The sequence below is a fragment of the Pseudomonas sp. KD5 genome (genome assembly GCF_012932895.1).
Lineage (GTDB): Bacteria > Pseudomonadota > Gammaproteobacteria > Pseudomonadales > Pseudomonadaceae > Aquipseudomonas.
Genome location: NZ_JDWJ01000012.1, coordinates 168338 through 226008, shown reverse-complemented (window position 1 = coordinate 226008; position 57671 = coordinate 168338). Strand labels below are relative to the sequence as shown.

The window sequence follows — 57671 nt, the reverse complement described above, 5'->3', positions numbered from 1 at the left end:
CACTGCCAAACGCGACGAGATAGAAACTCTGATGAGCAAATATTTATCGACACTTGAAATCGACTCCCCTACGGAGCGCCTCCAGGCTCACAGCATTCGAGAGGCAGCCGTACTCTACGTTTATCTCCTTGCTACTAAGTGCAAGCTACCTGCTGGCGGCATTTCCAAAATAATTCTTCAGCAAGCTCCAGTCGAAGCAGAGAACACGCTTCTGGATGTTTGCACCTACTCTCATCCGTTCAAGCACCTCGATAAGCTACCTGCGGACGCTACGGACAGCGCCATTCGCCAATCGTTAATCGAGGACATTAACGAAGCGCTTTTGTCGCTGGCGGCGCTCAAAGGGTGGGATAGCGACCCGATACATAAGCTCCAAGCTGAAATAATCAAACGTGACTATCGGTTCTCAGGCACCTCGGGACGCTCACTAAAAAACCCGTCCAAAACGCTCACTGCAACGGCTGCTTGGCGCACGGATCAATACATCAACATCGGCGTCCTGATGCAGGGTTCAAAAAACACGCCTGAAGCATTTTTCACAGTCACGCGAATCAGCGTCGCGCTGGGTCTTTTTGAGTCGTTGCTGGGGCCTGTTGAATGGGTGAACGATCAAACCGTTCGGCTATTCCAGGTAAACAAACGCGATTATTGGGAGATTGATACCACATCCCAAACGGTGGAATTTCACTTTCCCCGAGCCGAATCCGGTGATGCCCACGGTCAATATGACTTGGCGAAAATGTACCTTGATGGATGGATAGTCGAGCAGGACTTTGAACGAGCCAGGCAGTGGCTGGAACGTTCAGCCGCTCAAGGTTTTTCCCGCGCAGTAAAGCTTTTGCAGCGAATGAATGATGGCGATGAAAACCTTGCCGATCCGGTGATGAACAGCAAGAAATAAACCAGCGAACACTGCTTCAAGCGCCCTCTGCTGCTCCTGATCGGATTGAAGTGTGCAACGAAAACGGCAGCGTGGTCAGGATGACCTACGACCCGCTGGGCCGACGCATCGAAAAACCGTACCGTCCCACGCCAATGCCTGACAGTGCTTGTTTAAAGAGCCTTGTAGGTAACGTCGTGAAAGCTACAACACCTTGCGTCGTTGCCTACGGCTACGCCAGAATCCGCCGGCTTGTGCGCTTTGGGGTCGGTCGGTAACTTGATTCGTGTCACTGATCGTCAGTGGTCGGGTTTAGTCGCCCGCTGGTAATTGAAGTTGTACAAGCGTCCGTCAGACAGGTACTTGCTACCTGCATTTTGATGGTGGCTGTGCGTAGGGCACCTTTGGGTGCGCCGGCTTCTTCAATTCCCCGGTCCGACTAACCTGCGTACAGCCGCCACCCCTTCGTTTAGTCGGCGAAGGGGTGTCAGCATCACTCATGGAATTGAAGATCATGTTCAAAGTTACACCTAACCCACCGGACACCGATCCGGTCTCCCCATACGAAAGCCCCGATTCAAAAAAACTCAACGACGCCGCCGAACGCGCCCTCGACCACCACTTCCCGCCAGCCGAACCAAAGCCACCGAAACGCAAAGGCCAGCTCTTCAGCGTCTGCCTGGGCATCAACACTGAAGCCCTCCTCGCCAATGCCTCGGAAGATATCTTGTCCATCAGCGCGCCGCCGACCTCGCCGACGACGTGGACGGTTCACGCCGCTCCGTAGCCCTGTCGCTCAGCCGCCTGGCCGACGGGGTGCATTTGTTGGTGGAGCGAGCGCTGGATCACCTGAATGAGCCGGAAATAGCAGCGATTCTCGCCAGGAAACAAAGCCGAGTCGGCTGATCCGCCAGATAGAAAAAATGGGCACCCAACCTCGTTGGCGTGCCCATTTTTTATCCCGCTCGCCCGCTGCGCGGGAAGTCGGTGCGTGTTACGGATTAACGCTGTCTTTCAACGACTTGCCTGGCTTGAACGCAACAGTGTTGCTGGCTTTGATTTTTACCGGCTCACCGGTTTGCGGGTTCTTGCCGGTACGGGCACCGCGATGGCGTTGCAGGAAGGTGCCGAAGCCCACCAGCGTGACGCTATCCTTGCGATGCAGAGCGCCGGTGATTTCTTCGAGAACGGCGTTGAGAACGCGATTGGCCTGTTCTTTGGTGAGATCTGCTTTTTCCGCGATGGCAGCGGCGAGTTCTGGTTTACGCATGAGTGAAGCCCCTTTGACGGTTTTTTGTTGTTATGTCCGTGCTGTTCTCGTTGGAACAGCGCCCAAGGCGCCGCAGGTGCTCTACTCTGCGGCAGACGGGAATGAGGATGGCATGCGCGCAAGAGCGGCGCCAGTCTCCCCGCGACCTTTGTGGGGGCAAAAACGGGGTGATTCCGACAGAACGACCGGCATTTACGCCAACAGGGCCGGAAGTTCTTTGTTCAGGGCGAGTTTTTCCATCACCGCCGCGCCGGTCAGGGCATAGCCCAGCAATTTGCCGGCGCTGTCGCGGCACAGCACCTTGATGTCCGCGCCCTGCCCTTCGACCGTCCAGACGCCCTCCGCGCCCCGTGGTGGCGGGGAAACCACCAATGGGCAGACCGGGGTTTTCACGGTGATCGGCATCGGGCCGTAACTCACCGCCGTAGGGTTTCCGGCGAGGGTCTGGGCCAGCGCTCTCGCACAGCTCATGAGGGGCATGACGTACAACAGATTCAGCCCATCGACCTCGGCGCAATCGCCCAGGGCGTAGATGTTGGCGTGAGAGGTTTTCAGGTGACGGTCAACCACCACACCACGATTGACCTGCACCCCGGCAGCGGCCGCCAGGTCGATGCGCGGACGCAGACCGATGGCTGACACCACTACGTCGCAAGGGATGACCTGGCCGTCAGACAAATGCGCTTCCAGGCCGTCAGCCACTCGCTGCAGGCGATTGAGCACCGGCCCGAGGTGGAAGCGCGCGCCGAGGCTTTCCAGGCCGGCCTGGACCGCAGCGGCCGCCGCCGGGTGGAGCAAGGTCGGCATGACTTGTTCGCAGGGGGCAACCAGCTGCACTTCGTAGCCACCGAGAATCAGGTCGTTGGCGAATTCGCAGCCAATCAAACCGGCGCCCAGCAGCAGCACCCGACGCTTGCCGGCCGCGGCTGCGCGAAAACGTGCGTAGTCTTCAAGGTCGTTGATCGGGAAAACGGCATCGGCCGCGTCGCCTTCGATCGGCACCCGCACGGTTTCCGCGCCCCAGGCCAGGATCAGGTCACGATAGATCACTGATTCTTCGCCGATCCACAGGCGCTTGTGGCCCGGATCGATGCCGCTGATGCGCGTGTGGGTACGCACTTCGGCCTTCAATTGCTCGGCCATGGCGCCCGGTTCGGCCATGCTCAGGCCATCGGCGTCTTTATTCTTGCCAAAGCCGGTGGAAAGCATCGGCTTGGAGTAGGAGCGTCCATCATCTGCGGTAATCAACAGCAGCGGGATTTCGCCATCGAGTTTGCGAAACTCCCGGGCCAGGTTGTAGCCAGCCAGCCCAGTGCCGACGATCACGACAGGTGCGTTCATTCCTAGCTCCTTGGATGCTTAGTTGATTTCAATCATTTCAAAATCCATTTTGCCCACGCCGCAGTCCGGGCACAGCCAGTCTTCCGGCACGTCCTGCCACGGTGTGCCCGCCGCAATACCGTCGTCCGGCCAGCCTTCGGCTTCGTTATAGATCAGGCCGCAGACCACACATTGCCACTTTTTCATTCAGGTACTTCCTCGGGATTCAGGCTTTTGCCGGCGCGAACGGTCGATAGATGAAGCGTTGCCGTCCGGCTCAGGGCGTTTTGTACTGATCGGGCCCGTCAGATGCAAGCCTGTTCGGCGCAACGGCAGGCCGGATCAATCAAACTCGCCGCCTGACATGGTAAGCTCGCCGCCTCATTTGCTGCCAATAATGACTCACTGTGCCGCACTCAAAAGCCCCCTCCCCGACGCCGCTCTGGCTTTCTCAAAGCCAACTGATGCCCCGCCCCGACACGTCTACGCTCGATTGGTTGTTCGATGAAGGGTCACTGACCCGACGCCTGACCCGTTTGTCGAATGACGGTTTCAGCGTCACACCGCTGTTCGAAGGCTGGCAATCGCTGCGCGCCGACGAATGTGCCGCGCTGGAGCTGGCCGAAGGCAGCGAAGGCTGGGTGCGCGAGGTGTATCTGCGCGGCCACGGTGAAGCCTGGGTGTTTGCCCGCAGCGTAGCCGCGCGTAGCGCGCTACAGGGCGACGGATTGCACATGGATGAGCTGGGCAGCCGCTCTCTGGGTGAATTGCTGTTTTGCGATCAGGCATTTCAGCGCCGGGCCATCGAGGTTTGTCACTATCCTCAAGCGTGGTTGCCGATGGAGGCCCGGGCGCCTGAACTGTGGGGCCGGCGCTCACGTTTCGACCGAGGCGCCCTGAGCGTGCTGGTGGCCGAGATTTTCCTGCCGACCCTGTGGAGCGCCGCCCGCGCGCATCCGGAGAACTGCTGATGTACCAGAACCTGCTCAAGTCTCTGAACCGCGTGAATCCTCGGGCCTGGGATTTCATTCAGCTGACCCGCATGGACAAGCCGATCGGCATTTACCTGCTGCTGTGGCCGACATTGTGGGCACTGTGGATTGCCGGTGAAGGTTCGCCGTCACTGGCCAATATCGTGATTTTCGTGCTCGGCGTGGTACTGACCCGTGCTGGCGGCTGCGTGATAAACGACTGGGCGGACCGCAAGGTCGATGGCCATGTGAAACGCACCGAGCAGCGGCCGCTGGTGAGCGGCAAGATCAGCTCCAAAGAAGCCCTGGTGTTCTTCGCGGTGCTGATGGGTGTGAGCTTCTTGCTGGTGCTGTGCACCAACGCGGCGACTGTCTGGCTGTCGCTGGGCGGTTTGGCCCTGGCCTTCACGTATCCGTTCATGAAGCGTTACACCTATTACCCGCAAGTGGTGCTGGGCGCGGCGTTCTCCTGGGGCATGCCGATGGCATTCACCGCCGAAACCGGTGAGCTTCCGGCGACAGCCTGGTTGCTGTGGATCGCCAACTTGCTGTGGACTGTGGGCTACGACACCTATTACGCCATGACCGACCGCGATGACGACCTGAAGATCGGGGTGAAATCCACCGCGATCCTGTTTGGCGACGCCGACCGGGTGATCATTCTGACCTTGCAAGGCCTGGCGCTGGGCTGCCTGTTGCTGGCTGGCTCGAAATTCCATCTCGGTGGCTGGTTCCACCTTGGGTTGCTGGTGGCGGCAGGCTGCTTTGCGTGGGAGTTCTGGTACACCCGCAGCAAAGACCGGATGCGCTGCTTCCAGGCGTTTTTGCATAACCACTGGGCGGGGCTGGCGATTTTCGTGGGGATTGTGCTGGATTACGCGTTACGTTGACTGCGATTGATCTGTAGCAGCTGCCGCAGGCTGCGTTCGGCTGCACAGCAGTCGTGAAATCTACCTCTGTGGTGCGTCAGGTAAACCGCGTACACAGGGTTCACGACTGCTACGCAGCCGAACGCAGGCTTCGCCAGCTGCTACAGGCTGTTTATAGGGCAGGCAAATCGCTTACTTGTGTTCGCCAATCACGTGCCACATTTTCATCATGCCGTCGCCTTTCATGTCTCCCGGCTTGCTATCCATTTTGTAGGTGTACATTGGCTTGCCGTCGTAAGTCCATTGCATTGTGCCGTCGTCACGCTTGATCGGCTTCCATTCACCCATGGGCTTGGCATCCATCGGAGCCATCATCGGCGGCCAGTTCTTCGCACACTCACCCATGCACATCGACTTGCCGTCCTTGTCCTTGTCAAAGGTATACAAGGTCATACCCTTCTGATCGACCATCATGCCGCCTTTCATCATGGCGGGTTCTGCCGCAAAGGCCAGGGACGGCAGCGTTAACGCAGCCGTGACCAGCAGGACCTTCCAGGATTTAGCAATGTGATTCATGGAAACCTTCCTTTTGTGGTTGTCAGGATTCGGAATTAGAGCTTAGTTCAGGATCGCGACAATCGCAGGGTGGCTAAAATACTGTCACACGACTGCAATAATTCCGTTATCTAATGCGGCGCAAGACAGTTAAATGACAAGAGGATTAAGGCATGGTTGGCAGGAGCATTCTGATCGTCGACGACGAAGCGCCCATTCGCGAAATGATCGCCGTTGCGTTGGAAATGGCCGGCTATGACTGCCTGGAGGCGGAGAACTCCCAGCAGGCCCATGCCATTATCGTCGACCGCAAACCGGACCTGATCCTGCTCGACTGGATGCTGCCCGGCACCTCCGGCATCGAGTTGGCCCGCCGCCTCAAGCGTGACGAGCTGACCGGGGATATCCCGATCATCATGCTCACCGCCAAGGGTGAAGAGGACAACAAGATCCAGGGCCTGGAAGTCGGCGCCGACGACTACATCACCAAACCGTTTTCCCCCCGCGAACTGGTGGCACGCCTCAAAGCCGTACTGCGCCGCGCCGGCCCGACCGATGGCGAAGCGCCGATCGAAGTCGGCGGCCTGTTGCTCGACCCGATCAGCCATCGCGTGACCATCGACGGCAAACCTGCCGAGATGGGCCCGACCGAGTACCGTTTGCTGCAATTCTTCATGACCCACCAGGAACGCGCCTACACCCGCGGCCAGTTGCTGGATCAGGTCTGGGGCGGCAATGTCTACGTCGAAGAGCGCACTGTCGACGTGCACATCCGTCGCCTGCGCAAAGCCCTCGGCGATGCCTACGAAAATCTGGTACAAACCGTGCGCGGCACCGGCTACCGGTTTTCCACCAAGGCCTGAACAGACCGCCAGCCTCGCTGACAAGGACGCATATTTTCCGTGAACCAAAACTGGCATGGCACCCTGATTCGCCACATGCTGTTGCTGGTCACCGCCTGCCTGGTGATCGGCCTGATTTCCGGCTACTACGGCTGGAGTCTCGCCGTGGGCCTGGGTGTTTACCTGGCCTGGACCCTCAAACAGCTGCTGCGCCTGCACGAATGGCTGCGCCTGCACCAACCCGATGAAGCACCGCCCGACGGCTATGGCCTGTGGGGCGAAGTGTTCGACAGCATCTATCACCTGCAACGCCGCGACCAACGGGTACGCGGACGCCTGCAAGCGGTGATCGACCGAGTCCAGGAATCCACTGCCGCGCTGAAAGACGCAGTGATCATGCTCGACAGCGACGGCAACCTTGAGTGGTGGAACCGCGCCGCCGAAACCCTGCTCGGCCTCAAGACTCCTCAAGACAGCGGCCAGCCGGTGACCAACCTGGTGCGCCATCCGCGTTTCAAGGAATACTTCGAGCAGGACAACTACGCCGAACCATTGGAGATTCCGTCGCCGATCAACGATCGCCTGCGCATTCAGCTGTACATCACCCGCTATGGCAACAACGAGCACTTGATGCTGGTGCGCGACGTGACGCGTATCCATCAGCTGGAGCAGATGCGCAAAGACTTCATCGCCAACGTGTCCCACGAGCTGCGTACACCCCTGACGGTGATTTGCGGCTACCTGGAAACCCTGCTCGATAACGTCGAGGACGTGAATCCGCGCTGGACCCGTGCCCTGCAGCAAATGCAGCAGCAAGGCGGGCGCATGCAGACCTTGCTTAACGATTTGCTGCTGCTGGCCAAACTGGAAGCCACCGATTACCCGTCGGACAACCAACCAGTGTCCATCGACAGCCTGCTGCAATCGATCAAGAGCGACGCCCAGCAGCTGTCGGGTCAGAAAAATCAGCGCATCACCCTGGAAGCCGACCCGACGATTCTGCTCAAGGGCAGTGAAGCCGAACTGCGCAGTGCGTTTTCCAATCTGGTGTTCAACGCAGTGAAATACACCCCGGCCGAGGGCAATATCCGCATTCGCTGGTGGGGCGACGAGCAAGGCGCACACCTGAGCGTGCAGGATTCGGGAATCGGCATCGACAGCAAACACCTGCCGCGCCTGACCGAACGCTTCTACCGCGTCGATTCCAGCCGCAATTCCAACACCGGCGGCACCGGGCTGGGGCTGGCCATCGTCAAACATGTGCTGCTGCGACACCGGGCACGCATGGAAATCAGCAGTGTGCCGGGACATGGCAGTACGTTTACCTGCCATTTTGCGCCGGCCCAGGTCACCAAATCCCGCGTGATCAGTGCAGCGGACTGATACCGACCAGCACTCACCACTAGGCAATCGATCAGTCAGCCGCTACATTGGCTGACTTGTGCCTGCCCTTCAGGCACTGCATTTCCCCCTTTTTTGAATACACGGAACCCGCAAAACTCCATCATGGACCCTTCCCCTGGCTTGACCCTCGCAACAATATTCGCCGACTTCGGCATGATTCTTTTTGCTCTGATCCTGGTTTTGCTCAACGGCTTTTTCGTTGCGGCAGAGTTTGCCATGGTCAAACTGCGCTCGACCCGGGTCGAAGCCATCGCTGAACAGCACGGCTGGCGCGGGCACATCCTGCGCACCGTACACAGTCAGCTCGATGCTTACCTGTCAGCGTGCCAACTGGGTATCACCCTCGCTTCTCTGGGTCTGGGCTGGGTCGGCGAACCGGCGTTCGCGCACCTCCTGGAGCCTGTACTGAGTGCCGTGGGTGTAGATTCCGCTGAGGTGGTCAAGGCGGTTTCGTTCTTCACGGCGTTCTTCATCATTTCGTACCTGCACATCGTGGTCGGTGAGCTGGCACCAAAATCCTGGGCCATCCGCAAACCCGAGTTGCTGTCGCTGTGGACGGCGGTGCCGCTGTACTTGTTCTACTGGGCCATGTACCCGGCCATCTACCTGCTCAACGCCAGCGCCAACCAGATCCTGCGCATCGCCGGGCAAGGTGAGCCCGGCCCGCACCACGAGCACCATTACAGCCGCGAAGAACTGAAACTGATCCTGCACTCCAGCCGTGGCCAGGACCCAAGCGACCAAGGCATGCGCGTACTGGCCTCGGCGGTGGAAATGGGCGAGCTGGAAGTGGTCGACTGGGCCAACTCCCGGGAAGACCTGGTCACACTTGAGTTCAACGCTCCGCTCAAGGAAATCCTGGCGTTGTTCCGTCGCCACAAGTTCAGCCGCTACCCGGTGTACGACAGCGAGCGTAAAGAGTTCGTCGGCCTGCTGCACATCAAGGATCTGCTGCTGGAACTGGCCGCCCTTGATCACATTCCCGAGTCGTTCAACCTCGCCGAACTGACCCGACCACTGGAGCGCGTATCGCGGCACATGCCGCTGTCGCAACTGCTGGAGCAGTTCCGCAAGGGCGGCTCGCACTTCGCCTTGGTCGAGGAAGCCGACGGCAACATCATCGGCTACCTGACCATGGAAGATGTGCTGGAAGTGCTGGTGGGCGACATTCAGGACGAACACCGCAAGGCTGAACGCGGGATCCTCGCGTATCAGCCGGGTAAGCTGCTGGTGCGGGGTGATACGCCGCTGTTCAAGGTGGAGCGCCTGCTGGGCATCGACCTGGACCACATCGAAGCCGAAACCCTCGCCGGGCTGGTCTACGAAACCCTGAAACGGGTGCCGGAAGAGGAAGAAGTGCTGGAAGTCGAAGGTTTGCGGATCATCATCAAAAAGATGAAAGGGCCGAAGATCATATTGGCCAAGGTGTTGATGCTGGACTGAGCCACGCCCTTGTAGGAGCCGGCTTGCTGGCGATCAGGAGCGCTGCGGTGTCTCTGTTATACCGCGTTATCGTTCATCGCCAGCAAGCCGGCTCCTACTGCCCAACGCAAAGTTGGGCAACGCCCCCACCGGTTGATTGAACTGGTACGGAATCGACACCAGGCCCAACCCGGTATTGCGCTGCACCACGAAGTGCAGGTGCGGGCCGCTGCTGTTGCCGGTGTTGCCCGACAGCGCCAGCGCACTGCCCACCACTACCCGCTGACCTTCCCGTACGCAGACCGAACCTTTCTTGAGGTGCAGGTACACGCCCATGGTCCCGTCATCGTGCAACACCCGCACGAAATTGCCCGACGGATCGTTGCCGCGCCCAGTCTGGCCATTCTCTGTTTTCACCACCACCCCGCCGCGCGCCGCGATGATCGGCGTGCCTTCGGGCATGGCGATGTCCATCGCGTAACGGTTTTTCGGTCCGTAGTGGCTGTATTGGCCATTGGCGCCCTGGGTCAGCCGAAACGGACCGCCACGCCAGGGCAACGGATATCGATAGGCCATGGCAGCCCCTGAGGGGTCGCCCAGGGAATATGCGAACCTTGGGTTATACACGATCGGCCTTCCAGCCTTCGTCGGCGTGAGCAGGGCCAGACGAAGGTTACTGCGCGCCGGCATCACCCGCCGGATCGGTCGGCTCGGCGCACCGCTGACGTTCTGCAGCCCGTCGAAACTCAGCTCGATCTCGACCGGCGCATACAGGTCGTTGCGCACGAACACGCTGTCGATGCCATTCATCCTCTTGATGTCGAGGTACACCTGCCGCTCAAGGTGTTCGACCATTCGGTCGCGAAAAACGAACACCTTCGCGCCTTTGGTGGGGCGGTCGCTGTAAGAGACCACGCCACTGGCATCAGTGGACCTGTAGATCGTCATGGCCACAGCCGAGGTGGAGGCCATGAAAAGACCACAGAAAAACAGCAGGCGCGCGAGCATGGGCAAAATTCTGTTGAGTAGGCCTGGGAAGGAGCCTAGCAGCAGAAATGGACCTGCGTAGTCGACAGATGTTTCAAATGATCATTCCCACGCTCTGCCTGGGAATGCAGCAAGGGACGCTCTGCGTCCCATCCGAAGCGGACGTGGAGCGTCCGGGGAGGCATTCCCACGCAGGGCGCGGGAATGATCAGCGGTACACGTTACGCACCCGGTACGAAGTGCTTCTGCGCGGTGCCACGGGCGATCAGGCGGGAGATGTAGTCGAGCTTCTGTGCATCCTGGTCGACAAAGCGGAACGTCAGTTGCAGCCACTCACTGTCCGGCTTCGGCTCGTGGGCGACGATGGCGTGCAGGTAGCCGTTAAGACGGGCAATTTCGGCGTTGTCGCCCTGCTCCAGGTCGAGTACGGCGTTGTCGAGGACTTGCGGCAAGGTGTCGGTGCGTTTCACCACCAGCAGCGCTTCCTTGATGCTCAAGGCCTTGATCACGCATTGCTGAGTGCCGCTCGACAGGCGCAGTTGGCCTTGGCCACGACCGCCAGCTGATGCGGAGGCAGCGGCAGGCGCCTTGACCGGTGGGTTGTTGAGCAGGCCGCGAGACGGCGCCGCAGCCGGGGCTGGCGCGGCGGCGGCAGGTTTGGCAAACGGGTTGACCACAGCAGCCGCGGGTGCGACCACCGCCGCTTTGCCACCGGTCAATGCGCTCAGGGAATCGTTGCCGAACGCCGAGTTCATTTTGGTCGGCGCGCTGTTCATCAAGGTATCGAGCTTGCCGACCTTGTTCAGCGCCTGCTTGACCTTGGTCAGCAACTGCTCGTTGGTGAACGGCTTGCTGACATAGCCGGAAACCCCGGCCTGGATCGCCTGGACCACGTTCTCTTTGTCGCCACGGCTGGTCACCATGATGAACGGCATGGTTTTGAGGTTGTCCTGCTCGCGGCACCAGGTCAGCAACTCCAGACCGGACATTTCCGGCATTTCCCAGTCGCACAGAACCAGATCGAACGCTTCCTTGGCCAGCATGGCCTGGGCCTTTTTACCGTTGACGGCATCTTCGGTCCGGATCCCCGGGAAGTAGTTACGCAGGCACTTTTTTACCAGGTCACGAATGAACGACGCATCGTCCACGACCAACACACTGATCTTGCTCATCCAACACCCCTTTAAAAATCCCGGCAAGCATAACGCTGGCTGATGGCACTTTGCCAAAACTCTTCAGTCACGCCGGGACTTTTCGTTCGCGGGTGCTGCTTTTCAATTCGGCTTTTCAAAAAGCCGCACAAACAAAAACGCCCGGCCAAGGGGCCGGGCGCTTTTCTTGGGCAACCTTACTTATCGTCAGCTTTGTCCGGAACATTAGCGGTTTCGGCACTTGTGCCTTCCACTTCTTCCTTCATGCGCTTGAGGCCCAGGTGACGCACGTCGGTGCCGCGTACCAGGTAAATCACCAGTTCCGAGATATTGCGCGCGTGGTCGCCGATCCGCTCCAGAGAACGCAGCACCCAGATAATGCTCAAGACCCGCGAGATAGAGCGCGGGTCTTCCATCATGTAAGTGGCCAGTTCGCGCAGCGCGGTCTTGTATTCGCGGTCGATGATCTTGTCGTACTGCGCCACCGACAGCGCCAAGTCGGCGTCGAAGCGAGCAAATGCGTCCAGGGCATCGCGAACCATGTTGCGCACCTGGTCGCCGATGTGGCGAACCTCGACGTAACCGCGCGGCGCTTCGCCTTCTTCGCACAACTGAATGGCCCGACGGGCAATTTTGGTGGCTTCGTCGCCGATACGCTCGAGATCGATCACCGATTTGGAGATGCTGATGATCAGACGCAAGTCCGACGCCGCCGGCTGACGACGGGCCAGAATGCGCAGGCATTCTTCGTCGATGTTGCGTTCCATCTGGTTGATCTGGTCGTCGACCTCGCGCACTTGCTGGGCCAGGCCGGAGTCGGCCTCGATCAGCGCGGTGACCGCGTCGTTGACCTGCTTCTCGACCAGCCCGCCCATGGCCAGGAGGTGGCTGCGCACTTCCTCGAGCTCAGCGTTGAACTGCTGGGAGATGTGATGGGTAAGGCCTTCTTTACTAATCATGTTGGCGTCCTTGGAGCGTCCGGTAAGGTGCGGTGGGCCGCAGCGTCAGTTCAGTGAGCAACAACAGCTTCCTAGCCGTAACGACCGGTGATGTAGTCTTCGGTCTGCTTCTTCGCCGGATTGGTGAACAGGGTGTCGGTGTCGCCGAACTCCACCAGTTTGCCCATATACATGAACGCCGTGTAGTCGGAAACCCGCGCGGCCTGTTGCATGTTGTGGGTCACGATAACAATGGTGAACTTGGATTTCAGTTCGTAGATCAGCTCTTCGACTTTCAGCGTGGAGATCGGGTCGAGTGCCGAGCACGGTTCGTCGAGCAGCAGCACTTCCGGCTCCACGGCGATGGTGCGGGCAATCACCAGACGTTGCTGCTGACCACCGGACAGACCGAGTGCCGACTCGTGCAGACGATCCTTGACTTCATCCCACAGCGCCGCGCCTTTCAACGCCCACTCGACGGCTTCGTCGAGGATGCGCTTTTTGTTGATGCCCTGGATGCGCAAACCGTAAACCACGTTTTCATAGATGGTTTTCGGGAACGGGTTGGGCTTCTGGAACACCATGCCGACCCGGCGACGCAGCTCGGCCACGTCCTCGCCCTTGCGGTAGATGTTGTTGCCGTAGAGGTTGATCGCGCCTTCTACGCGGCAGCCATCCACCAGGTCGTTCATGCGGTTGAAAGTGCGCAACAGCGTGGACTTGCCACAGCCGGACGGGCCGATGAAGGCGGTCACGCGCTGTTTCGGGATGTTCATGCTGACGTCATACAGCGCTTGTTTGTCGCCGTAGAACAGGCTCAGGCCAGGCACTTCGATGGCCACGGTTTCCTGCTCGAGACTCAGGCTCTGTTTGTCGCGGCCCAAGGCCGACATGTTGATGCCGTGAGTGTGTGCTTCGTGCTGCATGGGAGGCTCCCTGTGCTAACAAATTCGGTTCGGGGCCGCAGGCCAGGCCCGCGGTTACGCAATTCTTTGTAGGAGCCGGCTTGCTGGCGATGCAGACAACTCGGTCCCGCAGGCTCACCGCGGTGATGCCTTCGCCAGCAAGCCGGCTCCTACAGTTCGGTGTTGATTAGCTATCCAGCGCCTTGTACTTCTCGCGCAGGTGGTTACGGATATAAACGGCCGACAGGTTCAATGTCGCGATCACCAGCACCAGCAGCAGCGCCGTGGCATACACCAGCGGCCGCGCGGCTTCTACGTTCGGGCTCTGGAAGCCGACGTCATAAATGTGGAAGCCCAGGTGCATGATCTTCTGGTCCAGGTGCAGGTACGGGTAGTTGCCATCCAGCGGCAGCGACGGTGCCAGTTTCACTACACCCACCAGCATCAGCGGCGCCACTTCACCGGCGGCGCGGGCCACGGCGAGGATCATGCCGGTCATCATCGCCGGGCTGGCCATCGGCAGCACGATCTTCCACAAGGTCTCGGCCTTGGTCGCGCCGAGGGCCAACGAGCCTTCGCGCACGGTGCGAGGAATCCGCGCCAGACCTTCTTCGGTGGCCACGATCACCACCGGCACAGCCAGCAGGGCCAAGGTCAACGAAGCCCACAGCAGACCCGGCGTACCGAAGGTCGGCGCCGGCAAGGCTTCGGGAAAGAACAAGCGGTCGATCGAGCCGCCCAGTACATAAACGAAGAAGCCCAGGCCGAACACGCCGTAAACGATCGCCGGAACACCCGCCAGGTTGTTCACCGCGATGCGGATCACTCGGGTCAGCGTGTTCTGCTTGGCGTATTCACGCAGGTAGACCGCCGCCAGCACACCGAAAGGAGTGACGATCATCGCCATGATCAGGGTCATCATCACGGTGCCGAAAATCGCCGGGAAGATCCCGCCTTCGGTGTTGGCTTCGCGCGGGTCATCACTGAGGAATTCCCAGACCTTGCTGAAGTAGAAGCCCACCTTGGTAAAGGTGCTCATGGCGTTCGGCTGATAGGCGTGAACCACTTTGCCGATGCCGATCTCGACCTCTTTACCGTTCGCATCCCGTGCAGTCAGACTGTCGCGGTTGAACTGCTTGTGCAGATCGTTCAGACGCGCTTCGATTTCCTGATAACGGGCGTTCAACTCGGCGCGCTCGGACTCCAGGTCCGCCTGTGCGGTAGCGTCGAGACGGCCGGCCAATTCCAGCTTGCGACCGTGCAGACGAACACGTTCGAGACCGGCGTTGATCGCGCCGATGTCGGTTTTTTCCAGGCTCTTGAGCTGCCCAGCCAACTGGTTGACGCGATCGACACGGGCCTGCAACTCAGGCCATGCGGCTTCGCCTTCAGCGACGACCTTGCCGTCCTCTTTAACGTTGACCAGATAGCCGTAGAAGTTGCCCCACTCGCGACGCTCGATGGTCATCAGCTCTGGCGGGGTTTTCTGGTTGGTCAGCCACTCGCCGACAATCCAGGTGAAGTCCGTGCCGTTCAGATCGCGGTTGCCGACCTTGATCAGCTCGCGGGTCATGAACTCCGGGCCCTGATCGGGCACCGGCAGGCCAGCGGTTTTCAGGCGCTCGCGTGGCACTTCTTCCTTCTGCACCACTTCGCCGATGACCAGGTGGTTGGCTTGGCCCGGCACGTCGTAATTGGCGTGGATCAGGTCCGCCGGCCAGAAGTGCCCCAGACCGCGCACGGCAATGACCGCCAGCAGGCCAATGGTCATGATGACCGCAATGGACACCGCGCCGCCGCTGATCCAGACGCCGGGGGCGCCGCTCTTGAACCATCCATTCAGGGAGTTCTGTTTCACAGACTTCTACCTTTGTTAAAGCGACGAGTATTTCTTGCGCAGACGCTGACGAATCAGTTCCGCGAGGGTGTTCATGATGAAGGTGAACAACAGCAGCACCAGCGCCGAGAGGAACAGCACGCGGTAGTGGCTGCCGCCGACTTCCGATTCGGGCATTTCCACCGCGACGTTGGCTGCCAGTGTGCGCAGGCCTTCGAACAGGTTCATTTCCATGACCGGGGTGTTACCGGTGGCCATCAGCACGATCATGGTTTCACCGACCGCACGGCCCATGCCGATCATCAGCGCCGAGAAGATGCCCGGGCTGGCGGTGAGGATCACCACGCGAGTCATGGTCTGCCACGGCGTGGCGCCAAGGGCCAGGGAGCCGAGGGTCAGGCCGCGAGGCACACTGAACACGGCGTCTTCGGCGATCGAGTAGATGTTCGGGATGACTGCAAAGCCCATGGCCAGGCCGACCACCAGAGCGTTGCGCTGGTCGTAGGTGATGCCCAGGTCGTGGGAGATCCACATACGCATGTCACCGCCGAAGAACCAGGCTTCCATGTACGGGCTCATGTACAGCGACAGCCAGCCCACGAACAGAATCACCGGGATCAGGATCGCGCTTTCCCAGCCGTCCGGCACTTTCAGGCGGATCGACTCAGGCAGGCGACTGAAGACGAAACCCGCCACCAGAATGCCGATCGGCAGGAGCATCAGCAGGCTGAAGATGCCCGGCAAATGCCCTTCTACATACGGTGCGAGGAACAGGCCGGCGAAGAAGCCGAGGATCACCGTCGGCATCGCTTCCATCAGTTCGATCACCGGCTTGACCTTGCGACGCATGCCCGGGGCCATGAAGTACGCGGTGTAGATCGCCGCGGCGACGGCCAGGGGCGCGGCCAGCAGCATGGCGTAGAACGCGGCTTTCAGGGTACCGAAGGTCAGCGGCGAGAGGCTCAGCTTGGGTTCGAAGTCGGTGTTGGCGGCGGTCGATTGCCAGACGTATTTAGGCTCGTCGTAGTTCTCGTACCAGACCTTGCTCCACAACGCGCTCCAGGAAACTTCCGGGTGCGGGTTGTCGAGCAGCAACGGTTGCAGCTTGCCGCCCTGCTCCACGATCACGCGGTTGGCCCGTGGCGACAGGCCGAACAGGCCTTGGCCGTCGACCACCTGATCCACCAGCAAAGTGCGGTGCGCGGTGCTGTGGAACACGCCGAGTTTGCCGGACGCATCAAGGGCTACGAAGCCTTTTCGACGTTCTTCGGCGGTGATTTCAACAATCGGCGCAGCGCCCATCTGGAAGGTGCGGATTTGCTTCAGGCGCAGTTCGCCATCGTGATCGCGAGCCATGAACCACTGGGCGAGACCGCCCTTGGAGTCGCCGAGGATCAGTGAGATACCACCCACCAGCTGGGTGCTGGCGGTAATCTCGGCATCGCCGTCTTCGAGCAATTTGTAGCGACCGTTGAGACTCTTGTCGCGCAGGCTGAACACATCGGCTTGAGCACGACCGTTGACCACGTACAGCCACTGCTGACGCGGGTCGACGAAGATGTTCTTCACTGGCTCGGTCATTTGCGGCAGGTCGATACGTTTCTGCTCGTTGGTGACTTCGCCGGTCATCATGTTTTCTTCGCTGGTCAGCGACATGACATGCAGTTGCGCACCGGTGGAGCCAGCCAGCAGCAGGGTCGAATCGGTGGCATTGAGGCTGACGTGCTCCAGAGCGCCGCCCGCCTCGTTCAGCACGATTGGCGTTTCGCCGTACGGGTATTCGATGGCCGGCGAGATGGTTTTCTTGCCGTCCGGGTAGCTGACTTTATAGGTGTGGCGGAACACCAGCACCTGACCGTTGGACAACCCCACTGCGACCAATGGATGGCCGGGTTGATCTTCACCGATGGAGGTCACGCTGGTACCGGCCGGGATCGGCAGGTCGACGCGGCGCAGTTCGGCGCCGCTATCGATATCAAAGAATAGCGCCTGGCCCTTGTCGGAAACCCGCATGGCCACCTGGTTCTGTTCTTCAAGGGAGATCATCAGCGGCTTGCCGGAGTCTTGCATCCAGGCGGGCGTGATGGCGTCTTTGGCGGTCAGGTCGGCACCCTGGAACAGCGGCGCGACAACATAACCAAGGAAGAAGAAGATCAGGGTGATCGCGCCCAGGACGGCGAGGCCGCCGACAAGAACATACCAACGGGTCAGGCGATCTTTCAGCGCACGAATACGGCGCTTGCGGTGCAGCTCAGGCGTATTGAAGTCAATTCGCTTGGGGGGATTTGTAGTCATGGTGGAGTTGGCCAGATCATTCATGCGCACACCCTAGCGATCCTGTATGACAGAAAGATGACAATGCAGTGACGCAACAAATCCGCCGCCAGTGGAAACTGGCAGTGGATCGGAAATTTGGGGGCCGGTATTTACCGGCAATTGTAGGAGCAAGGCTTGCCCGCGAAGGGGTCGTTACATTCAACATCAATGTTGACCGACCCACCGCTTTCGCGGGCAAGCCTCGCTCCTACACAGGTCCGGGTTTACCCCGGACCTAGGGTTTTACTTTTTTGCGACTTCAGCGCCGCCTTCCGCGAGACCCAGGTCAGCCAGTGCTTTTGCAGCTACCTTGGCTGGCAGTGGGATGTAGCCGTCTTTCACTACAACTTCCTGGCCCTGCTTGGACAGAACCAGTTTCACGAACTCGGCTTCCAGCGGGGCCAGAGGCTTGTTCGGGGCTTTGTTGACGTATACGTAGAGGAAACGCGACAGCGGATACTTACCGTTCAGGGCGTTTTCTTCGGTGTCTTCGATGAATTCAGTGCTGCCTTTCTTGGACAGGGCCACGGTCTTCACGCTGGCGGTCTTGTAGCCGATGCCCGAGTAACCGATGCCGTTCAGCGAGGAGCTGATCGACTGCACGACCGACGCCGAGCCTGGTTGTTCGTTGACGTTTGGCTTGTAGTCGCCTTTGCACAGGGCTTCTTCTTTGAAGTAGCCATAAGTGCCGGATACCGAGTTACGACCGAACAGTTGTACTGGCTTGTTGGCCAGGTCGCCGGTCACACCCAGGTCGCCCCAGGTTTTCACATCAGCTTTGGCGCCGCACAGACGAGTCGAGGAGAAGATCGCGTCGACTTGTTCCATGGTCAGGTGCTGGATCGGGTTGTCTTTGTGTACGAAGACGGCCAAGGCGTCCACGGCCACCGGGATAGCGGTTGGCTTGTAGCCGTACTTCTGCTCGAAGGCCGCCAGTTCGGTGTCCTTCATCTTGCGGCTCATCGGGCCCAGGTTGGAGGTGCCTTCAGTCAGCGCAGGTGGCGCGGTGGCAGAGCCAGCGGCCTGAATCTGGATGTTTACGTTCGGGTATTCTTTTTTGTAGTTCTCAGCCCACAGGGTCATGAGGTTGGCCAGGGTATCGGAGCCGACGCTGGACAGGTTGCCCGACACACCAGTGGTCTTGGTGTAGCTCGGGATAGCAGGGTCAACAGCGGCAACCGCGTTGGCAGTCGCAACGCCAGCAGCGACAAAAGTCATTGCCGCCATCAAACGCTTCAGTTTCATGCCTTACTCCTAGCAGATAGGGTGTGTTAAGTCGGGGCCAAGTATCAGCAGGCCGTGTGAACACTCTATGGCTGAAATATGACAATTGGATGAAAGGCCAGTATTTGGATTTTTGAAGGGATATCGCGTCATCGTTCTTCGCGGGCAAGTCGGATCGCCGCACCGCTCGCTCCTACAGGATCAGCGTCATTTCAAAACTGGCGCATGACCAAGGAGCGAGGCTTGCCCGCGAAGGCATCGGTCGGCTTAGCGACCTTTCTTCCAGAGATAACCACCCACCACAATCCCGACGCCGCAGATAATCGCCACGTAATAGGCCGGCCCCATCGGGCTTTCCTTGAGCAGCAGGGTGACGACCATCGGGGTCAGGCCGCCGAAGATGGCGTAGGCCAGGTTGTAGGAGAACGACAGGCCGCTGAAGCGCACCACCGCCGGGAAGGCTTTGACCATCACATACGGCACTGCACCGATGGTGCCGACCAGCAAGCCGGTCAGGGCGTACATCGGGAACAGCCAGTCGGGATGATTGAACAGGCTGTGATAGAAGGTCCACGAGGTCAGCAGCAGCAACGCGCTACCGAACACGAACACCCGCCCGGCGCCAAAACGGTCAGCCAGTGCACCGGAGGCCACACAGCCCAGGCTCAGGAACACGATGGCCAGGCTGTTGGCCTGCAACGCGGTAGTCGGCGGGAAGTGGTAAACAGTCTGCAATACAGTCGGCGTCATGAGGATGACCACGATGATCCCCGCGGACAGCAACCAGGTCAGCAGCATGGAAATCAGAATCGCCCCGCGATGGTCACGCAGCACAGCGCGCAGCGGCACTTCTTCGGCCAGGGCTTTACGCAATTGCAGTTCGGCAAACACCGGGGTTTCGTGCAGCCAGCGGCGCAGGTAGACCGAGAACAGGCCAAACACGCCGCCCAGCAGGAACGGGATCCGCCAGGCGTAATCCGCCACTTCCACCGGCGTATAGAGGCTGTTGATCGCGGTGGCGACCAACGAGCCCAAAAGAATGCCGGCAGTCAGGCCGCTGGTCAGCGTGCCGCAGGCATAACCGATGTGCCGCTGCGGCACGTGTTCGGAAACGAATACCCACGCCCCCGGCACTTCACCGCCAATCGCCGCGCCCTGAATCACCCGCATCAGCAGCAACAGGATCGGCGCCCACATACCTATCTGCGCATAAGTCGGCAGCAAGCCCATGATCAGGGTCGGCACCGCCATCATGAAAATGCTCAGGGTGAACATCTTCTTGCGTCCCAGCAGGTCACCGAAGTGCGCCATGACAATGCCGCCCAGCGGCCGGGCCAGATAACCTGCGGCGAAAATGCCGAACGTCTGCATCAGGCGCAGCCACTCGGGCATGTCGGCGGGGAAGAACAGTTTGCCGACCACTGTGGCGAAGAACACAAAGATGATGAAGTCGTAAAACTCCAGCGCGCCGCCCAAGGCAGACAGCGACAAGGTCTTATAGTCGTTACGGGTCAGCGGACGTGCGGGTTGGGCCGGCTGCGCGATGCTCGAGGGCGCTGTGGTCATGGCAAGGCTTCTCTTATAGTCGGATCTGCAACCTCAACAACGCTGGCGGAGGCTTGGGCAGGTTCGGCACGATAGCAAATTGTTCGAAAAAGCACATAGAGGTGCGTATTTGACGGTCGAAATGAGAACCGGACGGTCGTCTCGGAGTCTATCGACCGATATACTCACAACATTGCAACGGTTTGTAAGGGGTTGCTGTGCGAAACCGTCGTTGGCACCCGTCAGCCGATTTCGCAGAGTTTCCCTTTAGGCGCCTTACGAAAAACGTGACGAACGTAGTATGTTCGGGGCTGAATCGTTTTTCCAAGACGGCTACTCACCCGCTATACCTACGAAGAGTCACGGGTCAGAGGCACCCCCGGCATGATAGAGCTCGAACAAGAAGATCCAATCCCGCAAGGCGACCTGGCCCTGCAAATTACCGCGCTTCCGCGTGAAACCAACGGCTTTGGCGATATTTTCGGCGGCTGGTTGGTGGCGCAGATGGATTTGGCGGGCACCGCAATGGCCAGCAAGGTTGCCGGTGGTCGCGTGGCCACCGTTGCGATCGATCGCATGGCGTTTCTGGTGCCGGTGGCGGTGGGCGCTCAGCTCTCCTTCTATACCCAGGCCCTGGAAATCGGTCGCAGCTCGATTCAGATGATGGTTGAAGTCTGGAGCGACGATCCACTGTCCAGCGAGTGGCGTAAAGTCACCGAAGCCGTGTTTGTGTTCGTCGCCATCGACGGCAGCGGCCGCACTCGTTCGGTTCCGCCCAGAGCTCGTTAAACAAGGCGCTCGTTAAACGCGGTGACCGTTTTGCGGTCCATAGCAGTCATTGTTCCTGATTGAGAGTCGCCCCATGAGCACGCCCACCGTCGAAGCCGTGAAACTGGATGAACTGAACTGCTGGCGCATCCGCCACGGTCAGGCCGAATTGCTGGTGGCCCAGCAAGGCGCGCACATCCTCAGCTATCAATTGGCCGGCCAACCGCCGCTGATCTGGCTCAACGACGAGGCGGTGTTCAAGACCGGCAAAGCTATTCGTGCCGGTGTGCCGGTGTGCTGGCCGTGGTTCGGCAATCTGTCGCGCAACCCGCAGAGTGTCCAGGCCATGCGCATCAGCCAGGAGCCGCCGACCGCTCACGGGCTGGTGCGAGCGATGGACTGGGAACTGGGCAGCATCGAAACCGAGGGCGAAAGCCTGAAGGTGGAATTCGTCCTGCCCTACCCTGAAGGCGGACTGCCAGGCTGGCCGCATCAGGTGGACTTGAAACTGAGCATTCGTCTGGATGAACAGTTGCATATCAGCCTGACGAGCGACAACAAGGGCGCTGAACCCATCACGATCAGCCAGGCGCTGCACAGCTATTTCGCGGTCAGCGATGTGCGCAACGTGCACGTTGAAGGGCTGGATGGCTTGAGTTACATCGAGACGCTGGACGACTGGAAAACCGTCACTCAGACCGGTGATCTGCGTTTTACCGGTGAGACCGACCGCATCTATCTGAATACCCCGCCGACATTGAGCATCGTTGACCCGCATTGGGAACGACGCATTGAACTGACCAGCAGCGGTTCGCGCTCGGCGGTGATCTGGAACCCGTGGATCGACCGTGCGGCCGCGTTCAGCGACATGGCTGACGATGGCTGGCAGCGCATGTTGTGCATTGAAACGGCAAATGTGATGGATGATGTGGTGACGCTGGCGCCGGGGGCTAGCCATACCCTGGGCGTGAGCATCGCCAGCAAACCGCTTTAACACCACACAATAAATGTGGGAGCAGGCTTGCTCCCACATTTAAAAACCTACAAATCCGACTCCTTGACCACCCGCACCTGCGCCGCGTCCAGCGCATACGCCGCATCCGCCAGGTCGTTGGTGACCTTCTCGATCTTCAGCGTGCCAGTCACCCACAGCGGTGTGTAGATGTCATTCAGCTTCAGGCCTTTGGGATAACGCACCAGCACCAGTTGGTTAGGCGGCGGCGGTGGCACGTGGATACAAGCGCCCGGGTACGGCACGAGGAAGAACAACGTGCTGCGGCCCTTCGCATCGGATTCCAGCGGTACCGGATAACCGCCGATGCGGATGTGCTTGTCGTTCATCGACGGCACGGTCTTGGTCGAATACATCACCGCCGGCAAGCCCTTGCTCTGCTTCATGCCACCTTTTTGGGTAAAGGTGCCATTGGCTTCCGGTGAGTTGTGATCGATTTCGGGCATGGCCTCGAGGGCCTTCTGGTCCGATTTTGGCATCAGTTCGAGCCAGTCGGTTTCCGGCAGTTCGCCGGCATGGGCCAAACCACTGCCCAGGAAGAGAAGAGTCAACAGAAGACGGCGCATGAAGGTGCTCGGCAAAGGAAAGGACGGTGGAACGCCAAGCATTCTAGCCCTCTCCGGTGTTGGCGCAGAGAGGGCTTTGTCGCTTGAATCAGTTCTTTTTGATCAGGCCGTAGACCACCAGCAATATCACCGCGCCCACCAGCGCACCAATGAAGCCTGCGCCCTGACCGGCCTGGTAAATGCCCAGGGCCTGGCCGCCGTAAGTGGCCGCCAGCGAACCGCCGATACCGAGCAGGATGGTCATGATCCAGCCCATGCTGTCATCGCCCGGTTTCAGAAACCGAGCCAGCAGGCCGACGATCAAGCCGATAAAGATGGTTCCGATAATTCCCATGGCATTTCCCTCTGATTGAATTGGCTAAGCGAAAGCCTAGCCAGACTTTGGCATCCTGCCATCAGAGAACGGCGGCCACTGAAGGTTCCGCCGCTGCTACATGAAACTATTCGGCAATCAGCGCTTCGACTTTGAGGATCTGCGCGGCAAGGGTCGCACGGTCAGCACAACGCAGGTTGGCGTGACCAACCTTGCGGCCGACCTTGAAGGCCTTGCCGTAGTGATGCAGATGGCAATCGGCGATGGCCAGGACTTTCTCGGTGTCCGGTACTTTGCCGATGAAGTTGAGCATCGCACTCTCACCGACCTTGGCCGTCGAACCCAGCGGCAGACCGGCAACGGCCCGCAGGTGGTTTTCGAACTGACTGCACTCGGCACCTTCGGTGGTCCAGTGCCCGGAGTTGTGCACACGCGGGGCGATTTCGTTGGCCTTGAGGCCACCGTCGACTTCGAAGAACTCGAACGCCATCACGCCGACGTAATCCAGCTGCTTGAGTACCCGGCTGGAGTAGTCTTCAGCCAACGCTTGCAACGGGTGGTCGGTGCTGGCCACGGACAGCTTGAGGATGCCGCTGTCGTGGGTGTTGTGCACCAGCGGGTAGAACCTGGTTTCGCCATCGCGAGCGCGCACGGCGATCAGCGAGACTTCGCCAGTGAACGGCACGAAGCCTTCCAGCAAGCAGGCGACGCTGCCCAGTTCGGCGAAGGTGCCGACCACATCTTCAGGCTTGCGCAGGACTTTCTGACCCTTGCCGTCGTAGCCCAGGGTGCGGGTTTTCAGCACAGCCGGCAGGCCGATGGAGGCCACGGCGGCGTCCAGATCGGCTTGGGACTGGATGTCGGCGAACGCGGGAGTCGGGATCCCCAGGTCCTTGAACATGCTCTTCTCGAACCAGCGATCGCGGGCAATGCGCAGCGCTTCGGCGCTCGGGTACACCGGGACGAATTGCGACAGGAAGGCCACGGTTTCGGCCGGGACGCTTTCGAACTCGAAGGTCACCAGATCGACTTCATCGGCCAACTGACGCAGGTGATCCTGATCGCCGTAATCGGCCCGCAGGTGTTCGCCCAATGCGGCTGCGCAAGCATCCGGCGCCGGGTCCAGGAAAGCGAAGTTCATGCCCAGCGGAGTGCCCGCCAGCGCCAACATGCGACCCAACTGGCCGCCACCGATTACACCGATCTTCATCGTCAACAACCTCAGGCGATGCGTGGGTCTGGATTGTCCAGGACGCTGTCTGTCTGCTCAGCGCGGAATTTTTTCAGCACGGTATGAAACTGCGGATGCTTGGCGCCCAGGATGCTCGCCGAGAGCAGGGCTGCGTTGATCGCACCGGCCTTGCCGATGGCCAGGGTGGCGACCGGAATGCCAGCTGGCATCTGCACGATAGAAAGCAGCGAATCGACGCCCGAGAGCATCGACGACTGCACCGGCACGCCCAGCACCGGCAGGTGGGTCTTGGCTGCACACATGCCTGGCAGGTGGGCCGCGCCACCGGCACCGGCGATGATCACCTCGATGCCACGGGCCTCGGCCTCTTCGGCATACTGGAACAGCAGGTCCGGGGTGCGGTGGGCAGAGACCACTTTCACCTCGTAAGGGATGCCGAGCTTTTCCAGCATATCGGCGGTGTGGCTAAGGGTGGACCAATCGGACTTGGAGCCCATGATCACGCCAACCAGTGCGCTCATCGTCGTGCCTCTTCTCTCTGGGCGCCCGCGGGCGCGTCAAAAAACAACAAGCCACGCAAAATGCGTGGCTTGATTGTACGAATTATGGCCAGTCAAACCGGCCGAAGGCCGCGCAGTATACCTCAATGAAGCAGATAAACAGCCCCCCATACGACCATCTGTCATACGGCGCAAAGCGCCGGTTTTATTGACTTCAGGGTCAGCCTGAAAATNGTTCATATCGACCTGAATCTGTAGGAGCCAGGCTTGCNGGCGANGGCGATCTCGCGGACGCCTTCGCCGGCAAGCCTGGCTCCTACAAAAAAACATTAACCTGCCGGGTTTGGCGCTGTGCCGCCTTCCAGCTTGCGCCAGAGCAACCGAACATTCGCCTTGCGCACCAGCGCGCAGCGATACAGCCGAATCTCCAGCGGCACATGCCATTGCGGACCACCGCAGATGACCAACTCGCCGCGAGCCAATTCGGCGCGCGCGCTCAAGCGCGGCACCCAGGCGATGCCCAGGCCTTCCAGCGCCATGCTTTTCAGGCTGTCGGCCATGGCGGTCTCGTAAATAGTGGTGAACCTCAGGGCACGCTGGCGCAACAGCATGTTCACCGAGCGCCCGAGAAATGCCCCGGCGCTGTAGGCCAGCAAAGGCACGCTGGTCTCGCCTTCCAGGTCGAACAACGGTTTGCCGTGAGCGTCCGCGGCGCACACCGGGAGCATTTCAGTGTCCCCCAGATGCAGTGACGGGAAAATTTCCGGGTCCATTTGCATCGCGGAATCCGGATCATAGAACGCCAGCATCAGATCACACCCGCCTTCACGCAGCGCATGCACCGCATCGCCGACGTTGGTGGCCACCAGCCGCGTGGCAATGTTCAGCCCTTCGTTGCGCAATTGTGCGATCCAGCGCGGAAAGAAGCCCAGTGCCAGGGAGTGGGCGGCGGAGACCTGGATCACCTCGCCCTGCCCGCCTTCCAGGTGATGAAGATGACGTAACACTTCACCCAGCTGTTCGACCACGGTTCGCGCGGTCACGAGAAACAACTGCCCCGCCGCCGTCAGTTCGACCGGGGTGCGAGAGCGATTGACCAAGGTCAGCCCCAGCGCGGCTTCGAGGCTGCGGATCCGCCGACTGAAGGCTGGCTGAGTCACGAAGCGTCTTTCGGCCGCCTGGGAGAAGCTGCGGGTGGCAGCCAGAGCACTAAAGTCCTCCAGCCATTTGCTTTCCAGATTCATCACGCCCTCCCGGACATGCACCAATTTAGGTCACACGTTCGCCACGTACGCGGCGTCACACCGACATTATGCCGAATGTGCATAGCCCAGTGTTTAACAGCATTGGCCCAAAATTCTTCACAAGCCTAGCATTTGCGCTGTTCCGGCACAGACCGGGTCCATATCGAGATGATTTCTATCATGTCCTCCGCTGCATCTTTCCGCACAGAAAAAGACCTGCTTGGCGTACTCGAAGTACCTGCTCAAGCGTATTACGGCATCCAGACCCTGCGAGCGGTGAACAACTTCCGTCTCTCCGGCGTTCCGATTTCGCATTACCCAAAACTGGTTGTTGGTCTGGCGATGGTCAAACAGGCCGCCGCTGACGCCAACCGCGAGCTGGGTCACCTGAGCGAAGCCAAGCACGCTGCCATCAGCGAAGCCTGTGCCCGATTGATCCGCGGCGATTTCCACGAAGAGTTCGTGGTGGACATGATTCAAGGCGGCGCTGGCACTTCAACCAACATGAATGCCAACGAAGTCATCGCCAACATCGCGCTGGAGGCCATGGGCCACAGCAAGGGCGAATACCAGTACCTGCACCCGAACAACGACGTGAACATGGCGCAGTCGACCAACGACGCCTACCCGACGGCCATCCGCCTGGGTCTGCTGTTGGGTCACGACGCGCTGCTGGCCAGCCTCGACAGCCTGATCCAGGCGTTCGCCGCCAAAGGTGAAGAATTCAGCCACGTTCTGAAGATGGGTCGTACCCAGCTGCAAGACGCCGTGCCGATGACCCTCGGCCAGGAATTCCGCGCCTTCGCCACCACCCTGAGCGAAGACCTGGCGCGCCTGAAAACCCTGGCGCCTGAACTGCTGACTGAAGTGAACCTGGGCGGCACCGCGATTGGTACCGGCATCAACGCCGACCCGCGTTACCAGGCCCTGGCCGTTCAGCGTCTGGCCCTGATCAGCGGTCAACCGCTGGTGCCAGCCGCCGACCTGATCGAAGCCACCTCCGACATGGGCGCCTTCGTGCTGTTCTCCGGCATGCTCAAGCGCACCGCGGTCAAGCTGTCGAAGATCTGCAACGACCTGCGTCTGCTGTCCAGCGGCCCACGCACCGGCATCAACGAAATCAACCTGCCGGCGCGTCAGCCAGGCAGCTCGATCATGCCAGGCAAGGTCAACCCGGTTATCCCTGAAGCCGTGAACCAGGTGGCGTTCCAGATCATCGGCAACGACCTGGCCCTGACCATCGCGGCCGAAGGCGGCCAGCTGCAGCTGAACGTGATGGAGCCACTGATCGCCTTCAAGATCTTCGACTCGATCCGCCTGCTGCAACGTGCCATGGACATGTTGCGCGAGCACTGCATCGTCGGCATCACTGCCAACGAAGAGCGCTGCCGTGAACTGGTCGAACACTCGATTGGCCTGGTCACCGCGCTGAACCCGTACATCGGCTATGAAAACGCCACCCGCATTGCCCGTGTTGCCCTCGAAAGCGGCCGCGGCGTGCTGGAACTGGTGCGCGAGGAACGCTTGCTCGACGAAGAAATGCTCGCCGACATCCTGCGCCCGGAAAACATGATTGCTCCGCGTCTGGTGCCTTTGAAGGCTTAACCAAACGCAGGCTCTTTTGAAGAGCACGCTCACCAGGTCGAGGGACTAGACACCTCTCACCTTTTGAGGGCTTGGGGATTTACTCCCTCAAGCCCTTTTTTTTCAACACTTTTGCGGATTTTACGAACATGTTGAATGTTTTCAGTACCGCAAAGATCGCAGCCTTCGGCAGCTCCTACCGGGTTTGACAGAGACCCGTAGAGGCTGCCGAAGGCTGCGATTTTTTGATTTTGCAGCGCTTTCGTTTCGTCGCTTGCACCACAACTGTGCAGACGGACGGCACTCTCCTATGTATAGTGCCGGCCCTCTTCGCGTGAGCGGTCGTCGATAACGAGACCCAAACCCATGCGAACCCGAACTAATAACAACCCGCGAAATGGAACAGGGACGAACCTTCGACCCACCAGTTGTGCCACGCACACTCCGGTGTAACGCGATGTGTCGACCACCCAGTATTCGCACACACAAAAAATAGCGAGGAATAATCCATGCTCGAAGTCATCAACGACTTCCTCTCAGGGAAAGTACTGATCGCGCTCATTGTCGGGCTCGGTAGCTACTTCACGATCCGCTCGCGTTTCGTCCAATTGCGCCACTTCTTCCATATGTTCGCGGTGTTCCGCGACAGCCTGCGCAGCAGCGCCGGTCAACTCAGCTCGTTCCAGGCCCTGATGCTCAGCCTTGCCGGCCGTGTCGGTGCGGGCAACATCGCGGGTGTCGGTATCGCCGTGACCCTCGGTGGCCCCGGTGCGGTGTTCTGGATGTGGGTGACTGCGCTGGTCGGCATGTCCAGCAGCTTCTTCGAATGCTCCCTCGGCCAGCTCTACAAGCGCTGCGACTCCGAAGGCCAGTTCCGAGGCGGTCCGTCCTACTACATCCAGCACGGCCTGCAGAAACGCTGGCTGGGCATGGTTATGGCCGTGCTGCTGCTGGTGACCTTCGGCTTCGCCTTCAACGGTCTGCAATCCCACGCCGTTACCCACTCGCTGAATAGCGCCTTCGGCCTCGACACCACTTACACCGGGCTGGCCCTGGCGGTATTGCTGGGTCTGGTGTTCATCGGCGGTATCAAGCGGATCGCCAAGGTCGCTGACCTGCTGGTACCGGTGAAAACCCTGGTGTACATCGGCGTGACCATCTACGTGATCGTGCTGCAGTTCGACCACGTTCCAGGGATGTTGATGACCATCGTCAAAAGCGCCTTCGGTCTGGACCAGGCGTTCGGCGGCCTGATCGGCAGCGCTATCGTCATGGGCGTGAAGCGTGGCGTGTTCGCCAACGAAGCAGGCCTGGGCAGTGCGCCGAACGTGGCCGCCGTGGCCGCGGTCGAGCACCCGGTCGCACAAGGCGTGGTTCAGGCGTTCAGCGTGTTCCTCGACACCTTCGTTATCTGCACCTGCACCGCGTTGCTGATCCTGCTGTCGGGCTTCTACACCCCGGGCTTTGAAGGCGACGGCATTGCCCTGACCCAGAACTCCCTGGCCGCCGTGGTCGGTGACTGGGGCCGGATGTTCATCTCCGTGGCCCTGGCATTGTTCGTGTTCACCTCGATCCTCTACAACTACTACCTGGGCGAGAACAGCCTGCGCTTCCTGGTCGGTGAAAACCGCAAGGCGCTGATGGGCTACCGCGCGCTGGTACTGGCGTTGATCTTCTGGGGTGCCATCGAGAACCTGGGCACGGTGTTCGCATTCGCCGACATCACCATGACCCTGCTGGCCTTCGTGAACCTGATCGCGCTGTTCCTGCTGTTCAAGGTCGGCATGCGCATCCTGCGTGATTACGATGACCAGCGTGCCGCCGGCATCAAGACCCCAGTGTTCGATTCGAGCAAGTTCGCGGATCTGGACCTGGACCTGAAAGCCTGGCCGGCCAATCCGCCAGCCGTCACCTCTCAGCCACAGGCCCAGCCTGCAGGCGTGACCGCAGCGCAACGCTGATCGGTAAAAAACCGGGCGCATCCCCTGCGCCCGGCGTGACACAACGTATGACCGGCGTCATGCTCGGTCGTACGTTGTTTTGGTGTCGAGCTTGAAGTCCAATCGCTAGCAGGCTCGCTCCCACAAGTCATCGTTTTCGGAGAACCTCCATGAATTCCTCGACCTACCCTGCCGCGCAGCACGTCATGGTGCTCTACACCGGTGGCACCATCGGCATGCAAGCCAGTGCCCACGGCTTGGCCCCGGCGTCCGGTTTCGAAGCGCGGATGCGCGACTACCTGCACAGCCAGCCTGAGTTGGTGGTGCCGCAGTGGCGCTTTCGCGAGATGTCGCCACTGATCGATAGCGCCAACATGACCCCTGCGTACTGGCAGCAACTGCGTGAAGCGGTGGTCGACGCCGTTGATGTCCAGGGCTGCGACAGCGTGCTGATCCTGCATGGCACCGACACCCTGGCCTACAGTGCCGCGGCCATGAGCTTTCAGTTGCTCGGCCTGAACGCCCGCGTATGTTTCACCGGTTCGATGCTGCCGGCCGGCGTGACCGACAGTGATGCCTGGGAAAACATCAGTGGTGCACTGGTTGCCCTTGGCCAAGGCCTGGCACCGGGTGTTCATCTGTACTTCCACGGTGAACTGCTCGACCCGACCCGCTGCGCCAAGGTTCGCAGTTTCGGTCGTCATCCGTTCAAGCGACTGGAGCGTCAGGGCGGCGGCGTGAAAGCTTCCTCGATACCTGCCCAACTGAACTACAACCAGCCAAGGCAACTGGCGAAGGTCGCGGTGCTGCCGCTGTTCCCCGGCATCGGCGCCGAGCAACTGGATGGCCTGCTCAACAGCGGTATTCAGGGTCTTGTGCTGGAATGTTATGGCAGCGGTACCGGACCAAGCGACAACCCCGGGTTTATCGCCAGCCTGGAACGGGCACGAGACAATGGCGTGGTAGTGGTTGCGGTCACCCAATGTCATGAGGGTGGCGTGAAGCTCGACGTGTATGAGGCGGGCAGCCGCTTGCGCGATGCCGGCCTGTTGTCCGGTGGCGGCATGACTCGCGAGGCGGCGCTCGGCAAGTTGCATGGGCTGCTCGGTGCAGGGCTTGAAACCACTGAAGTTCGGCGACTGGTCGAACTTGACCTGTGTGGCGAACTGAGCTGACACAACACATAACCTTGTGGGAGCGGGCTGTGGCGAGGGGGCTTGCCCCCGTTTGAGTGCGTAGCACTCACAAGATCTTTGGTACATCAGAGATTTTGGGGCAGCTTCGCAGCCCAACGGGGGCAAGCCCCCTCGCCACGGACCGCTCCCACAAGATCGTTGTTGGGCACATAACTTGCTCCCGTTCCAGCATCTCGACGCTGGAAGACTCCATGCTCCACTCCCACCTCACCACCCTCAACGCCGTCTCCCTGGTGCTTAACACCTTCAAGGCCGAAGGCTTGCCCAGCGAGGCGTTATTGGCCGGCAGCGGCATCAGCGCGGCGGATCTGAGCCGGGCGGACACGCGCATCACTACCAATCAGGAGATGCTGGTGTGCGCCAACGCCGTCGCGCTGCGCCGCGATATCGGTCTGGAGTTGGGTCGGCGGATGCACGTTTCGTCCTATGGCATGCTCGGGTACGCCTTACTCACCAGCGCCACTTTAGGTGACGCCTTGCAGTTGGCGCTGCACTACCCGGCGCTATTGGGAACACTGTTCGAGTTGAGCCTGGAGGAGGATGGCGAGCGCATCTGGCTCACCGCGGGCGACTATCGGGAAAACCCCGCGCTGGCACCGTTCAATGTCGAGTTTTGCCTGGTCTCGATGAAGGTCACCTGTGAAGACCTGCTCGGCCACCCCCTGCCTTTGCTTGGCGCTCGCTTCGATTACCCGGCACCGGACTATCAGGCGCGCTACAGCGAGCGTTTCGACTGTCCGTTGCAGTTTGATGCAGCGTCCAACGGATTTGCCTTCGACAAGCGCTGGCTCGAACACCCCCTGCCGCTGGCCGACGCCATCACCCACCAGGCCATGGCCGAACGCTGCCGCAAGCAAAACACCGAGTTCACCGGGCGTCAGGCCTGGCTCGGGCGCATCCGCCAATTGCTCGCCGCACAACTGAGCGCGGCACCCGGTCTGGACGGGTTGGCCGAACAGTTGAACTGCTCGTCGCGCACCCTGCGCCGCCATCTGAAGGATCTGGGATGCAGCTATCAGGAACTGCTCGATGAACTGCGATTCGAACAGGCCAAACGCATGCTCTGCGAGGATCAACTGCCGATCTATCAAATCGCCGAAGCACTGGGCTTCAGCGAGACCGCGAGCTTCCGGCATGCGTTTGTGCGCTGGAGTGGCGTGGCGCCGAGCCAGTTCCGCCCTTGAGCCGCCCCTGTGGCGAGGGAGCTTGCTCCCGTTGGTCTGCGCAGCAGACCCAAACCGAACACCGCATTCCTCCCTTCAGATAGCAGTTGCCGGGTAACGACTGCTGCGCAGCCGAGCGGGAGCAAGCTCCCTCGCCACAGGGGGGGGCGAATTTCGGTCAAATGTTTTGGCCACATAGATCCCCTTTTGGCCTTTCCTGCCGTTCTCCCAGACGTCGCCTGCCGCAAGACTGTGTTCAAACCGAATCAGCCTGCGGAGAACAACAATGCTGACGATCTACTCGGACGATCACCACCTGCATCACGGCCGTTGTGAATTGATGGACGGGCAATTGATGCCCTGCTTCGAAATGCCTTCACGGGCCGATCACGTATTGCAACGGGTCAAGGACCAGAACCTCGGCCCGGTTGAAGTGCCGAAAGACTTTGGCCTTGATCCGATCGCGCGCATCCACAGCCGCGATTACCTCGACTTCTTCAAAGGCGCCTGGGCGCGCTGGACTGCATTCAATACCGACGGCGACTTGCTGCCCTACACCTGGCCGGCCCGCACCTTGCGCCGAATCATGCCCACCAGCCTGCACGGCCAGCTCGGCTATTACAGCTTCGACGGCGGCGCACCGATTACCGCCGGCACCTGGCAAGCAGCGTACAGCGCGGCGCAAGTTGCCCTCACGGCCCAAGCGGCGATCCAGCGCGGCGCCCGCAGTGCCTTCGCCCTGTGCCGTCCACCGGGACACCATGCCGCCAGCGATTTGATGGGCGGCTATTGCTACCTCAACAATGCTGCCATCGCCGCTCAAGCCTTCCTCGATCAGGGCCATAAAAAGGTCGCGATCCTCGATGTCGATTACCACCACGGCAACGGCACTCAATCGATTTTCTACGAACGCAGCGACGTGCTGTTCACCTCGATCCACGGTCATCCAGAAGCCGAGTTTCCGTTCTTCCTCGGCTACGAAGACGAACGCGGTGAAGGCGCAGGCGAAGGGTTCAACTTCAACTACCCGTTGCCCGCCGGCAGCGCTTGGGACCGTTGGAGCGCCGCGCTGGAGCAAGCCTGTAAAGAGATCGAAACGTACGGCGCCGACATCGTTGTCGTGTCCCTGGGCGTCGATACGTTCAAGGACGACCCCATCTCCCAATTCAAACTCGACAGCCCGGATTACCTGGCGATGGGTACCCGCATCGCAGGCCTCGGCAAGCCGACGCTGTTCGTGATGGAAGGCGGTTACGCGGTAGAAGAAATCGGCATCAACGCCGTGAACGTTCTCGAAGGTTTTGAAAGCGCCCAATGAGGAATTAGAAGAATGAACAGACTCAAGCGTCTTATCGCTCCAGCGCTCTGCGCCACACTGCTCAGTGGCGCCGTCCATGCTGAAGAACGTACTTTGCGGGTCTACAACTGGTTCGACTACATCACCCCCAAAGCCCTGGACGATTTCAAGGCTCAGAACACCCAGACCAAACTGGTCTACGACATCTTCGACACCAACGAAGCGCTGGAAGCCAAGCTGCTGACCGGCAACTCCGGCTACGACGTGGTGGTGCCGTCCAACGTGTTCCTCGCCAAGCAGATCGAAGCCGGCGTATTCCAGCCAGTGGACCGCAGCAAACTGCCGAACTGGAACCACCTCGACCCCAAGCTGATGAAGCTGATCGAAGCCAACGACCCGGGTAACAAATTTGCCGTGCCGTACATGTACGGCACCATCCTGATTGGCTTCAACCCGGCCAAGGTCAAGGCTGCGCTGGGCGACAACGCACCGGTGAACAGCTGGGACCTGATCTTCAAGGAAGAGAACATCAGCAAGCTCAAGCAGTGCGGCGTGGCCCTGCTCGACTCACCTTCGGAGATCCTGCCGCTGGCCCTGCAACACCTCGGCCTGGACCCCAACAGCAAGAAGCCGGCGGACTACGCCAAGGCTGAAGCGCTGCTGATGAAGATCCGGCCGTACATCACCTACTTCCATTCGTCCAAGTACATGGCCGACATCGCCAACGGTGACATCTGCGTTGCAGTCGGGTATTCCGGCAGCTTCTCCCAGGCCGCCAACCGCGCCAAGGAAGCCAAGAACGGTGTGATCGTCGACATGCGCCTGCCCAAGGAAGGCGCGCCGATCTGGTTCGACATGCTCGCGATCCCCAAAGGCGCGAAAAACCCGGAAGACGCCTACACCTTCATCAACTACCTGCTGCAACCCCAGGTCATCGCACCGGTCAGCGACTTCGTCGGCTACCCGAACCCGAACAAGGACGCCACGGAAATGGTCGACCCGGCGATTCGCAACAACCCGAACCTGTACCCGACCGAAGCGGCGATGAGCACGCTTTACACCCTGCAACCCTTGCCTCGCGATGCTGAACGGGCGCGGACCCGGGCCTGGACCAAGATCAAATCCGGGACCTGAAACACCCGGTGAATCAAAGACCCGCGCCATCGCGGGTCTTTTTTGGTCAACGGCTAATAGGGGGGGCTTTGATCTGCGCGGTGGCAGCAATCAGGAACTCATCGCCATTTATCGCGGCGAGATCAGTCGCACACTCGCCGCCTCAGTGTTTTTCATAGATCAGCGGTTCATTTAAAAACCGGGAGGCCATCGTTCAATCCCGCCAGACCTGCCGCAACCGTGCCAGCGCCGACTCTATCGCTGGCTCTGGCACCGCCGCAAAACCCAATACCAGACCGGCGCGCTGATCGACTGGAGTCCTGGAGTCCGGTAGCCAATAGTTGCTCAAGCCATTGATCTCCACGCCTACGCTTTCCGCTTGTTCGATCAGTTGCCGTTCGCGGGCCAGGCTGTCCACCGAAACCGTCAGGTGCAGCCCGGCGGAGACGGCGGGCAGGCTACCCACTCCGGTCATCCCCGCCGGCCAGCCACCCAGCAAACAATTGCGACGGCTGAGGGCGGCACGCCGCATCCGGCGAATGTGCCGCTGGAAATGCCCGGCGGCCATGAACTCGGCCATCACCGCTTGAGTGCTCACTTCGGAATGCCGCACATCCACCGCCCGACGCTGCGCGAATGCGTCCACCAGGCCCGGCGGCAGCACCAGATAACCCAGGCGCAGCGCCGGAAAAGCGACCTTGCCGAAGGTGCCGACATACAGCACCCGCCCATGGCGATCGAGTGCCGCCAGCGGCGCCAGTGGCGCGCCGCTGTAACGGTACTCGCCATCGTAGTCGTCCTCGATGATCCAGCCCTGGTTGCCCTCGGCCCAGGCGAGCAGTTCCAGACGCCGGGCCAGACTCATGACCACACCGGTCGGGTATTGATGGGAAGGCGTAACGTAAGCCAGCCGGCAATCGCTCAACTGCGCCAAGGCGCTGCAGTCGATCCCCTCCTCATCCACCGGCACACCGTGCAACCGTGCACCGGCTACCGCAAAGGCATGGCCGGCAGCGCGATAACCCGGATTTTCAATCCCCACCCCATCGCCAGGCTCCACCAGCAACTGTGCACAAAGGCTGATCCCCTGCTGCGCGCCACTGGTGATCACAATTTGCTCAGCGGCGCACTGCATCCCTCTCGAGCTGCGCAAGTAGGCAGCAATCAATCCGCGCAAGCGTTCATCGCCTGCCGGGTCGCCATAACACAACTGCTGTAAATCCGGTTTACGCCAGAAAGCCGCATTCAGCTTGGCCCAAACCTCGAAAGGGAACAGATCGAACGCCGGCACGCCGACCCTGAATGCGCGCGGCGGGCCACCGGGCGGTGCAGCCAAATGATTCTTTTCAACGCGCCCCAAAGCACCGCTGTGGATAACTTTACTGGATGGAACAACAGGTAAATCCAGCCAATTTGTGGATAAGGCTGTGGGTAACCCTGTTGAAAACCCTGTGGATACTTTTGTGGATAATTTTTTCGCCGGCAACGCCGCCTGAGGCAATTGCGCCACGTAAGTCCCGTCACCCACACGCCCCTCGATGAAGCCTTCAGCGTAAAGCTGATCGTAGGCACGAACCACGCTGTTGCGGGAAATCGATAACGCCGTAGCCAGATCGCGACTGGCCGGCAGTCGTGTGCCGCTGGCCAATCGTCCGTCGAGCACGCGTACCCGCAGCGCTTGATAGAGCTGTCGACTCAGGCCCTGGCGGCGGTCGAGTTCGATACCCGCCGGGTTGAACGACGAGGGAAGCGGCGTATTCGACATGACAATGGACCTATGAAATTGGTCATTAATGGCTCTTACAACAGACCATTAGCCTGCCTAGGATGAAGGCATTCGCCAAGGAATTTTCCATGTACCTGCCACTTTGACGCGTTAAGGAATGAACATGAGTCAGATCGACATCCGCCAGGTCACCACCGACGATCACGCTGCCTGGCTGCCGTTGTGGCAAGCCTACTTGCGCTTCTACAACACCGAGCTGCCCGAGGCGGTCACTCAAAGCACCTGGCAGCGCCTGCTCGACCCGAGCGAACCGACCCACGGGGCGCTGGCCTGGGTCGACGGCAAAGCGGTGGGCATGGTGCATTTCATCTATCACCGCTCGAACTGGAGCATCGAAAACTCCTGTTACCTGCAAGACTTGCTGGTGGCACCCGAAACTCGTGGCACCGGCGTCGGTCGGCAACTGATCGAATTCGTCTACAGCACAGCCAAGGCCGACGGTTGCTGCAAGGTCCACTGGCTGACCCACGAAACCAACGCCACCGCGATCCAGCTCTATGAGCGCATCGCCGAACGCCCCGGTTTCATCCAGTTTCGCAAAGCCCTTTAAGGTTCAAGGAGAACACCATGTCGACTTCACTCGCAGACTGGAAAGGCGTCCCGGCGCCCTCGGCCCAACTGATCGAAGGGCGTTTCATTCGCCTGGAAAAACTCGACCCGGCGCGTCACGCCGATGGTTTGTGGAAAGCCCTGGAAGGCCCAGGCTCGGACCCGAAACTCTGGGACTATCTGCCCTACGGTCCTTTCCCGGAGCGCAGTGCGTTCAATGACTGGCTGAACAATCATGCGGCCAACAGCGATCCGTATTTCTTCAGTGTGATCGACCGTGTCAGCGGCGAGGTGCAGGGTCTGCTCAGCCTGATGTCGATTGTTCCTGCCCAGGGTCGCATCGAGATCGGCCATGTGACCTTCGGCGCACCGATGCAGCGCTCGCCCAAAAGTACCGAGGCGGTTTACCTGCTGGCCAGGGAAGCCTTTGCGTTGGGCTACCGGCGCCTGGAATGGAAGTGCAACAACGGCAACGCTCGCTCCAAGTACGCAGCAGAGCGGTTGGGGTTCAGTTTTGAGGGGGTGTTCCGCCAGCACATGGTGGTCAAGGGTCAGAACCGTGACACGGCGTGGTATTCGATTCTGGACTCGGAATGGCCGACGATTCAGGCGGGGTTCGAGCGGTGGTTGAGCGATGAAAACCAGACGGAATCGGGGCAAGTGCAAACGTTGACGGAGTGTCGCGGGTAATCTTCGACGCCCGTACGGACAACTTCGCGGGCAAGCCTCGCTCCTACGGATCACACGAACCTGGAGCGAGGCTTGCCCGCGAATGGCATCACGCTAATGTCTGGGCGAGTACCGCAATATGCTCTGGCCCGATCCCGCAGCACCCGCCCAAATGGCTGGCCCCGCGCTTGCGCCAATCGGCCGCCCACTGCAGATAACCCGGCGGGTCGAGATCATCACGCAACGGGTCCAAACCGTCGTTGGCCGTGGCTTCTTTCGGTTGAGGCGGGAAAGCATTGGCGTAAGCGCCGATGTGAATCTTCACCCCCAGGCGCTCGAAGGTTTCCCGCGCCGCATCAATCGCCGCACCGATCACTTCCGGCTGGCTGCAGTTGAACAGCAACGTCTCGACACCCAACTCAGCCGCCACTGCGGCGGCCTCAGCCACTGGCTCACCGGAGCGCAAACGCGGCACTTCGTCTGTGTCTTCATCCTTCAAAGTAAACGATAGCCACAACGGTTTGCCGTCCTTCGGCAGCCCGGCATGGATCGCCCGTGCTTCGACGATCGAGCTCTGGGTTTCGGCCAGCCACAGGTCGACATGAGGCGCCAGGCCATTGACCAGAGGGGTCAGCAGTTCAGTCACCCGGGCAGCGTCGAACAAGTCCGGGCGGTAGGAGCCGAACAACGGCGGCAATGAACCGGCCACACGCACCGATTGGCCCGAAGCATCGACTGCACGCCGAGCCAGCTCGCCGGCCAACGCCGCAAGGGCCTGGCCTTCAGCGGCGAAACGTTCTTCGCCAATGTGGAACGGCACCACCGCGTAACTGTTGCTGGTGATCACGTTGGCACCGCTTTCGATATAGGCCGCGTGCACCGCCTCTACGGCTTGTGGCGCCTCGCTCAAGGCCAGTGCCGACCACTCGGGTTGCCGGAACGGCGCCCCTCGGCGTTGCAGTTCACGACCCATGCCGCCATCCAGAATTACCGTGCTGTCTGCGCCCATATGCTTTTCACTCATAAGCTTATGAAAATAACTCACTATCAGAGTCGTTCTTATAACTATTTAATGCGCACCATACGGTTAATAACAACCTCTTTTTTCAGGGATCAACTGTGAAACTTCAACCGCTGCTGGCCCTGGGCCTGACGATTCTGGCTGCCTCCACCCAAGCCTTTGCGGGCGCCACCCTGGATCGCATCGAACAAAAGAAAGAACTGGTCGGTGTGTTGATGGAAAGCTACCCACCCTTCTCGTTCCTCAACGATCAAAACCAGCTCGACGGCTTCGACGTTGAGGTGGCCAAGGCCGTGGCGGACAAGCTGGGCGTCAAGCTGCGTCTGGAAACGCCGTCCTGGGATGTGATCGCCGCCGGCCGCTGGAGCGGGCGTTACGACATCTGCATCTGCTCCATGACCCCGAGCAAGGCCCGCGCCGAAGTCTTCGACTTCCCGGTCGAGTACTACGCCTCCCCTGCCGTGATCGTGGTCAATGCCAAGGACGATAGCATCCACAGCGCCAAAGACCTGAGCGGCAAGAAAGTCGGTCTCACCAGCGCCTCCAGCTATGAAAGCTACCTGAACAAAAACCTGGTGATCGAAGGCGCCGAAGACACTCAATTGCAGTACCCGTTCGAGAACGTGCAGATCGCCCCGTATGACACCGACAACGTCGCGTTCCAGGATCTGGGCCTGGGCGCTGGCGTGCGTCTGGACGCGATCCTCACCAACCTCGTCACCGCGCAACCGCGCCTGAGCGAAGACAAGCGCTTCAAGCTCGCCGGCCAGCCGCTGTACTCGGAGCCGAACTCGGTGGCCATCGAAAAAGGCGATGCCCAGTGGGACGCCAAAGTGCGTGATGTGTTCGCTCAGTTGAAACAGGACGGCACCTTGAGCAAGCTGTCGCAAAAATGGATCGGCGCCGACATCAGCAAATGACTTCCTTCCCCAAACCTCCTCAGCCGCCGCAACCGGTGGCTGAGTCATTACTGCAACGGGTCTTCGGCTTCCGTACCCGGCTGTACCTGACCTGGGCGGCGATGTTCGGCTTGTTCGCCAGTTTCTTCCTGAGCTTCGACCTGAAGTTCTCGATCATCCTCGACAAACTGCCGAACCTGATCGGCCTGCACCTGGCGCCCAACGGCTTTCTGCAAGGCGCGGCACTGACGCTGTTCTTGTGCCTGTGCTCGATTGTGGCTTCGTCGCTGCTGGGCTTCATCACGGCCCTGGCTCGACTGTCGAAAAGCGCCGTGGCGTTCGGCATCGCAAGTTTCTATGCCTCGTTCTTTCGCGGCACGCCGCTGCTGATCCAGATATTGCTGATCTACCTCGGCTTGCCGCAATTGGGCGTCGTGCCGGGCGCCATCGCCGCCGGCATCATCGCCCTGTCGCTGAACTATGGCGCCTACCTGAGCGAAATCTTCCGCGCCGGCATCCTCGGCGTTCCCCACGGCCAACGCGAAGCATCGCTGGCCCTGGGCATGCGCGAAACCGTGATTTTCTGGCGCGTCACCCTGCCCCAAGCCATGCGCACCATCATCCCGCCCACCACCAACCAGTTCATCTCCATGCTCAAGGACTCATCCCTGATCTCGGTGATGGGGGTTTGGGAAGTGATGTTCCTGGCGCAATCGTACGGGCGCTCGAGCTATCGCTATATCGAAATGCTGACGACGGCGGCGATCATTTATTGGCTGATGTCGATTGGGCTGGAGCTGATTCAGGCGCGGATGGAACGGCATTACGGGAAGGCGTATGTGAGCCGGTAAGGGCTGCGATCGTTTGATCTGCGGTAGATACGTTTTTGGCCGTGCGCCAGCTCCCATGTCTTGATTCGTCGTAAGAAAAAGCATCCAGCTGGAATGGTTAAAAAACCGCCACCTTCAAGCGGCTGGCAATGTTCTACACAACCATTTGACTCCCCCCGCAAACCCGCCGGAAGCGGCTGACATCGGCACCCATAGCCTCCCTCTTAGAGTTTGGCCTCCTGTCAAAAGAGGCCGTACTCGATGCCCGTTCAACACAAATACAAACCCCACCACCTTGTTTTGGCCATTGCACTTGCAGTTGGTTGTGCAGAGTTATCCCTTGCCCAGCAACTGGAGCCTCAAGTCGATACCAACACAAAGCCCACCAAAACCCGAAAAAAAGCCGCCAAACCTGTGTTCCCCACTGGCAGTGGGTTTGAAGAGGCCACACCAAGTAACACAGGTTTGAATGTTATTGATCTTCCCGATAACTCCGTCTACACCGTACTGAATGCCGGAAAAGTTGAAGATGGGTTCGAACAAGTCACCAGCAATCCGGCATTCATGACGCCGAAGGCTTCCGATAGCGACACTCAAGTGGCGTTGCCCCGTAATGACGTGCCGCTCGAGACGGCTGACACCTCTACCAGCGGGCAGGCCCTGGCCCGCAATGTGGATACCTCCAAGACCATCACTGCCAACGCTGCCATCAACGCACTGCTGGCCAGCAACAAGACCACTGCCTCCATCGCCATTGAACAATTGAGCGCAAGTAGCAACGCCAATCTCGCAAAAGCCACTTTAAGCAGTGTCAGCCCCGTCAGTGCCAGCATGCTCTCCGCCATGCACCAATTGGATAACGGCACGGGCTCTTTTTCCAACAAAGCTCCACGCGTTGCCGCTGGTAGTGAAAACAGCAGTCGCGTCTGGCTTCAGGCATTGGGCCATGGCGGCAAAGTCGAGAACGACTTCGACAACACGCTGAAACATTCCACCCAAGGCCTGGTTCTGGGTGCCGACTGGCGGCTCGATCAGCAATGGCATGCCGGGGTGATGGGCGGAAAATCACAGACGCAACTCGATGCCCGGCAATTCGATGGCGACCTCGACAGTTGGCATCTGGGTGCTTATGCGGTGCGCCAGGATGGTCCATTGGCGCTGCGTCTCGGTGCTACTTACGCCAGCCACGAAGGCAGCAGCAAACGTCGGGTCGCGTTCAACGGATTCAGCGACCGTCTCAAAGGCAGTTATGACGCCAACACCCAGCAGGCTTTTGCCGAAGCGGGCTTCAATCTGGGCAGCAACAATGTGACCATCGAGCCATTCGCCGGTGTCGGTTATCAACGCTACCAGCGTGAAAAACACACCGAAAAAGGAGGGGATGCAGCGCTGAAAGTCCATGGGCAAACCCAGGACAACTTCAGCAGCACCTTCGGCCTGCGCGCGGCGAAGCTGAACACACTGGACAACGGCATGCGCCTGACGCCGCGATTCAGCGCCGGCTGGATACACATCTATGGCGAGCTCGACAGCGAAACGCGCCAACAGTTGGTCAAGGGCGGGAAACGTTTCGACATCGCCGGGGCAGGGTTGGATCGCGACAGCCTGTCGCTTGATGCCGGGCTCGACCTGGGGCTCTCGGCCAACCACTCGCTGGGTGTGGGCGTCACTGGGGAAATCGGCACTGAGAGCCGCAGTCATGGCGTGATGGGACAGTGGCGGATGGCGTTCTGATTCACACGTCGTTTCACTGATTCAGCACAGCACCTTGTGGAAACGAGCTTGCCCGCGCGGAATGCACCTCGGTTTTTCAGGTTTTACGCGTCATCGTTCTTCGCGGGCAAGCCTCGCAAACTCCGGGCGAAAAAAAAGGGGAGCACATGCCCCCCCGAGGTTTAAAGCGGTATATCGAGGCTGTTAACTCAGCCTTCGATCTCGATCAGGATCTCGCCCGGGTTCACCCGGTCGCCCTTGGCCACGTGGATGGCGGTGACTTTACCGGTGATGGCCGACTGGACTTCGGTTTCCATCTTCATCGCCTCGGTGATCAGCACGGCCTGGCCGGCTTTCACGGTGTCGCCTTCCTTGACCAGCACGTCGACGATGTTGCCCGGCATGGTGGTGCTGACGTGGCCCGGTGCAGTGGCTTGCTTGCGCTTGCTGCTGCCGCCGCTGACGAATTCGTTGAGCGGTTCGAACACCACTTCTTCCGGCATGCCGTCGATGGACAGGTAGAAGTGGCGCTTGCCTTCAGCCTTGACGCCCACACCGGTGATGTCGACGCGGTAGGTTTCGCCGTGAACGTCGATGACGAACTCGGTCGGCACGCCTTCACCACCGGCCGACGCCACGCCGCCCGCTTCAGGAATCGGCAGCAGCACTTCTGGCGTCAGGGTGCCGGCTGCGCGTTCTTCGAGGAACTTGCGGCCGATGTCCGGGAACATGGCGTAGGTCAGCACGTCTTCTTCAGACTTGGCCACGGCGCCGATTTCGGCACGCAGCTTGGTCATCTCCGGCTTGAGCAGATCGGCCGGACGCACGTCGATCACCTCTTCGCTGCCGATGGCCTGACGACGCAGCTTTTCGTTCACAGTGCCCGGCGCCTTGCCGTAGCCGCCTTGCAGGTAAAGCTTCACTTCGTTGGTGATGGTCTTGTAGCGCTCGCCGGCCAGCACGTTGAAGAACGCCTGGGTGCCGACGATCTGCGAGGTCGGGGTCACCAGCGGAGGGAAGCCGAGGTCTTCACGAACGCGCGGGATTTCCGCCAGCACTTCGCTCATGCGGTTCAGGGCGCCCTGCTCTTTCAACTGGTTGGCCAGGTTGGAAATCATCCCGCCCGGAACCTGGTTGACTTGCACGCGAGTGTCGACGGCGGTGAATTCGCTTTCGAACTGGTGGTACTTCTTGCGCACGGCGTAGAAGTACAGGCCGATCTCTTGCAGCAGTTCCAGGTTCAGGCCGGTGTCGAACTCGCTGCCTTTAAGGGCGGCGACCATCGACTCGGTACCCGGGTGGCTGGTGCCCCAGGCGAAGCTGGAGATCGCGGTGTCGATATGGTCGGCGCCGTTTTCGATGCCCTTGAGTTGGCACATCGCAGCCAGGCCGGCGGTGTCGTGGGAATGGATGAACACCGGCAGCGACTGCTCGGCTTTCAGTGCCTTGACCAGTTCGCCAGTGGCGTACGGGGTCAGCAGACCGGCCATGTCCTTGATCGCCACCGAGTCGCAACCCATGGCTTCCATTTGCTTGGCTTGCGCCACGAAAGCCTCGATGGTGTGCACCGGGCTGGTGGTGTAGGCGATGGTGCCCTGGGCGTGTTTGCCAGCAGCCTTCACCGCTTCAATGGCCACGCGCAGGTTACGCACATCGTTCATGGCGTCGAAGATGCGGAACACGTCGATGCCGTTGACCGCGGCCTTGGCGACGAAGGCTTTGACCACGTCGTCGCTATAGTGGCGGTAGCCCAGCAGGTTCTGGCCACGCAGGAGCATTTGCAGGCGCGTGTTAGGCAACGCGGCGCGCAGTTGGCGCAGACGCTCCCACGGGTCTTCTTTCAGGAAGCGTACGCAGGCGTCGAAGGTCGCGCCGCCCCAGACTTCCAGCGACCAGTAGCCGACTTTGTCGAGCTTGTCGCAGATCGGCAGCATGTCTTCGGTGCGCATGCGGGTGGCGAGCAGCGATTGGTGGGCGTCGCGCAGGATTGTGTCAGTTACATGGATCTTCTTGGACATTGTCATATTCCTCACAGGCCTGCGTGGGCGGCGATGGCGGCGGCGATGGCCAGGGCCAGCTCTTCGGGTTTGCGCTTGATCGAGTAGTTGGTCAGTTCAGGATGGCTTTCAACGAAGCTGGTGTTGAACTGGCCGCTACGGAATTCCGGGTTACGCAGGATTTCCTGGTAGTACGCGGCAGTGGTCTTGACCCCTTGCACGCGCATGTCGTCGAGGGCTCGCAAGCCACGGTCCATCGCCTCTTCCCAGGTCAGCGCCCAGACCACCAGTTTCAGGCACATCGAATCGTAGAACGGTGGAATGGTGTAACCGGTGTAGATCGCCGTATCGGTGCGCACACCGGGACCACCGGGCGCGTAGTAACGGGTGATCTTGCCGAAACTCGGCAGGAAGTTGTTTTTCGGGTCTTCGGCGTTGATCCGGAACTGCAGCGCGAAACCACGGTGCAGGATGTCTTCCTGTTTCACCGAGAGCGGCAAACCGGATGCGATGCGGATCTGCTCGCGAACGATGTCGATGCCGGTGATTTCTTCAGTGATGGTGTGTTCCACCTGCACCCGGGTGTTCATCTCCATGAAGTACACCTCGCCCTCGGCGAGCAGGAACTCCACGGTGCCGGCGTTCTCGTAACCCACGGCCTTGGCTGCACGCACCGACAAGTCGCCGATGTAGGCGCGCTGTTCCGGGGTCAGTTGCGGGCTCGGAGCGATCTCGATCAGCTTCTGGTTGCGACGCTGGATCGAGCAGTCACGCTCGAACAGGTGTACCACGTTGCCGAAGCTGTCGCCGAGGATCTGCGCTTCGATGTGTTTCGGGTTTACGATGCATTTTTCCAGGAACACTTCCGCCGAACCGAAAGCCTTGGTGGCTTCGGAAATCACCCGAGGAAAGGCCTGTTCGAGTTCTTCGCGACTGTTGCAACGACGAATGCCGCGGCCGCCACCACCGGAGGTAGCCTTGAGCATCACCGGGTAACCGATGCGGTCGCCTTCGGTCAGGGCTTCTTCGATGCCCGACACGTTGCCTTCGGTGCCCGGTGTGACCGGCACGCCGGCCTTGATCATGCTGCGGCGCGCTTCGGTCTTGTCGCCCATGCGGCGAATGACTTCCGCCGACGGGCCGATGAATTTGATTCCGCGTTCGGCGCAGATGTCCGCCAACTCGGCATTTTCCGAAAGGAAGCCGTAGCCGGGGTGCAACGCATCGCAACCGGTTTCCACCGCCAGGTTCACCAGCTTGCGCGGGTTCAGGTAGCCGGCCAGTGGTTCGGCACCGATGCTGTGGGCCTCGTCCGCACGCTTCACATGCAAAGCATGACGGTCGGCGTCGGAATAGATCGCGACCGAGCGAATGCCCATCTCGGCGCAGGCGCGCACGATTCGTACGGCAATCTCACCACGGTTGGCAATCAGGATCTTTTTTATCACTTGGAGGTTCCCTTGAGCCGGTGGCACCCACGACCCGATTAGACAGGTCGACGCGTGACCAAATGTTTCAATTCAGTCGCAGCTCCACACTAGCTCTCGCAAGGGATTAACAAAAATGAATAATAATTGGGTCAGGCATAAGCAAAGACTTATAGTTGAGTCATCAGCCTTCGCTCAGGATTTATAGAAAATGCGTAAGTCATTGATGCGTATGACATTGCGTCAATTGCAGATCTTCAATGAGGTGTGCGATTTAAGGTCCTACAGCCGCGCAGCCGACGAAATGTCTCTCACACAACCTGCCGTGAGCCTACAGATTCGTCAACTCGAAGAGCTGATCGGTCAGCCCTTGTTCGATTACGTCGGCAAAAAGCTCTACATGACCGAGGCGGCCGAAGCGCTGCAGCGCGCCAGCCGGGACATTTTCGGCCGCCTGGAAAACCTCGATATGCAGCTGTCGGACATGCAAGGCTCATTGCAAGGTCAGCTGAAACTGGCGGTGGAGTCCAGCGCCAAGTATTTCGTGCCGCACCTGTTTGCCGCGTTCAAGCGCCAGCACCCGGAAGTGAACCTGCACCTGACGGTGGTCAACCGTGGCCAGGTCATCCGGCGCCTGTCGGATAACCGTGACGATCTGGTGATCATGTCGATGGTCCCCCAGGACATGGGGCTGGAATTCCTGCCGTTCCTCAATAACCCGATTGTAGCCGTGGCGCCGCCGGATCATCCGCTGTGCCATATGGGGCCGCTGCGCTTGCAGGATCTGGAGCCCTACACGCTGCTGTTGCGCGAACCCGGTTCCGGCACGCGGCTGGCCTGCGAGGAGTATTTCAAAGAGAAGCGCGTGCACTTCACCCAGACCCAGGAGGTCGCGTCGGCGGAAGCTCAGCGTGAATGCGTGCTGGCGGGTCTGGGCCTGGCGCTGCTGACGCGCCACGCCCTGAACCTTGAATTGGCGACCGGCGCCCTGATTGAGCTACCGGTCGAGGAGCTGCCGCTGCTGCGTAGCTGGTGCCTGGTGCAGGCCAAGGCCAAACGGCTATCGCCGGTGGCCCACGCATTCCTTGCGTTTATCCGCAGCGAACGGGCGCAAATCAGCGCACTGGTTGAGCGTTTCGACGGGAAGTTACCGGTGCTGCCTGCCAGTAGTTGAGTTCGAGGTCGTCGGGAAATTCGCCGATTTCGGCCAGAAGCTGGCGGCGCTCGCAGCGATCTTCGATGGCGCGGCGAAATTCCATGCGGCGCTGGTCTTCTTGCTGACGACGGGTTTTGACAGCGCTGTTGCGTTCTTCGTAGGGCTGGGCCATTTCGAGTCTCCCAAGGCGAGTACGGGAGTTTCAAGATAGGCGCGAGGGATGACGGTTTGGCGGCGGGAGGGTTACAGAACGATGAAACTCACTGGCTGACCGCGAACCTGTGGCGAGATAGCTTGCTCCCGCTGGTTCGCAAAGCGGCCCTAAGATTTTGCGACTGCTGCGCAGCCGAGCGGGAGCAAGCTCCCTCGCCACAATTCCAGCCAGAATCAATCGTCCAGCGCTTTTACTGACTTTGGCGACAATCGCAAGCTGCGAAGGCTGCGCTTGACGCTTTTCAAGTGATTGACCAGGCTCGGCCCACGAGCCATGGCCACGCCCATCGCCAACACATCGATCACTACCAGGTGGGCGATGCGCGACGTCAGCGGCGTGTAGATTTCAGTGTCTTCGTGCACGTCGATCGCCAGGTTGACGGTCGACAGCTCGGCCAACGGTGTCTGGCTCGGGCACAGGGTGATCAGCGTGGCGCCGCTTTCGCGCACCAGGTTGGCGGTGATCAACAGGTCTTTTGAGCGACCGGACTGGGAAATGCAGATCGCCACGTCGGTCGGCTTCAACGTCACCGCCGACATCGCCTGCATGTGCGGGTCGGAATACGCCGCCGCAGTCAGCAACAAACGGAAGAACTTGTGCTGGGCATCCGCCGCCACCGCACCGGAGGCGCCGAAGCCGTAGAACTCGACACGCTGGGCCTGGGACATCGCGGTCACGGCTTTCTGCAACGCTACCGGGTCAAGTTTCTCGCGAACTTCCATCAAGGTGTGCAGGGTGGTGTCGAAGATTTTCAGGCTGTAGTCGGCAACCGAATCGTCTTCATGGATCGCGAATTGCCCGAAGCTCGCGCCGGCCGCCAGGCTCTGCGCCAGCTTCAGTTTCAAATCCTGGAACCCGGAGCAACCGATGGCGCGGCAAAACCGCACGATGGTCGGCTCGCTGATGCCTACGCTGTGGGCCAGGTCGGCCATGGAACTGTGCATCACCGCCGCAGGATCAAGCAGCACGTGGTCGGCGACCTTGAGCTCCGACTTGCGTAACAGGTGGCGTGACTGGGCGATGTGTTGCAGCAGATTCAAGGGGCTGGACTCTTTGTTATTGGCAGTTGCCGGGGATGTAGCACGCTTGTAGTTATACTACATGAATCGGCTTTTTGCCTGCTCAATGCGTAACTCTATGTCCCCATATCACGCGACATATGCTCCATGTAGCACCTACGAGGTTTTTTCGTCCGCGCGCAACAGCTCAGCCAGGTCAGCAGCCTCAACCGGACGGCTGATCCAATAACCCTGCACTTCATCGCAATGCTCGACCTTCAAAAACTCCAGCTGCTCCGGCCGTTCGACGCCTTCAGCCACCACTTTCAACGACAGACCATGGGCCATGGCAATAATCGCCCGGGTGATCGCCGCATCTTCACTGCTCTCCCCCAGCCCACGGATAAATGCCTGATCGATCTTCACGTAATCCACAGGAATACGTTTGAGGTAGCTCAGAGACGAATACCCGGTACCAAAATCGTCGATCGCCAGCTTCACCCCCAGATCGCGCAATTGCTGGAAGGTCGCGATGATGTGCTCGACGCTGTCCAGCAACTGGCTTTCAGTAAGTTCCAGTTCCAGGTAGTGCGGCGCCAGACCGGTTTCCTCCAGCACCTGACGCACCAGGCTGACCAGTTTCCCCTGACGCAGCTGATGCACCGACAGATTGACCGACACCCGAATCGGCTCAAGCCCCTGACGCTGCCATTCGCAGGCTTGCCAGCAGGCCTGACGTAATACGAACTCGCCGATAGCGTTGATCAGTCCGGTTTCCTCGGCCAGACCAATGAAATCCCCCGGCGGCACTCGACCCAGGGTCGGGTGATCCCAGCGCACCAACGCCTCGGCAGCATTCAGCCGACCGGTGGCGAGGCAGAGTTTCGGTTGATAAAACACCTTCAACTGCTTTTCTTCGATGGCTTTGCGCAATTGGTTCTCAAGCTGCAAACGCTCGAGCGTGCTGGCCTGCAGGCTGTCGGTATAGAACTGGAAGTTGTTGCCGCCCAAGTGTTTGGCATGCTGCATGGCCATGTTCGACTGGCTGACCAGCGCGGAAATCTCCCGCGCGGTGTCCGGCAACAGACTGATGCCCATGGACGCGCTCATCACCAGTTCATGCCCCTCGACGGTGATCGGCAAACGCAGCTTGGTCGACAATCGGGTCGCCACGCGCGCCAGGCTCGACAGGTTGCCGTAGGCGTCGAACAGCACCGCAAATTCATCGCCTGACAACCGGGCGATGGTGTCTGCTTCCGGCAACGCATTGACCAACCGCCGGGCCATTTTCTGTAACAGCTGATCGGCGATTTCGTGGCCGAGGCTGTCGTTGAGCAGCTTGAAGCGATCCAGATTGATGTGCAACAACGCCAGGCTGCGTCGACCGCCCTGGCGCACCCGCTGATGAGCCTCGCTCAGTCGTTCACGGAACAACGACCGGTTGGCCAGCCCCGTGAGCTCGTCGTAATGGGTGAGGTAGCGCATACGCTCTTCGGATTCACGCCGAGCGGACAGATCAGCGAAGAAGCCAACAATATGACTGACATTTCCCCGCATATCGCGCACGGCATTCAGTTGCAGCCACTGCGGATACAACTCGCCATTCTTGCGGGTCTCGACCAACTCGCCCTGCCAACTACCGTGCTGCTCCAGCGCCTGACGAATCGCCGCGTAATGCCGACGGGCGTCGCGGCTGCAAGGCAAATCGACCACGTTGCGCCCGAGCATGTCGCCGATTTCATAGCCAGTCACCCGACTGAAAGCCTGATTGACTGCGATCAGTGCGTAATTCGGGTCGAAAATCACGATGCCTTCGCTGGCCGCCTCGAACACCGTCGCCGCCAGTTGGCGCTGTTCTTCCAGGTGCTTGCTGGCGCTGATGTCGCGGCGGGTGCCGACCATGCGGATCACCCGGCCGTTTTCACTGCGCTCGACCGCTCGACCACGGTCCTCGATCCAGACCCAATGGCCATCGCCATGCCGAACGCGGTACTCGATCTGATAATCCTCGGTGCGGCCCTTCAAATGCTCGACCAGCGCCCGCTTCAGCGCTGGCAAGTCGTCGGGGTGCAGCCTCGGCTTGAGGTGGCGGAGCATCGCCGTCACGTATTCCGGCTCCAGCCCGAACAACTCCTGGAGCTGAGTGTGATGAACTTCGTCGGTCTGCAGGTTCCAGTCCCACAAACCGAGCTCACTCGCTTTCAACGCCAGCGCCAGCCGCGCTTCGCTCTTGCTCAAGGCCTGGTTGGCCGCGTCCAGTTCCAGACTGCGTTGGGCGACCCGGTTTTCAAGGTCGACCTGGGTTTCGCGCAATTCTTCTTCGGCGCGACGACGCTGGTCGATTTCCCTGGCCAGTTCGTGATTGAGTTGCTCGCTGCGACTTTGCGCCTGCTGCAAGTGCTCGATCAGCGCCTGATTTTGAAAACGCCGCAACAAACCCTGATCGATCAACCGATTGACCTGCCAGGCGACCACGCTCAACGAGCCCAGCAGAATCAGCCCGAACCAGCCCCAGCCCTGCTCCTGTTCATCGCCGCCCCAGAACAGATAGCCGATGGCGGGCAACAGACAGGGCAAGGTAAAGGATAGAAATGCTGGCAGGCTGACCGCATAAGCGACGCTGGCCGAGAGGGCCGCGGCGCCGATCAGGCCGAACACCCACGCTTGCTGGATGAAATTGTCAGCGGGCACCAGCGCGATGCCGGCACCGGCCAGGGTCAGGCCGGTCATCGCCGAACCGAGCAGAAACATGCGACGCCAGATCGGATGGGCCTGACGGTGGGGAATCGCCGAATCGAAGGCCGCGACCTGAATCACTCGCAACGCCACCAGCGACAGCAACCAGATCAGCCAGACGCTGACCACGAAGTAACGCTGCGGGCTCCAGAGCAACCCGGCGCAGACCAGACCGTTGATCAACATGAAAAGCGTCGGCAAGAGCGAGCCCTGGTACAGCAGACGCGTGCGTTCGACCGCCATCTCCATGGCGTACTGTTTGCGGATAGCCCGAGGCTCCACGGAGGGGCCCGACAGGTCGGAGCTGAGGGTCATAGGCGATGTTCTTGTTCTTATAGTTGAGCATGCGAGCCCGAATTGTGGACGGAGCATACACAAGCAAATGCCCGGACCAAACTGCCTCAGGTCATAAAATAGACAAAAGTTTTAGTCGCCCGCATCCGGCGCAAAAGCCGCCAGGCGAGCCCCGTCCCTGCTTGCAGCCAGTGACCAACCGGTCATCGTCGATGCTTCTTTCATCGGCTAAGGCAAAGCTCGGTTTGCCCGGTGTGACGGCGCACCCTAGAATGCCCCGATGCGCGATGATCTCTCCCTTCTGCTGAACTCCCTCAACGATGCCCAACGCCAGGCCGTAGCTGCCTCCGTGGGTCGTCAGTTGGTCCTGGCCGGTGCTGGCTCCGGTAAAACCCGAGTGCTGGTGCACCGTATCGCCTGGTTGATCCAGGTCGAAAACGCCTCGCCCCACTCCATTCTGTCGGTGACCTTCACCAACAAGGCCGCTGCCGAGATGCGTCATCGCATCGAGCAGCTGATGGGTATCAACCCGGCCGGCATGTGGGTCGGCACCTTCCACGGCCTGGCGCACCGCTTATTGCGGGCGCACTGGCAAGAGGCGGGCCTGAGCCAGACCTTCCAGATTCTCGACAGCGACGACCAGCAACGGCTGGTCAAGCGGGTGATCCGCGAGCAGGGCCTGGACGAGCAACGCTGGCCGGCCCGGCAGGCCCAGTGGTTCATCAACGGGCAGAAAGACGAAGGTCTGCGTCCACAACATATTCAAGCCAGCGGCGATCTGTTCCTGGCGACCATGCGCAGCATTTATGAAGCCTACGAGGCTGCGTGCCTGCGCGCCGGCGTCATCGACTTCTCCGAACTGCTGCTGCGCGCCCTCGATCTGTGGCGCGACCACCCGGGCCTGCTCGCCCATTATCAGAAACGCTTCCGGCACATTCTGGTGGACGAGTTCCAGGACACCAACGCCGTGCAGTACGCCTGGCTGCGTCTGCTGGCCAAGGGTGGCGACAGCCTGATGGTGGTCGGCGACGACGATCAGTCGATCTATGGCTGGCGCGGCGCGAAAATCGAGAACATCTATCAGTATTCCGACGACTTCCCGGATGCCGAGATCATTCGTCTGGAGCAGAACTACCGCTCCACCGCCGGGATCCTCAAGGCCGCCAACGCCCTGATCGCCAACAATACCGGGCGCATGGGCAAAGAGCTGTGGACCGATGGTGGCGAAGGCGAAGCGATCAATCTGTACGCCGCGTTCAACGAACACGATGAAGCACGCTACGTGGTTGAAACCATTGAAAGCGCGCTGAAAACCGGCTTGGCTCGCAGTGATATCGCGATTCTGTACCGCTCTAACGCCCAATCGCGCGTTTTGGAAGAAGCCTTGCTGCGCGAGCGCATCCCGTACCGCATTTATGGCGGTCAGCGCTTCTTTGAACGGGCAGAAATCAAGAACGCCATGGCTTACCTGCGTTTGTTGGAAGGCCGTGGCAACGATGCGGCCCTGGAGCGGGTGATCAACGTTCCGGCCCGTGGCATCGGCGAAAAAACCGTCGAAGCGATTCGCGATCATGCGCGCCACAGCGACGTGTCGATGTGGGAAGCCATGCGTCAGCTGGTGGCCAACAAGGGCCTGACCGGGCGCGCTGCCGGTGCTCTTGGGGCGTTTATGGAACTGATCGAGAACCTCGCCGCCAAGTGCATGGAAATGCCGTTGCACCTGATGACCCAGACCGTCATCGAGCAGTCGGGGCTGATCGCCTACCACCAGGCGGAAAAAGGCGAGAAAGGCCAGGCCCGGGTAGAAAACCTTGAGGAACTGGTCAGCGCCGCGCGCAACTTCGAAAACCCGGAAGAGGACGAAGAGCAATCGCCACTGGCGGCATTCCTCGGCCACGCCTCGCTGGAGGCCGGGGACACCCAGGCCGACGAGCACGAAGACAGCATTCAGCTAATGACCCTGCACAGCGCCAAGGGCCTGGAATTCCCTTACGTGTTCCTGGTGGGCATGGAAGAAGGCCTGTTCCCGCACAAGATGAGCCTGGAAGAACCCGGCCGCCTTGAAGAAGAGCGGCGTCTGGCCTACGTCGGTATCACCCGGGCGATGCAGAACCTTGTGCTGACTTATGCTGAAACCCGACGCTTGTACGGCAGCGAGACCTACAACAAGGTGTCGCGTTTCGTCCGTGAAGTGCCCAAAGGCCTGATCCAGGAAGTGCGACTGTCCAACAGCGTCAGCCGTCCGTTCGGCGGTGGCCAGCAGCAGAGTTCCAGCAGCCTGTTCGGCGGCAGCGAGATCCCGGACACCGGGTTCAGCCTCGGCCAGACTGTGCGGCATTCGGTGTTCGGCGACGGTGTGATCCTGAATTTCGAAGGCGCCGGTGCTCAGGCGCGGGTGCAGGTGAACTTCAGCGAAGGCAGCAAGTGGCTGATGCTCGGTTACGCCAAGCTGGAAGCGATCTAAAACCTGCCAGTGATTTAATGTGGGGGCGAGCCTGTTCGCTCCCACAAGGTTCTTTGTTTCAGATTGATCTTATGAAAGGCGCGAAAGCATGGGCTCGGGTTTCTTTTCTTCCTGGACATTCTGGGCCCTGATGTCGGCGGCGTTTGCCGCCATGACCGCGATCTTCGCCAAAATCGGCATCGAAAACGTCAACTCGGACTTCGCCACGCTGCTGCGCACGGTGGTGGTTTTGGTCAGCCTGGCCTTGATTTTGTACGCCACGGGCCAATATCAGTCATTAGGATCGATCTCGGCCAGGAGCTACCTGTTCCTGCTGCTGTCGGGACTGGCCACTGGTGCCTCGTGGATCTGCTACTTCCGCGCGCTGAAACTGGGGCCGGCCTCGTTGGTCGCTCCGGTGGACAAACTCAGCGTGGTGCTGGTGGCGGTGCTCGGCGTAATCCTGCTGGGCGAAAAACTCGACCTGCGCCAATGGGGCGGAATCGGCCTGATTACGGCCGGTGTCGTCATGCTGGCGCTGCGGCGCTAAGCATCCTTCCTACAGAAGCTATCCACTCGTCCTACTGACGAACGTTAACAGGCCTTATTGCGCAGACTGAAGCTGAACAGAACCTGTCAGGCAAAAGCCCGAAACACTCTGCCGCTAGCCAGTGACACTTCAGCTGTGCAACATGGCGCGCGTGCCATCCACAAATGGGAATTCCCTTTATGAAACGTTTTCTTAGCATCGCCATGGCGTTGTGCATCGGCCTGACGATGAGCCTGGACGCCAACGCCAAGCGCTTTGGTGGCGGCAAGAGTGTCGGCGCTGCGCCGACTCACCAGACCAGCCAAATGGCTCCTTCTTCTCCTGGCGTGGGCGGTGCAGCCGCCACTGCCGGCGCGGCCGGTGCCGCTGGCGCTGCCGCCAAGGCCGGCGGTGCTTCGCGCTGGCTCGGCCCTCTGGCCGGTATCGCGGCCGGTGGCCTGCTGGCTTCCATGTTCATGGGCGGCGGTTTCCAGGGCATGCAGTTCTTCGACATCCTGATCATGGCGGTCATCGCCTTCCTGGTCTTCCGCTTCATTGCCGCTCGTCGTCGCAAGCAGCAGGAGCACCTGGCTCCGGCCGGCGCGCCGATGCAACGTGAAGTGTTCGAGCAGAAGCCTGCCATGGGTTCGATCTTCGGCGGTTCGGCTGCACCTGCCGCACGCCCAGTGATCAATGCTCCGGCCTGGTTCAACGAAGAGCGCTTCGTCGAAGCCGCACGCAACCATTTCCAGTCCTTGCAACAGCACTGGGACGCCAACGAAATGGACAAGATCGCCGAGTTCGTAACCCCGCAACTGCTGGAGTTCCTCAAGCGCGAACGTGCCGACCTGGGCGACGGCTTCCAGTCGACCTACATCGACAACCTCCAGGTACAACTGGACGGCGTTGATGACCGTGCGGACAAGACCATCGCCACCCTGACCTTCAGCGGCGTGTCGAAGACCTCGCGTTTCGACCAGGGCGAAGTGTTCAGCGAAAGCTGGAACATGGAACGTCCACAGGGCGAAAACCAGCCTTGGCTGGTAGCAGGTATCCGCCAGAACGGCTGATAACTCCGCGCTTTCGCATGCTGTAATGAAAACCCCGGCTCTGCCGGGGTTTTCTATTTCACGGTTGCATCTATAGCGAGCTACTGTATAAACCGCCCCAACTAAACCGCGCCATCAAGCAAGAGGATCCCGGACGTGGAAGAAATCATCGAACAACTGCGTGAAGCCAACGAACCGGTACCGGTCCCCTTGGAGTTGCCCGACGAAGATCTGCTGGTAGAAATCGAAGAACAACTGTTCATCGACATTCCCTTCGTATTCAGAGAATTCCTGCTGACCGTCAGCGATGTAGTCTACGGCAGCCTGGAGCCGGTGACCGTCACCGACCCGCAATCCCACACCTACCTGCCGGACGTTGCCGCCAACGCCTGGGACGCTGGTGTTGATCGCAGCCTGATCCCGATTTGCCAGGACGGTGACAACTACTACTGCGTCGAAGAAGACGGCACCGTGGTGTTGTGGCTGGCCGAAGAAGAGTTACTCGCCGAAGAAACCTGGGAATCGGTCTGGCACTGGGCACGGGACGTCTGGCTGGAAAGCTGATTTACCCCTGCACGACTTGTCAGTGGCTTGACGAATCCTTGTGGTTGTCCAGGGTTTCCAGCAAGGCCACCTGCATCCGCGTATGCACGCGGATGAACCAGCGCCAGAGCAGCGCCGCCACCGCGGCCGCGACCACGACAATCAGCACCAGCAACTTGTTGGTCGGCAGAATACTGGCTGACAAGGCTGCCAGCAGCAGGAAAATCACCAGCAGCGAGAGGATCGGGATCACTTCGGCGATCACCCGACGCACTCGCTGCGTGTGACGGCCGGCCATCTCCGGCTTCACCCCCATTTCTGCCAGCAGCATCGACAGCGCCTTGAGCTTGCGATAGGCGGCGATCAGGAACGGCAGCGACAACAGCAACGCCCCGCCCCAGATCAACGCTTTTTGCCAGCTCGGGTCGCTGATCCAGTCTTGCAGGTAAACGGACATGCGCTCGGCGAAGAAGGCGCCCGATAAAAAGATCGCAACCACCAGCGCCAGATTGACCCCCACCTGCAACAGAATCCGCCGAATCATCGACGCCAACAGCGCGCCCTCGCCCTGAGGCTGGATGCTGCGCAGCCATTCGCCATACATCCCCAGCACACGAGCCAGACGCTGCGGCATCACGGCAGCAAGCTTGATCGACAGCGGATCGGCCGCGCGGATCAGATAGGGCGTCAACAGCGTGGTGATCACCGAGACGGCCACAGCCACCGGATAGAGAAAGCTGCTGGTGACCTGCAGCGTCATGCCCAGCGCGGCGATGATGAAAGAGAATTCGCCAATCTGTGAAAGCCCCATCCCCACGCGCAGTGAGGTGCGTCCGTCATTGCCGGCGATAAACGCGCCGAGGCCGCAGGACAGCATCTTGCCCAGCACTACCGCCACAGTGATCACCACAATCGGCCAGGCGTATTGCAGCAGGATCATCGGGTCGAGCATCAGGCCGATGGCGACGAAGAAGATCGCACTGAACAGGTCGCGAACCGGCTCGATCAACTGCTCGATTTTCAGCAGCTGGCGAGATTCGGCCATGATCGCACCGATCAGGAACGCGCCGAGAACCATGCTGTATTCAAGCTTGACCACCAGCAAGCAGAAGCCGAAACACAGGCCCAGCACGGTAATCAGCAACATCTCATTGCTTTCGAATTTCGCCACATAGGCCAGTAGTCGCGGCACCAGCAGAATGCCGATGACCAGTGCGACAATCATGAACAGGGAAAGCTTGCCGACGGTGGAAAATACTTCGCCGGAACTGACCGTACCGCTGACGGCGATGCTCGACAGCAAGGCGATGATGCCGATACCGAGGATGTCCTCGACGATCAGTACGCCAAAGATCAACTGCGCAAAACGCTCGTTCTTCATCTTCAGGTCATTGAGCGCCTTGACGATGATGGTGGTCGAGGAAATCGCCAGGATCGCGCCGAGGAACAGCGAGTCCATGGTATTCCAGTCGAACCAGCGGCCGATTTCGTAGCCGATCCAGATCATCAGGACGATTTCCAGGAAGGCCGCGATAAACGCCGTGGCGCCGACCTTGAACAGCTTGCGCAGGCTGAACTCCAGCCCCAGGCAGAACATCAGGAAAATCACCCCGAGCTCGGCGAGGGTCTTGATGGTTTCTTCGTCGTGGATCAGGCCGAAGGGCGGCGTGTGCGGGCCGATAATGAAACCGGCGACGATGTAGCCGAGCACCACCGGTTGTTTGAGACGATGAAAGAGCACGGTCACCACACCCGCAATCAACATGATCACTGCCAGATCCTGAATGAAACTGATGGCATGCATGGTGTGTGGCTCCTTCGGGGGTGGGCTTTTGAAGGGTAACACCACGACTTCCGGCGCAAAGACGGTGCAATATATGGAAACAGATCGCTTCGGGCGTGACGGCGCCTCCCCGCCCGGCGTCCCGATAACTGTTGGTTTGAAAAACACCGACAAGCACCCACAGAGGTGTAACCCCCAACCCCTGCCTTGAACCCGTGAGTACGTTATGGAACCCGGAAACGCCCAGCTGTCGATGACGGTATTGATGACCCCCGACATGGCCAACTTCTCAGGCAATGTCCACGGCGGCACCCTGCTCAAATACCTCGATGAAGTGGCCTACGCTTGCGCCAGCCGGTATGCCGGCCGTTACGTAGTGACCTTGTCAGTGGATCAGGTGATCTTCCGCGAGCCGATTCATGTCGGTGAGCTGGTGACCTTTCTGGCCTCGGTCAACTACACCGGTAATACCTCGATGGAAGTGGGCATCAAGGTCGTGACCGAGAACATTCGCGAGCGCTCGGTGCGCCACACCAACAGCTGCTTCTTCACCATGGTCGCGGTGGATGACCAGCGTAAACCGGCCTCCGTCCCGCCACTGCAACCGCAGAACAGCGAAGACAAGCGTCGATACATGCAAGCCCAGCAGCGTCGGCAGATTCGTCAGGAACTGGAAAAGCGCTATCAGGAAATCAAGGGCGACGCCTGACG

Annotated in this window: 51 protein-coding genes and 2 pseudogenes (1 of these 53 cut by a window edge); 28 read left to right on the top strand and 25 right to left on the bottom strand. The window is 60.0% G+C overall.

Annotated features, from left to right (window positions below):
* The 4 genes and pseudogenes from AF70_RS25055 to AF70_RS25045 form a co-directional block, all read left to right on the top strand.
* On the top strand, positions 1-23 hold part of the coding region annotated (locus AF70_RS25055; protein WP_169342503.1) for an RHS repeat-associated core domain-containing protein (this coding region is incomplete at its 5' end). Its footprint begins 3319 nt before the window's first position; 23 of 3342 annotated nt are visible.
* 8 nt (positions 24-31) lie between these two features.
* Positions 32-901, top strand: coding sequence for a tetratricopeptide repeat protein (locus AF70_RS25050; RefSeq protein WP_019580405.1), 870 nt, complete (start codon positions 32-34; stop codon positions 899-901).
* A 44-nt stretch (positions 902-945) separates the two neighbouring features.
* Positions 946-1017: pseudogene (locus tag AF70_RS30120) on the top strand (RHS repeat domain-containing protein); the annotation flags it as partial.
* 377 nt (positions 1018-1394) lie between these two features.
* Positions 1395-1786, top strand: a pseudogene (locus tag AF70_RS25045) (DUF6124 family protein).
* An 88-nt stretch (positions 1787-1874) separates the two neighbouring features.
* Here the strand turns inward: AF70_RS25045 and AF70_RS25040 are convergent.
* From AF70_RS25040 to AF70_RS25030, 3 genes are all read right to left on the bottom strand, one after another.
* On the bottom strand, positions 1875-2150 hold the full coding sequence (locus AF70_RS25040) for an HU family DNA-binding protein (RefSeq protein WP_003213368.1): 276 nt from the start codon (positions 2148-2150) through the stop codon (positions 1875-1877).
* Positions 2151-2342: 192 nt separating this feature from the next.
* The gene (locus AF70_RS25035) at positions 2343-3491 is read right to left on the bottom strand and encodes an NAD(P)/FAD-dependent oxidoreductase (RefSeq protein WP_028940115.1); all 1149 of its coding nucleotides are present in this window, start codon (positions 3489-3491) and stop codon (positions 2343-2345) included.
* A gap of 18 nt (positions 3492-3509) precedes the next feature.
* Positions 3510-3677 (bottom strand): rubredoxin, encoded by a 168-nt coding sequence (locus tag AF70_RS25030; protein WP_007896465.1) that lies wholly within the window; start codon positions 3675-3677, stop codon positions 3510-3512.
* 200 nt (positions 3678-3877) lie between these two features.
* Between AF70_RS25030 and AF70_RS25025 the strand changes: the two genes are divergently transcribed.
* Together AF70_RS25025 and ubiA are read left to right on the top strand one after the other, a co-directional pair.
* Positions 3878-4441 (top strand): chorismate lyase, encoded by a 564-nt coding sequence (locus AF70_RS25025; RefSeq protein ID WP_028940114.1) that lies wholly within the window; start codon positions 3878-3880, stop codon positions 4439-4441.
* Positions 4441-5331 (top strand): 4-hydroxybenzoate octaprenyltransferase, encoded by an 891-nt coding sequence (gene ubiA, locus AF70_RS25020; RefSeq protein WP_018927398.1) that lies wholly within the window; start codon positions 4441-4443, stop codon positions 5329-5331. Before AF70_RS25025 ends, ubiA begins: the two co-directional genes overlap by 1 nt.
* A 171-nt stretch (positions 5332-5502) precedes the next feature.
* On the opposite strand, the gene AF70_RS25015 is transcribed toward ubiA, so the two are convergent.
* Positions 5503-5886 (bottom strand): hypothetical protein, encoded by a 384-nt coding sequence (locus AF70_RS25015; protein WP_018927397.1) that lies wholly within the window; start codon positions 5884-5886, stop codon positions 5503-5505.
* Positions 5887-6038: 152 nt separating this feature from the next.
* On the opposite strand from AF70_RS25015, the gene phoB reads away from it, so the two are divergent.
* The 3 genes from phoB to AF70_RS25000 all read left to right on the top strand — a co-directional run bounded on the left by phoB (position 6039) and on the right by AF70_RS25000 (position 9554).
* Entirely contained in the window at positions 6039-6728 is a 690-nt protein-coding gene (gene phoB, locus AF70_RS25010) for a phosphate regulon transcriptional regulator PhoB (protein ID WP_007896474.1), read from the top strand.
* 75 nt (positions 6729-6803) lie between these two features.
* Complete coding sequence (phoR, locus tag AF70_RS25005) at positions 6804-8090, top strand: phosphate regulon sensor histidine kinase PhoR (RefSeq protein ID WP_218585017.1); 1287 nt, start codon at positions 6804-6806, stop codon at positions 8088-8090.
* A gap of 123 nt (positions 8091-8213) precedes the next feature.
* Positions 8214-9554 (top strand): hemolysin family protein, encoded by a 1341-nt coding sequence (locus AF70_RS25000; protein ID WP_018927395.1) that lies wholly within the window; start codon positions 8214-8216, stop codon positions 9552-9554.
* A gap of 66 nt (positions 9555-9620) precedes the next feature.
* On the opposite strand, the gene AF70_RS24995 is transcribed toward AF70_RS25000, so the two are convergent.
* From AF70_RS24995 to AF70_RS24960, 8 genes are all read right to left on the bottom strand, one after another.
* Complete coding sequence (locus AF70_RS24995; protein ID WP_019580403.1) at positions 9621-10541, bottom strand: peptidoglycan DD-metalloendopeptidase family protein; 921 nt, start codon at positions 10539-10541, stop codon at positions 9621-9623.
* Positions 10542-10741: 200 nt separating this feature from the next.
* A complete protein-coding gene (locus AF70_RS24990) occupies positions 10742-11692 on the bottom strand; it encodes a response regulator (protein WP_028940113.1) in 951 nt (316 codons plus the stop codon).
* A gap of 176 nt (positions 11693-11868) precedes the next feature.
* Positions 11869-12630, bottom strand: coding sequence for a phosphate signaling complex protein PhoU (phoU, locus tag AF70_RS24985; protein ID WP_007934507.1), 762 nt, complete (start codon positions 12628-12630; stop codon positions 11869-11871).
* Positions 12631-12701: 71 nt separating this feature from the next.
* Positions 12702-13535, bottom strand: a complete 834-nt coding sequence (gene pstB / locus AF70_RS24980; protein WP_008150054.1) for a phosphate ABC transporter ATP-binding protein PstB — start codon at positions 13533-13535, stop codon at positions 12702-12704.
* Positions 13536-13701: 166 nt separating this feature from the next.
* Entirely contained in the window at positions 13702-15372 is a 1671-nt protein-coding gene (gene pstA, locus AF70_RS24975) for a phosphate ABC transporter permease PstA (RefSeq protein WP_018927392.1), read from the bottom strand.
* A 15-nt stretch (positions 15373-15387) separates the two neighbouring features.
* Positions 15388-17670 carry an ABC transporter permease subunit gene (locus AF70_RS24970; protein WP_019580400.1) on the bottom strand — a complete coding sequence of 761 codons (2283 nt, stop codon included), beginning with the start codon at positions 17668-17670 and terminating at the stop codon, positions 15388-15390.
* 240 nt (positions 17671-17910) lie between these two features.
* Complete coding sequence (locus tag AF70_RS24965) at positions 17911-18912, bottom strand: phosphate ABC transporter substrate-binding protein PstS (protein ID WP_019580399.1); 1002 nt, start codon at positions 18910-18912, stop codon at positions 17911-17913.
* Between the two features lie 246 nt (positions 18913-19158).
* On the bottom strand, positions 19159-20457 hold the full coding sequence (locus tag AF70_RS24960; RefSeq protein ID WP_018927389.1) for an MFS transporter: 1299 nt from the start codon (positions 20455-20457) through the stop codon (positions 19159-19161).
* Positions 20458-20820: 363 nt separating this feature from the next.
* On the opposite strand from AF70_RS24960, the gene AF70_RS24955 reads away from it, so the two are divergent.
* A complete protein-coding gene (locus AF70_RS24955; RefSeq protein ID WP_007896491.1) occupies positions 20821-21225 on the top strand; it encodes an acyl-CoA thioesterase in 405 nt (134 codons plus the stop codon).
* Between the two features lie 73 nt (positions 21226-21298).
* Positions 21299-22198 (top strand): D-hexose-6-phosphate mutarotase, encoded by a 900-nt coding sequence (locus AF70_RS24950; RefSeq protein WP_028940112.1) that lies wholly within the window; start codon positions 21299-21301, stop codon positions 22196-22198.
* Between the two features lie 47 nt (positions 22199-22245).
* Here the strand turns inward: AF70_RS24950 and AF70_RS24945 are convergent, their stop codons facing one another.
* The 5 genes from AF70_RS24945 to AF70_RS24925 form a co-directional block, all read right to left on the bottom strand.
* Positions 22246-22782 (bottom strand): DUF3299 domain-containing protein, encoded by a 537-nt coding sequence (locus tag AF70_RS24945; protein WP_026331809.1) that lies wholly within the window; start codon positions 22780-22782, stop codon positions 22246-22248.
* Between the two features lie 88 nt (positions 22783-22870).
* Complete coding sequence (locus AF70_RS24940; protein ID WP_028940111.1) at positions 22871-23116, bottom strand: GlsB/YeaQ/YmgE family stress response membrane protein; 246 nt, start codon at positions 23114-23116, stop codon at positions 22871-22873.
* Positions 23117-23222: 106 nt separating this feature from the next.
* Complete coding sequence (locus tag AF70_RS24935) at positions 23223-24305, bottom strand: 5-(carboxyamino)imidazole ribonucleotide synthase (protein ID WP_019580395.1); 1083 nt, start codon at positions 24303-24305, stop codon at positions 23223-23225.
* 11 nt (positions 24306-24316) lie between these two features.
* Positions 24317-24808 (bottom strand): 5-(carboxyamino)imidazole ribonucleotide mutase, encoded by a 492-nt coding sequence (gene purE, locus AF70_RS24930; protein WP_003196369.1) that lies wholly within the window; start codon positions 24806-24808, stop codon positions 24317-24319.
* Positions 24809-25116: 308 nt separating this feature from the next.
* Complete coding sequence (locus tag AF70_RS24925; RefSeq protein WP_028940110.1) at positions 25117-26031, bottom strand: LysR substrate-binding domain-containing protein; 915 nt, start codon at positions 26029-26031, stop codon at positions 25117-25119.
* A gap of 180 nt (positions 26032-26211) precedes the next feature.
* Here AF70_RS24925 and aspA point away from each other — a divergent pair, with 180 nt between their 5' ends.
* From aspA to AF70_RS24895, 6 genes are all read left to right on the top strand, one after another.
* Positions 26212-27636: an aspartate ammonia-lyase gene (aspA, locus tag AF70_RS24920; protein WP_019580393.1), complete on the top strand. Its 1425-nt coding sequence runs from the start codon at positions 26212-26214 to the stop codon at positions 27634-27636.
* 488 nt (positions 27637-28124) lie between these two features.
* Positions 28125-29576 (top strand): sodium:alanine symporter family protein, encoded by a 1452-nt coding sequence (locus tag AF70_RS24915; RefSeq protein WP_028940109.1) that lies wholly within the window; start codon positions 28125-28127, stop codon positions 29574-29576.
* Positions 29577-29725: 149 nt separating this feature from the next.
* Positions 29726-30730 carry an asparaginase gene (locus AF70_RS24910; RefSeq protein ID WP_019580391.1) on the top strand — a complete coding sequence of 335 codons (1005 nt, stop codon included), beginning with the start codon at positions 29726-29728 and terminating at the stop codon, positions 30728-30730.
* A gap of 212 nt (positions 30731-30942) precedes the next feature.
* Positions 30943-31935, top strand: a complete 993-nt coding sequence (locus AF70_RS24905) for an AraC family transcriptional regulator (RefSeq protein WP_028940108.1) — start codon at positions 30943-30945, stop codon at positions 31933-31935.
* A gap of 265 nt (positions 31936-32200) precedes the next feature.
* Positions 32201-33232 (top strand): histone deacetylase family protein, encoded by a 1032-nt coding sequence (locus tag AF70_RS24900; protein WP_018927381.1) that lies wholly within the window; start codon positions 32201-32203, stop codon positions 33230-33232.
* A 12-nt stretch (positions 33233-33244) separates the two neighbouring features.
* Positions 33245-34345, top strand: coding sequence for a polyamine ABC transporter substrate-binding protein (locus tag AF70_RS24895; RefSeq protein WP_019580389.1), 1101 nt, complete (start codon positions 33245-33247; stop codon positions 34343-34345).
* 193 nt (positions 34346-34538) lie between these two features.
* Here AF70_RS24895 and AF70_RS24890 read toward each other — a convergent pair whose 3' ends face one another.
* The gene (locus AF70_RS24890) at positions 34539-36089 is read right to left on the bottom strand and encodes a PLP-dependent aminotransferase family protein (RefSeq protein ID WP_028940107.1); all 1551 of its coding nucleotides are present in this window, start codon (positions 36087-36089) and stop codon (positions 34539-34541) included.
* 124 nt (positions 36090-36213) lie between these two features.
* On the opposite strand from AF70_RS24890, the gene AF70_RS24885 reads away from it, so the two are divergent.
* Positions 36214-36660 carry a GNAT family N-acetyltransferase gene (locus AF70_RS24885; RefSeq protein WP_019580387.1) on the top strand — a complete coding sequence of 149 codons (447 nt, stop codon included), beginning with the start codon at positions 36214-36216 and terminating at the stop codon, positions 36658-36660.
* 17 nt (positions 36661-36677) lie between these two features.
* Complete coding sequence (locus AF70_RS24880; protein ID WP_019580386.1) at positions 36678-37349, top strand: GNAT family N-acetyltransferase; 672 nt, start codon at positions 36678-36680, stop codon at positions 37347-37349.
* Positions 37350-37437: 88 nt separating this feature from the next.
* Here the strand turns inward: AF70_RS24880 and AF70_RS24875 are convergent, their stop codons facing one another.
* A complete protein-coding gene (locus AF70_RS24875) occupies positions 37438-38337 on the bottom strand; it encodes a homocysteine S-methyltransferase family protein (protein WP_019580385.1) in 900 nt (299 codons plus the stop codon).
* 110 nt (positions 38338-38447) lie between these two features.
* Here AF70_RS24875 and AF70_RS24870 point away from each other — a divergent pair, with 110 nt between their 5' ends.
* From AF70_RS24870 to AF70_RS24860, 3 genes are all read left to right on the top strand, one after another.
* On the top strand, positions 38448-39269 hold the full coding sequence (locus AF70_RS24870; protein WP_028940106.1) for an ABC transporter substrate-binding protein: 822 nt from the start codon (positions 38448-38450) through the stop codon (positions 39267-39269).
* Positions 39266-40099, top strand: a complete 834-nt coding sequence (locus AF70_RS24865; protein ID WP_028940105.1) for an amino acid ABC transporter permease — start codon at positions 39266-39268, stop codon at positions 40097-40099. Before AF70_RS24870 ends, AF70_RS24865 begins: the two co-directional genes overlap by 4 nt.
* A gap of 240 nt (positions 40100-40339) precedes the next feature.
* Entirely contained in the window at positions 40340-41812 is a 1473-nt protein-coding gene (locus tag AF70_RS24860) for an autotransporter domain-containing protein (RefSeq protein ID WP_028940104.1), read from the top strand.
* 188 nt (positions 41813-42000) lie between these two features.
* On the opposite strand, the gene oadA is transcribed toward AF70_RS24860, so the two are convergent.
* Both oadA and AF70_RS24850 read right to left on the bottom strand, forming a co-directional pair.
* Complete coding sequence (gene oadA / locus AF70_RS24855; protein ID WP_028940103.1) at positions 42001-43809, bottom strand: sodium-extruding oxaloacetate decarboxylase subunit alpha; 1809 nt, start codon at positions 43807-43809, stop codon at positions 42001-42003.
* Between the two features lie 11 nt (positions 43810-43820).
* Complete coding sequence (locus AF70_RS24850) at positions 43821-45236, bottom strand: acetyl-CoA carboxylase biotin carboxylase subunit (RefSeq protein WP_019580379.1); 1416 nt, start codon at positions 45234-45236, stop codon at positions 43821-43823.
* Positions 45237-45426: 190 nt separating this feature from the next.
* Here AF70_RS24850 and AF70_RS24845 point away from each other — a divergent pair, with 190 nt between their 5' ends.
* A complete protein-coding gene (locus AF70_RS24845) occupies positions 45427-46389 on the top strand; it encodes a LysR family transcriptional regulator (RefSeq protein ID WP_007934452.1) in 963 nt (320 codons plus the stop codon).
* Here AF70_RS24845 and AF70_RS24840 read toward each other — a convergent pair.
* The 3 genes from AF70_RS24840 to AF70_RS24830 form a co-directional block, all read right to left on the bottom strand.
* Positions 46331-46543 carry a PA3496 family putative envelope integrity protein gene (locus tag AF70_RS24840; RefSeq protein ID WP_019020903.1) on the bottom strand — a complete coding sequence of 71 codons (213 nt, stop codon included), beginning with the start codon at positions 46541-46543 and terminating at the stop codon, positions 46331-46333. The genes AF70_RS24845 and AF70_RS24840 overlap by 59 nt on opposite strands.
* A gap of 215 nt (positions 46544-46758) precedes the next feature.
* Positions 46759-47625: a transcriptional regulator HexR gene (gene hexR / locus AF70_RS24835; RefSeq protein ID WP_017850032.1), complete on the bottom strand. Its 867-nt coding sequence runs from the start codon at positions 47623-47625 to the stop codon at positions 46759-46761.
* A 135-nt stretch (positions 47626-47760) separates the two neighbouring features.
* On the bottom strand, positions 47761-50634 hold the full coding sequence (locus tag AF70_RS24830; RefSeq protein ID WP_019580378.1) for an EAL domain-containing protein: 2874 nt from the start codon (positions 50632-50634) through the stop codon (positions 47761-47763).
* A gap of 259 nt (positions 50635-50893) precedes the next feature.
* On the opposite strand from AF70_RS24830, the gene uvrD reads away from it, so the two are divergent.
* From uvrD to AF70_RS24810, 4 genes are all read left to right on the top strand, one after another.
* Positions 50894-53077 (top strand): DNA helicase II, encoded by a 2184-nt coding sequence (gene uvrD, locus AF70_RS24825; RefSeq protein ID WP_028940102.1) that lies wholly within the window; start codon positions 50894-50896, stop codon positions 53075-53077.
* Positions 53078-53165: 88 nt separating this feature from the next.
* On the top strand, positions 53166-53606 hold the full coding sequence (locus AF70_RS24820) for an EamA family transporter (protein WP_007934436.1): 441 nt from the start codon (positions 53166-53168) through the stop codon (positions 53604-53606).
* Between the two features lie 179 nt (positions 53607-53785).
* Positions 53786-54655, top strand: coding sequence for a Tim44 domain-containing protein (locus AF70_RS24815; RefSeq protein WP_019651287.1), 870 nt, complete (start codon positions 53786-53788; stop codon positions 54653-54655).
* Between the two features lie 135 nt (positions 54656-54790).
* Positions 54791-55198, top strand: coding sequence for an SMI1/KNR4 family protein (locus AF70_RS24810; RefSeq protein WP_007934432.1), 408 nt, complete (start codon positions 54791-54793; stop codon positions 55196-55198).
* Positions 55199-55217: 19 nt separating this feature from the next.
* Here the strand turns inward: AF70_RS24810 and AF70_RS24805 are convergent, their stop codons facing one another.
* A complete protein-coding gene (locus tag AF70_RS24805; RefSeq protein WP_028940101.1) occupies positions 55218-56981 on the bottom strand; it encodes a cation:proton antiporter in 1764 nt (587 codons plus the stop codon).
* A gap of 205 nt (positions 56982-57186) precedes the next feature.
* Between AF70_RS24805 and AF70_RS24800 the strand changes: the two genes are divergently transcribed.
* Positions 57187-57669, top strand: coding sequence for an acyl-CoA thioesterase (locus tag AF70_RS24800; protein WP_007934430.1), 483 nt, complete (start codon positions 57187-57189; stop codon positions 57667-57669).
* Positions 57670-57671 lie beyond the last annotated feature (2 nt).

Bases quoted from the DNA above. Each gene is read 5' to 3' on its own strand.
- AF70_RS25050 (WP_019580405.1), top strand. From the start codon at position 32: ATGAGCAAATATTTATCGACACTTGAAATCGACTCCCCTACGGAGCGC.
- AF70_RS25040 (WP_003213368.1), bottom strand. From the start codon at position 2,150: ATGCGTAAACCAGAACTCGCCGCTGCCATCGCGGAAAAAGCAGATCTC.
- AF70_RS25035 (WP_028940115.1), bottom strand. From the start codon at position 3,491: ATGAACGCACCTGTCGTGATCGTCGGCACTGGGCTGGCTGGCTACAAC.
- AF70_RS25030 (WP_007896465.1), bottom strand. From the start codon at position 3,677: ATGAAAAAGTGGCAATGTGTGGTCTGCGGCCTGATCTATAACGAAGCC.
- ubiA (WP_018927398.1), top strand. From the start codon at position 4,441: ATGTACCAGAACCTGCTCAAGTCTCTGAACCGCGTGAATCCTCGGGCC.
- AF70_RS25015 (WP_018927397.1), bottom strand. From the start codon at position 5,886: ATGAATCACATTGCTAAATCCTGGAAGGTCCTGCTGGTCACGGCTGCG.
- phoB (WP_007896474.1), top strand. From the start codon at position 6,039: ATGGTTGGCAGGAGCATTCTGATCGTCGACGACGAAGCGCCCATTCGC.
- phoR (WP_218585017.1), top strand. From the start codon at position 6,804: ATGCTGTTGCTGGTCACCGCCTGCCTGGTGATCGGCCTGATTTCCGGC.
- AF70_RS25000 (WP_018927395.1), top strand. From the start codon at position 8,214: ATGGACCCTTCCCCTGGCTTGACCCTCGCAACAATATTCGCCGACTTC.
- AF70_RS24995 (WP_019580403.1), bottom strand. From the start codon at position 10,541: ATGCTCGCGCGCCTGCTGTTTTTCTGTGGTCTTTTCATGGCCTCCACC.
- AF70_RS24990 (WP_028940113.1), bottom strand. From the start codon at position 11,692: ATGAGCAAGATCAGTGTGTTGGTCGTGGACGATGCGTCGTTCATTCGT.
- phoU (WP_007934507.1), bottom strand. From the start codon at position 12,630: ATGATTAGTAAAGAAGGCCTTACCCATCACATCTCCCAGCAGTTCAAC.
- pstB (WP_008150054.1), bottom strand. From the start codon at position 13,535: ATGCAGCACGAAGCACACACTCACGGCATCAACATGTCGGCCTTGGGC.
- AF70_RS24970 (WP_019580400.1), bottom strand. From the start codon at position 17,670: ATGAATGATCTGGCCAACTCCACCATGACTACAAATCCCCCCAAGCGA.
- AF70_RS24965 (WP_019580399.1), bottom strand. From the start codon at position 18,912: ATGAAACTGAAGCGTTTGATGGCGGCAATGACTTTTGTCGCTGCTGGC.
- AF70_RS24960 (WP_018927389.1), bottom strand. From the start codon at position 20,457: ATGACCACAGCGCCCTCGAGCATCGCGCAGCCGGCCCAACCCGCACGT.
- AF70_RS24955 (WP_007896491.1), top strand. From the start codon at position 20,821: ATGATAGAGCTCGAACAAGAAGATCCAATCCCGCAAGGCGACCTGGCC.
- AF70_RS24950 (WP_028940112.1), top strand. From the start codon at position 21,299: ATGAGCACGCCCACCGTCGAAGCCGTGAAACTGGATGAACTGAACTGC.
- AF70_RS24945 (WP_026331809.1), bottom strand. From the start codon at position 22,782: ATGCGCCGTCTTCTGTTGACTCTTCTCTTCCTGGGCAGTGGTTTGGCC.
- AF70_RS24940 (WP_028940111.1), bottom strand. From the start codon at position 23,116: ATGGGAATTATCGGAACCATCTTTATCGGCTTGATCGTCGGCCTGCTG.
- AF70_RS24935 (WP_019580395.1), bottom strand. From the start codon at position 24,305: ATGAAGATCGGTGTAATCGGTGGCGGCCAGTTGGGTCGCATGTTGGCG.
- purE (WP_003196369.1), bottom strand. From the start codon at position 24,808: ATGAGCGCACTGGTTGGCGTGATCATGGGCTCCAAGTCCGATTGGTCC.
- AF70_RS24925 (WP_028940110.1), bottom strand. From the start codon at position 26,031: ATGAATCTGGAAAGCAAATGGCTGGAGGACTTTAGTGCTCTGGCTGCC.
- aspA (WP_019580393.1), top strand. From the start codon at position 26,212: ATGTCCTCCGCTGCATCTTTCCGCACAGAAAAAGACCTGCTTGGCGTA.
- AF70_RS24915 (WP_028940109.1), top strand. From the start codon at position 28,125: ATGCTCGAAGTCATCAACGACTTCCTCTCAGGGAAAGTACTGATCGCG.
- AF70_RS24910 (WP_019580391.1), top strand. From the start codon at position 29,726: ATGAATTCCTCGACCTACCCTGCCGCGCAGCACGTCATGGTGCTCTAC.
- AF70_RS24905 (WP_028940108.1), top strand. From the start codon at position 30,943: ATGCTCCACTCCCACCTCACCACCCTCAACGCCGTCTCCCTGGTGCTT.
- AF70_RS24900 (WP_018927381.1), top strand. From the start codon at position 32,201: ATGCTGACGATCTACTCGGACGATCACCACCTGCATCACGGCCGTTGT.
- AF70_RS24895 (WP_019580389.1), top strand. From the start codon at position 33,245: ATGAACAGACTCAAGCGTCTTATCGCTCCAGCGCTCTGCGCCACACTG.
- AF70_RS24890 (WP_028940107.1), bottom strand. From the start codon at position 36,089: ATGTCGAATACGCCGCTTCCCTCGTCGTTCAACCCGGCGGGTATCGAA.
- AF70_RS24885 (WP_019580387.1), top strand. From the start codon at position 36,214: ATGAGTCAGATCGACATCCGCCAGGTCACCACCGACGATCACGCTGCC.
- AF70_RS24880 (WP_019580386.1), top strand. From the start codon at position 36,678: ATGTCGACTTCACTCGCAGACTGGAAAGGCGTCCCGGCGCCCTCGGCC.
- AF70_RS24875 (WP_019580385.1), bottom strand. From the start codon at position 38,337: ATGGGCGCAGACAGCACGGTAATTCTGGATGGCGGCATGGGTCGTGAA.
- AF70_RS24865 (WP_028940105.1), top strand. From the start codon at position 39,266: ATGACTTCCTTCCCCAAACCTCCTCAGCCGCCGCAACCGGTGGCTGAG.
- AF70_RS24860 (WP_028940104.1), top strand. From the start codon at position 40,340: ATGCCCGTTCAACACAAATACAAACCCCACCACCTTGTTTTGGCCATT.
- oadA (WP_028940103.1), bottom strand. From the start codon at position 43,809: ATGTCCAAGAAGATCCATGTAACTGACACAATCCTGCGCGACGCCCAC.
- AF70_RS24845 (WP_007934452.1), top strand. From the start codon at position 45,427: ATGCGTAAGTCATTGATGCGTATGACATTGCGTCAATTGCAGATCTTC.
- AF70_RS24840 (WP_019020903.1), bottom strand. From the start codon at position 46,543: ATGGCCCAGCCCTACGAAGAACGCAACAGCGCTGTCAAAACCCGTCGT.
- AF70_RS24830 (WP_019580378.1), bottom strand. From the start codon at position 50,634: ATGACCCTCAGCTCCGACCTGTCGGGCCCCTCCGTGGAGCCTCGGGCT.
- uvrD (WP_028940102.1), top strand. From the start codon at position 50,894: ATGCGCGATGATCTCTCCCTTCTGCTGAACTCCCTCAACGATGCCCAA.
- AF70_RS24820 (WP_007934436.1), top strand. From the start codon at position 53,166: ATGGGCTCGGGTTTCTTTTCTTCCTGGACATTCTGGGCCCTGATGTCG.
- AF70_RS24815 (WP_019651287.1), top strand. From the start codon at position 53,786: ATGAAACGTTTTCTTAGCATCGCCATGGCGTTGTGCATCGGCCTGACG.
- AF70_RS24805 (WP_028940101.1), bottom strand. From the start codon at position 56,981: ATGCATGCCATCAGTTTCATTCAGGATCTGGCAGTGATCATGTTGATT.
- AF70_RS24800 (WP_007934430.1), top strand. From the start codon at position 57,187: ATGGAACCCGGAAACGCCCAGCTGTCGATGACGGTATTGATGACCCCC.